We start from the raw sequence: 57,671 nt of genomic DNA on the forward strand, positions 1-57,671 counted from the left end.
GGGTGGCGCGCCGGTGGACCCGCTCTGGGCCCACAACCTCAGGGCCAACCCCGAGGTGGAACTGCAGGACGGGCCCGGCAGGTGGGACATGGTGGCCCACGAGGCCACGGGCGAGGAACGGCTCAGGTGGTGGGAGATCGCCGTGGCCGCGTTCTCACCCTACGCGGAGTACCAGACGAGAACGGACCGGCAGATCCCGGTGTTCGTGCTGACCCGGAAGAGCTGAGCACGGCCAGACCACACACCAGGACGAGTCCCAGCGCCACCAGCACCCCGGTGCGCAACGCGGACGGGCCGGCCACGGTCCACAGAAGAGCGCCCGTGGCCGAGCCCGCCGCGATTCCCACCTGCCGCACCAGGTTCGACGTCGCCGCGGTGAGCCCGAGCTGCTCCCCCGGCGCGTTGCCCATCAGGAACACCTGCAGCTGCCCGTTGAACAACCCGAACCCGGCCCCCGCGAACGCCAGGCGCCACGCGATGTCCGGTGCCGTGCCGGACGTGAAGACCAGCAGTGCCAACCCGGTCGCGATCAACCCGGCCCCGCACAGCGCCACCGGCCGCGTCCCCACCCGGTCGGCCACGAGGCCCGCGCCGTAGCTCGTCGCCAGCGCCGCCACCGGGAACGCCAGCAGCACCAGCCCGGCCGTGCTCGCGTCGCCCACAAAGAACGGCAGCACGAACGTGACCAAGAAAAGTGCACTGTAGACACACGTCAGCGCGATGTGCGGGCCGAGCACCCCTGGCGAGCGCAGCAGCGAACGCACCGGCACGGCGTCCCCGCTTCGCCACCACACGACCAGCGACACCGCTCCCACCAGGAACCACGGACTGAGCAGCAGTCCCAACAGGACGGACACGGCGCCGCAGCCGAACGTGCCGGCCTCCACCAGCCAGCGCCGCCGCGGCCACGCCAGCGACGCACCGCGTGGCATTGAGCGCGCGGACAGCACGACGACCAGCACCAGGGGCACCGCCGTCAGGTAGAAGATCCACGACCAGTCGACCGCCTCCACCAGCCAGCCGCCGAGCACCGGCCCGGTCATCCCACCGGCGGTGCCGAACAGCATGGCGACGCCGAACGCGCGGGCCCGCTTCGCCGGCCTCACGGCCACCGTCGTCAGCACCGGGCTGATCGCGAGCAGCAGCACCGCGAACATTCCCTGTGCGACACGGGCCACCACCAGCCAACCGACTCCCGGTGCGAGTCCACACGCGACACTCGCGACGGCGAAGCCCGCGCACGCGAGCCGTAGCACCCGACGCGGGTCGCTGACGTCGACCCACCGCCCGGCACACAGCGCCAACCCGATGATCGGCGTCAGGTACCCCAGCACCACCCACTGCACGGTGCCCGCGCCGGCATCGAAGCTCGACCCGATCGTCGGCAGGGCGACGTTCACGATCGTCGCGTCCAGCTGTGCCACGAAGATCGCGAGACTGGCCGCGACCACGAGCCCCCAACGGTCCCCCACGATAACCTGCCTCACCAAGACAACTTTGCTTTGCAAGCAAAGCTATTAGGAAGACAGAGGTATGTCAACGGGCCTGAGTCTCACGGAGGCCGTGCGCGCCCTCCTGCTGCTGTTCCCCCGCGTGGTCGGCCGGGTGAAACGCGCCCCCATCCCGGACGAGCTGAAGTCGGTGGCGATCGCCCCGCGCCACCTCTCGCTGTTCTCCTACCTGCAGTTCGACGGGCCGATGCCGGTGAACGAGCTGGCCGCCCGCCTCGAGGTGGCACCGGCGACGGTCAGCCTGATGATCGGCGACCTCAGCCGCAAAGGCCTGATCGAGCGGCGCGAGGACGACGCCGACCGGCGCCGCACGATCGTGAGCATCGCGCCGAACCGCAGGGCGGCCATCGAGAAGTGGATCGTCGCGGCGGCCGGCGCCTGGCAGACGGCACTCGAGCCGCTCACCGACGAGCAGCGTCAGACCTTCGTGGCAACGCTCGCACGCTTCGAAGAGGCGCTGAACCGCTGATAATGGCGATATGACCGAACGCGTGTGGCACGACGTCGACGACTACATCAACGGCCTCGTCATCGACAGGGACGACGCACTGGACCGTGTGCTGGCCAGCACTGTCCAGGCGGGGCTGCCGGAGATCAACGTCGCCCCCAACCAGGGAAAGTTCCTCAACCTCATCGCGCGGATCCACGGTGCGCGAAAGATTCTGGAGATCGGCACGCTCGCGGGTTACAGCACGATCTGGCTCGCCCGTGCCCTGCCCGCGGACGGCAGGCTGATCACGCTGGAGGCCGACCCGCACCACGCCGACGTGGCCAGTCAGAACATCGCCGCCGCAGGCCTCGCCGACCGAGTCGAGGTCAGGGTGGGCAAGGCGCTCGACACGCTGCCGGCGCTGGAGAGCGAAGGCCCGTTCGACCTGTTCTTCATCGACGCGGACAAGGTCAACAACCCGGCGTACTTCCGCTGGGCGGTCGACCACTCGCGGCCCGGCAGCGTGATCATCGTGGACAACGTGGTGCGCGGCGGGCTCGTGCTGGACGCGGGTAGCAGCGACCCGTCCGTCATCGGCACCCGCGAGCTGGGCGCGCTGATCGCGAAGGAGTCGCGGGTCTCGGCCACGATGGTCCAGACCGTGGGCGGCAAGGGGTACGACGGGTTCGCGCTCGCGCTGGTCACGGGCTGATGTCCAGGCAGGACCGGGCGGAGCGCACGCGCAACCTGATCCTCGACGCCGCGGCCGAGGTGTTCGAGGCGCGCGGCTTCGCCGGTGCCAGCCTGTCCGACATCCTCGCCAGGGCGGGGGTGACCAAGGGAGCGCTGTACTTCCACTTCGAGTCCAAAGAGGAGCTGGCGAAGGCGCTCGTCGAGGAGCACTGGACGGTCGACCCGCCGGCCGCCGCGAACCCGATCCAGAGCGTGATCGACCTGTGCCACGCCTTCTGCGACAGCCTTCGCACGAACATCCGCGTGCGGGCCAGCAGCCGGCTGGTGACCGAGACGGACTTCGACCGGCCGTACCCTCGGCGGTGGCTCGACATGATCCGCGAGTTCCTGGAGGCCGCGCGGGAGGCCGGTGACCTGCGCCCGGAGCTGGACCCGGTGAACGTGACCGCCTACGTCGGCGGCGCGGTGCTCGGCATCCAGACGATGTCCGGCGCACTCACCAGCCGCGCGGACCTGCGCGAACGGATGACCGACATGTGGCGGATCTCGCTGCCCGGCATGGTGCCGCCCCGCCGGCTGTCCCGGTTCGACCCGGCCGGCTCCCGGGCCTAGCCTAGGCCTGGTCCAGGCCTGGTCCAGGCCTGGTCTAGGCCGACAGCTCGGTCGCGCCGCCGAACGTGCGCCGGTAGTTCTTCGGCGGGACGCCGACGATCTTGTTGAAGTGGTGGCGGAGCAGCGCGGCGGAGCCGAAACCGCTCTGCTCGGCGACGTCCTCGACGGACATCTGGGTGTCCTCCAGCAGCTGCCGCGCGTGCAGCACCCGCTGCATGATCAGCCACTTGGCTGGCGTGGTCCCGGTCTCGGCGACGAAGCGGCGCGCGAACGTCCGCTCGGACATCCGTGCCCGGCGGGCGAGTTCGGCGACCGTGTGCTCGGCCTTGAGGTTGTCGAGCATCCACGTCAGCAGCGGAGAGAGACTGTCGGCGGTGCACTCGGGGATCGGCAGCTCGACGTACTGGCGCTGGCCGCCGTCCCGCTGCGGCGGCACGACCATCCGCCGCGCGATGGCGTTGGCCGCGGCGGACCCGAGCTCCTGACGGACGATGTGCAGGCAGGCGTCGATCCCGGCGGCCGTGCCCGCGCTGGTGACGATGTTGCCGTCGTGGACGTAGAGGACGTCCGGGTCGAGCAGGATCGTCGGGAAGCGGTCGAGCAGCTGCTGCCCGTGGCGCCAGTGCGTGGTGCAGTGCCGGCCCTCGAGCAACCCGGCGGCCCCGAGGATGAAGGCGCCACTGCACACCGAGAGCAACATCGCGCCACGGTCGGCCGCCTTGCGCAACGTCTCCAGCACGGCTTCCGGGTACTCGTCACGCAACGTCGCCGCCGGTACCGCGACGAGATCGGCCCCGTCGACCGCGTCGAGCCCGTGCTCAGGGATGAGCATCGCCCCCACAGTGGTCCGGATCGGCTCCCCGGGCCGCTCCCCGCACACCCGGAACTCGATCGGCGGCACCCCCTCCTCGGTCCGGTCGATCCCGAAAACCTCGCAGAGCACGCCGAACTCGAAGGGCGCGACCTGGTCGATCACGATGGCGGCGACAGTCCTGAGCATGACTAGAGCGTACGTGGCAGGATTTTGTTGCACAAGGTCTGTTCTGCCACTGTTGGCAGCAATGCATCGGGCGCAAACTTAATGCCATGGAACTCCTCATCACCGCCCTCATCGTCGCCTTCGTCATCTACGGCCTGGAGCGCAACAAGGCCAACAACCCCAACCACCCCCACCTGGCGGGCAGCACCGACATACAAGACCGAGACATGGAACGCCTGTCCACCGAACTACTAACCCGCGCCTGACCCTCGCGTGTCCAACACTCCAGACCCGCGAGTTCAACAAAACAGACACGCGAGTTCAACAAACCCGCCCTGCTATGCCGCGACTCGACGCCAGAAGGCCTGCCGGATCGCGGCAAGCAGTTCGGCGGGGTCCCTGAGGTCGGCGGCAGTCGCCCGGATGACCGTCCAGCCAAGCCTGCGAAGCTCGTTTTCTCGGACCGCATCGCGTAGACCTCGACCGACGTGCGCGGCGAAGCCGTCATATTCGAGCGCGACCCGGACCTCTTCCCAGGCGAAGTCGAGCCGGAACCGCACGTTTCCGTCCAGGTCGGCGACTGGCACCTGCTGCGCGGGGATCGGCAGCCCCGCGTCGAACAGCTTCAACAACAGCCAGCTCTCCGCCGGCGACTCGGCCAGGCCTGTCGCGAGGTCGAGCAGGATCTCGGCCCGGCGGCGACCACGACTGTCCTTTCTCTTCGCCACCCGATGCGCGATCTCGGCACGGAACTCGCCTCGCGACTCGGGCGCCGTCAGCGCCAGGGCCTGATCGACACACGCGAGCGCGGTTTCGCGGCTCGCCCGGCAGAGCAGTTCTGTCAGCGCGCACTCGAACGCGAAGACGCGCAACCCCTCCAGCGACACGACGTCATCCTCGGAAACGGTGCCGTGATGCACGGCGACGTCAGATGTCGAGCGCAGAGGTCGGTCATAGTCGACGAGCACATGCACCCGCCCAGCGTCCGCGGCAGTACAGCCGAACAACACGGCGGCCGTGTGGCTGGTGAGCACCGCCCGGCCCCCGGCCATCAACAAGGCCGCGGCGGCTCGTGTACGCAGGTCGAGTTGGCGTGTTCGGTCGACCAGCACACCTCTGCTCAGACGGACAAGGCGTCCCTCGTTCAGCAACGCACGTACGCGCATGTCCCCCATCTGATGCCGCAGCTCGGAGACCCGGTGTGCGCCGTGGAGGCCCGGTGGCAACTCAGTCATGCGTCAACTGTGCGCGCTGGGGCACGATGCGCGCGGCCGTGGAGCTCTGCCTGTGGACAGGTAGACAGGCTGTGGATAAGCCGCCGGTTTCGAACCGCTCCGATTTGACAACACCCGCCGCCCCACTTCGCTCTGTTTGTTGAACTCAGGGGTCCTGAGTGTTGGACACGCGGGTCTGGAGCGTTGGACACGCGGTGGGGTTGCTTTTGGGGGTGGGGGGCTGGGATGCTCGGGGAAACATTCCAGCTGGATTGTATGTCGGGGGTTGCGATGGCGCGGGCTCGGTCGCTGGTGGGCAGGGTTGTCATTGTCACTGGTGGGGCCCGGGGGATTGGGGCCGCTACCGCCGCCGCGCTCGCCAAGGCCGGGGCTTCCGTCGTCATCGGGGATCTTGATCTCGAGGTGGCCAAGCGGACCGCGGATGAGGTCGGGGCACTCGCGCTGCCGCTGGACGTGACCGACCGGGCCGGGTTCACGCGGTTTCTCGACGAGGTCGAGAAGCAGGTGGGGCCCATCGACGTGCTCATCAACAACGCCGGGATCATGCGGGTCGGGCGGTTCGAGGACGAGGACGACCGGACCACCGCGCAGCACCTCGCCATCAACCTGCACGCCGTCATCCACGGCACGCGGGAGGCGGTCAGGCGCATGCGGCCGCGCGGGACCGGGCACATCGTCAATATCTCGTCCGCCGCCGGGAAGGCCGGTTTCCCCGGTGGCGCCACCTACAGCGCGACCAAGCACGGGGTCGTCGGGCTGTCCGAGGCCGTGCGGGTGGAGCTGCGGGGCTCCGGGGTCGAGATCTCCGTCGTGATGCCGGCGGTCGTGCGCACCGAGCTCGCCGCCGGGTTGCCCGAGTCGCGGTTCATCAAGCCGGTCGAGGCGTCCGACGTCGCCGACGCGATCGTGAAGACCTTGCAGCGCCCCAAGTTCGACGTGTTCGTGCCACGGTCCCTCGACGCGACCTTCCGCTTCACGCGGGTCCTCCCCCGCCCCGCGGCCGAGTGGGTGGCCCGCACGTTCAAGAGCGACCAGGTCCTCTTCGGCGCCTCGCCGGAGGCACGCAAGGAGTACGAGGCCCGCGCCGCCGCGAGCGCGCCTGCCGCTGACCGGGAGAACGCCGGATGAGCCCGCTGACCGAAACCCTCCTGGCCACGCTGAAAATCCGCGTCTGTTCCTCCACTTCGGACACCTACACGACGACCGAGGTGTTCACCGGCGGCGAGTTGGCGACGCTGCCGGAATCGTCCACAACGGACGTACGGACGGCGTACGAGCGGGCATCCCGCGCGCAACGGGAGTGGGCGGCCCGCCCGCTCGGTGAGCGCCTCGCCGTCTTCCACCGCTTCCACACTCTGCTGCTACGCGAGCGTGAAACGGTCGCCGACCTGCTGCAGGCCGAGACCGGCAAGGCCCGCCGCGACGCGTTCGAGGAGCTGTCCGAACCGGCGCTGGTCACCAGCTACTACCTCCGGAAGGCCGCGAACCTGTTGCGGCCAAGGAAAAGGGCCGGTCTCCTGCCCGGCGCGATCACGGTTCGCGAGCTGCGCCAGCCGAAAGGCGTGGTCGGCATCATCTCGCCGTGGAACTACCCGTTCGCGCTCGCGTTCGGCGACCTCATCCCCGCGCTCATCGCGGGGAACGCCGTTGTGTTGAAGCCGGACAGCCAGACCGCGTTGAGCCCGCTCTTCGGCGCCGACCTGCTGTACCGCGCGGGTCTACCCGCCGACCTGCTGCAGGTCGTGCTCGGCGACGGCCCGACGATCGGCGGCGCGGTCGTCGACACGTGCGACTACATCGGCTTCACGGGCTCGTCGCGGACCGGTGCGCTGATCGCGGCGCGGGCGGGCGAACGGCTCGTCGGCTGCTCGCTGGAACTGGGCGGCAAGAACCCGATGATCGTGCTGGACGACGCGGACATCGCGTCGGCTGCGCGGTCGGCCGTGCGCGGCTGCTTCGCCAACTCCGGCCAGCTCTGCCTCTCCCTGGAACGGATCTACGTGCCGGACGCGATCTTCGACCGGTTCGCGTCGGCGTTCGTCGCCGAGGTCGGTCGGGTGCGGCAGGCCACGGGGTACGGCTACGGCGCGGACGTCGGTTCGCTCACGTCGCAGCGCGCGCTGAAGACGGTGTCGGAACACGTCGACGACGCGCGGGCGAAGGGAGCGACGGTGCTGGCCGGCGGACGGCCGCGTCCGGACCTCGGACCGTACTTCTACGAACCGACGGTGCTGACGGACGTCACGCCGGACATGCTGTGCTACGCGGCGGAGACGTTCGGACCGGTGGTCTCGCTGTACCCGTACCGCGACGAGGACGAGGCGGTGGCGCTGGCGAACGAGACCGATTTCGGTCTGAACGCGAGCGTCTACGGCCGCGACCTGCCGCGCGCGCAGCGGGTGGCGGCGAGGCTGCGAGCCGGCACGGTCAACGTCAACGACGGCTACGCGTCGGCGTTCGGGAGCACGGACGCACCGATGGGTGGCATGGGCGCGTCGGGCCTCGGTCGACGGCACGGGGCGGAAGGCCTGTTGCGGTACACGGAAGTGCAGATCGTTGCGGCACAACGGTTCGACCTGCTGAACCCGCCACGTTGGGTGCCGTACGGCGCGTACTCACGGTTTATGGCGGCCTCACTGCGGGTGATGAAGGCGCTGCGCCTGCGTTAGGAGAGGTACAGCACGCCGACCAGCATGACCAGAACCACCGCGACAGCGGCCGCGGAGAAGTAGGAAAGCTCCAGCTTCTCCCCACGACGACGGTTGCCGAGCACTGCTTCCACGCAGTACAGGACATAGCCGATCACCACGATCGACAGGGCGAAGACGTTCCGGAAGGCGTCCGCCCTCAACCACGACAGCCAGACAAGGGCCGCACCCAAAGCGGCCGGTGAGCCGGTAAGAAAGAGTAGGTAGACGGCTCGGTGCTCCCTGGACCACGGGAGCCCGCACGCGAACGCGAAGCTCAGCGCCGCGACGATGGCGACGACGATCTGCCACGACACGCCGAGAGGCTGGCCCGCCTTCGCCTGCTCCATCGCATGTACGAAGAGATTAAGGATCGTGGTCGTGGCCGTGAAGGTGACCGCGATCAGGTACAGCAGATTGAAGAGCTGGTGCCAGTGCCGCAGTGAGTAGCCGGTGATGTAGTCCTCCCAGCCTTCCTCCCGGTTGACGCGCTGGTCGAGGTCGGCGCACACGGCGACCTGCTGCCAGCGCACGAAGGCGAACACGACGATCACCGCGAGCGGCAACATGACGTTGAACGCGGCCTGGTTCGCGAACGTGTCCGTGAAACTGTCGAAGCCATCGGTGGAGCTGGCCACCCACACGAGTCCCGCCGCGGCCAGCGCGCCGAGCACATTCACCAGCAGATGACCGGGAAACCTGTTCGACGCACCGGGCCGCGCGCCGGTGGAATAGACCAACTGCCCTTTGCTCCGCGATTCGAGCAGGCCCACCACCGGCGGCACGACGGCCATACCCACCAACACAACGGTGAACACGAGCGGATCAGTGGGCCACGCGGCGGGATGCAGCGGCACACCCCCGGCAATGGCGAAAATGCCGATCAAGCCGAGTGATGCCAGGACGTACTTCTGGTGCTTCTCGGGCTGCACCGGCGGCGCGAAGAACGGGACGATCGCCAGAACAGCCTGTAGACCAGTGCTGACCAGGACAGGAGCAGTCATGACCGTGGCTCCGTGGTGAACCTTCGACGGCTCACTCAGGCTAGCCCGAGCCGACCGGCCGGGAGGCCACTCGAACGGGTGGTCTGACTGCACGCCGGGATCCGGAGGGCCGCGCGGCGCCCGCGGCCACACTCCGGCAGGACCGATGACTGACCCCGGAGTCGCCGCTCTGAACTGGGCATATCGCCCATTCGAGTGATCGCCGCTGTCTGTGAAGTGGGAAGAAGTAACGGCCAGACGGCCTCTTGTGAAGTCGACCGTCCCCCGGGGACTATCAGCTATCGACTGGAAGCGGACGGTGAAGTCCGCTTCCAGTCGATAGCTGAACACCAAACCTCCAGCGCCGGCCCCCGGCCGGCGTCCCCTGCGGGAGGAAGCGTGAGACACGCACGTCCGTCCATCGTGGTTGCCGCGCTCGCCGCTGCGACCCTTGTCCTTTCCATGAACGGCAACGCGGTGTCCGACCCGCAAGGGCGTGCCACCGCGGAGTATCTGGTGCCCGGGGCCGACACCGCGAAAGAGCGGAACGCGGTGGCCGCGACCGGGGCCGTCGTCAACTCCTTCGAGCACGGGTCGCTCAACATCACGGCGACGCCGGAGGAGATCGCGCAGATCCGCGAGCTCGGGCTCGAGCCGGAGCAGCAGGACGCCATGCCGCAGGCCAACGACGCCTCGCCGCTCGACTTCCCCAGCGCCGACTCCAACTACCACAACTTCACCGAGATGACCGCGGTCATCAACCAGGCCGTCGCCGACCACCCCAGCATTCTCAGCAAGACCGTCATCGGGCGGTCCCACGAGAACCGTGAGATGGTGGCCATCAAGATCTCCGACAACGTCGGCACGGACGAGGCCGAGCCGGAGGTCCTCTTCACCCACCACCAGCACGCGCGCGAGCACCTGACCGTGGAAATGGCGCTCTACCTGATCAACGAGCTCACCGACAGGTACGGCACCGACTCCGCGATCACCAACGCCGTCAACTCCCGCGAGATCTGGATCATCCCGGACCTCAACCCGGACGGCGGTGAGTGGGACATCCGCACCGGCTCCTACGCGGGCTGGCGCAAGAACCGGCAGCCGAACTCCGGCAGCTCGAACGTCGGCACCGACCTCAACCGCAACTGGCCCTACCAGTGGGGTTGCTGTGGCGGCTCGTCCGGCACCACCTCGAGCGACACCTACCGCGGCCCGTCGCCGTCCTCGTCGCCCGAGGTCACGAACGTCATCAACTTCGTGCGCGGCCGCATCGTCGGCGGCGTGCAGCAGATCAAGACGAACATCGACTTCCACACGTTCAGCGAGCTGGTGCTGTGGCCGTTCGGCTACACGAACAGCAACACGGCGCCCGGCATGACGCAGAACGAGTACAACACGTTCGCCACGCTCGGCCAGCGGATGGCGGCGACCAACAACTACACCCCGGAGCAGGCGTCCGACCTCTACATCACGGACGGCTCGATCGACGACTGGCTGTGGGGCGACCAGCGCATCTACTCCTACACGTTCGAGATGTACCCGAGCAGCGGCGGGCTCTCCGGCTTCTACCCGCCCGACGAGGTGATCGCCGCGCAGACCTCACGCAACCGCGCCGCGGTCCTCATGCTGCTCGACTACTCCGACTGCCCGGCGCGGGTCATCAACCTCACCTGTGACGGCACGACCCCGCCGCCGGACGGCCCGACGTTCGAGAACGCCGGCGACGTCACCATCCCGGACGCCGGCGCCGCGGTCAGCAGCTCGATCGCCGTCACCGGTGTCACCGGCAACGCGCCGAGCGACCTGTCCGTGTCGGTCGACATCAAGCACACCTACCGCGGCGACCTGCAGGTCGACCTCGTCGCCCCGGACGGGACCGCGTACCGGCTGAAGAGCACGTCCACCAGCGACTCCGCCGACAACGTCATCGCCACCTACACCGTGAACGCGTCCAGCGAGGTCGCGAACGGCACCTGGCGGCTGCAGGTCCGCGACCTGTACAGCGCCGACACCGGCTACATCGACTCCTGGCGACTCGCTTTCTGAGTGGAGCGAGATCGTCACCGACAGGTAAAGAAAGGAAATGGTGCATTGATCTCTTGGAGACGACGGCTGGCGTTCGCCACGGTGAGCGCCGTAGCCGTCCTGGGGGCCGCGGCGGGGCAGGCGGTTGCTGCCCCACCATCGAGCGACACTGACGTGCAACCGCAGGTCATCGGCGGTACACCCGCCGCGCAGGGTGAGTTCCCATGGGTGGTGCGGCTGTCCATGGGCTGCGGCGGATCGATGATCACACAACAACTGGTGCTGACCGCGGCGCACTGCGTGCCCCCGACCGGTCCCAACACCTCCATCACCGCCACGCTGGGCGCGGTGGACCTGCAGGACCCGAACCGGGTCGTCGTGCGGTCCGACTTCGTCCACCGCGCACCGGGCGCCGGTGGCCCACCCGGTGACGACTGGGCACTGATCCGGCTGGAGCGGCCGGTCGACGTCCCGACCATCCCGATCGCCACCACACCGGAGTTCGACAACGGTACCTTCACGGTCGCGGGCTGGGGCGCCGCGGTCGAGGGCGGCCCGCAGCAGCGGTTCCTGCTGAAGGCCGAGGTGCCGTTCATCGACGACGTCCAGTGCGCCAGCGCCGGCAGCAACTACGCCAACCTGGTGCCCGCGGAGGAGATCTGCGCCGGCAACTGGGACGACGGCGGCGTGGACACCTGCCAGGGCGACTCCGGTGGCCCGCTGTTCCGCAGGGACAACGCAGGCGAGTGGATCCTGATCGGGACCACGAGCTGGGGCATCGGCTGTGCCCGGCCGCTCAACCCGGGGGTCTACGCGCAGGTCAGCACCTTCGCGCCGGCCATCCTGGCGGCGGCCGCGTCGCTCGGTCCGAGATGTGCGCCCTTCGTCAACACGACGGCGGTCGACATCCCGGACGCCGGTCCGGCGATCACCAGCGCGGTGGACGCGGTGTGTGACGGCCGGGCGTCCAACCAGACGAAGGTCGAGGTCAACATCAACCACCCCTACCGGGGTGACCTGATCGTCGACCTGATCGCCCCGGACGGCACGGCCTACCGGCTGAAGAACGCGAAGGGTGACGACTCGGCGGACAACGTCAACGACCTGTACACGATCAACGCGTCGAACGAGACCGCGAGCGGCACCTGGCAGTTGCGGGTGCGGGACATCTTCCGCGGTGACGCCGGCCTGTTGAAGAACTGGAAGCTGACAGTCTGACGTGTGCGAGCAGGCTGAGGGCCGGCCACGAAGAACGTTTCGGGGGTGGCCCTCAGCCGCGCGTGCAGGCAAGATACTCCAGGTTACTGTGAGGTAGCGTCGCCACAGGCGGACATGGCGGCGCCCTTGTATCCGAGGAGCAGACCCATGCGCGAACTCGCCGTTCCCCCGCTGGCCAGCGTGCCTGACAGCGGCGGCCTGGCCGACCTCGTGTACGTCAACGCCGAGCAGGCGCCGAACACCGTCGTGTTCCGCAGAAAGATCGGCGGGGCGTGGCGGGACGTCACGGCCGCGCAGTTCCTCGCCGAGGTCGCCGAGGTCGCGAAGGGCCTGGTCGCGTTGGGTGTCGGCGCGGGTGATCGGGTCGCGATCCTGTCCGCGAACTGCTACGAGTGGACCCTGTTCGACTTCGCGATCTGGGTGGCCGGCGGGGCCTCGGTGCCGATCTACGTGACCTCTTCGGAGGAGCAGATCGAGTGGATCCTGTCGAACTCCGGCGCGGTCGCAGTGGTCACGGAGACGGCGGCGCTCGCTGGGCGCGTGGACTCGGTCAAGGACAAGCTCGACGGTCTCAAGCACGTGTGGCGGATCGACGACAAGGCGGTCGACACGCTGGTCGAGGCCGGTAAGGACGTCGCGGACGAGGTGCTCGCGGAGCGCCGCGAAGGCGTTCGGCCAGACGACCTCGCCACGCTGATCTACACGTCCGGCACCACCGGGCGGCCCAAGGGCGTGGCGCTGACCCACCGCAACCTGTACGCCGCCTGCCGCAACGCCGTCGAGTACCTGTCGGTGCTGTTCAAGGGCGACGGCACGGTCGACGAGGCGCGGACGCTGCTGTTCCTTCCGCTCGCACACGTGTTCGGCCGCATGGTGGAGGTGGCGGCGTTCATGGCGCGTGCCACGCTCGGCCACTGGGCAGACGTGAAGACCCTCACCGACAACCTGGCTGCGTTCAAGCCGACGTTCCTGCTCTCCGTGCCGTACGTGCTGGAGAAGGTCTACAACGGAGCGCGGCAGAAGGCACACTCCGGCGGCAAGGGCAAGATCTTCGACCTGGCGGCGGTCACCGCGGCCGAGTACAGCGAGGCCGACGGCCGTGCCGGGCTCGGGCTGCGGATCAAGCACGCCGTGTTCGACCGGCTCGTGTACTCGAAGCTGCGGGCCGCGCTCGGCGGCCAGGTGAAGTACGTGATCTCCGGCGGCGCAGCGCTCGGCACCAGGCTCACGCACTTCTACCGGGGCGTCGGCATCACCGTGCTCGAGGGCTACGGGCTCACCGAGTCCTCGGCGGCGTCGGTGGTCAACTCCCCGACGCTGGTGAAGCCGGGCACGGTCGGGCGGCCGCTGCCGGGCACCGCGGTCCGGATCAGCGACGACGACGAGATCCAGCTCAAGGGCGAGGGCATCTTCGCGCAGTACTGGCAGAACGAGGCCGCGACCGCCGAGGCCATCGACGGGGACGGCTGGTTCGCCACGGGCGATCTCGGCACGCTCGACGAGGACGGCTACCTCAAGATCACCGGGCGCAAGAAGGAGATCCTGGTGACCAGCGGCGGCAAGAACGTCGCCCCGTCGGTCATCGAGGACCGGATCGCCGCCCACCCACTGGTCGGACAGGCGCTCGTGGTCGGCGACGGGCAGAAGTACATCGCCGCGCTCATCACCATCGACGCCGAGTACTTCACCTACTGGAAGTCCACCACGGGCAAGGACGCGAGCGCGTCCGTGAGCGACCTCGCCGAGGACTCGGACCTGAAGGCGGAGATCCAGAAGGCCGTCGACGAGGGCAACCTCGCGGTGTCACAGGCGGAAGCGGTGCGGAAGTTCCGGATCCTGGACACGGAGTTCAACCCCGAGAACGGCTACCTGACCCCGTCGCTCAAGCTCAAGCGCAACATCATCATGAAGGACTTCGCCAACGAGGTCGACTCCCTCTACTCCTGACCTCGCGTAACCGCTTGAACTCCACATCGTAACCGGTATTCTCGCCCTGCCAGCCCACTTTGGAGGTCGACAGCCATGGGGCGACATTCCTCCGCGCGGTCACGTGGGTGGCGGAGCACGTCACCGGTGATCGCACTGTCGGCGTTGCTGGTGCTCGCGCTGGTCGGCTGGTTCACATACGACTTCCTCGCCGACCGGCTGCGTGCCTCCAGCTGCGACAGCACCACTGTGCTCAATGTTGCCGCGTCGCCGGAGATCGCGCCGGTGGTCAGCCGCACCGCACGTGACATGTCCGAACAGGACACTTGTTACGACGTACGGGTGGTCAGCCGTGAGTCCGAGGCGACCGCGGAGTCTCTCGTGGTGTCCGACGGCACCCAGCCGCCGGACGTGTGGATCCCGGAGTCCACGATCTGGTTGCAGCGCGCGCAGGCCAGAGGTGCGAACGTCCCGGCGACCGGCACGTCGATCGCGAGTTCGCCGGTCGTGCTCGCGCTGACCGAGGACGCGGCGACACAGCTCGGCTGGCCGGCCAAACAACCGACGTGGGCGGACGTGCTCGCCTCGTCGCTGACGCTCGGCATCCCCGACCCGGCCCGCGAACCGGTCGGTGTCTCGCTGCTGTTCGGTGTCCGTGACCTGATGAAGTCGGCGGCGGACCCCGCCGCCGCGCTGACGACGGAACTGCGGCAGCTGTCGCCGAACACCGTGACGTCGGTCGAGGACCTGTTCACGCGCCTGCCGGGCACCACGTCGGCGGGCGGCCCGCTGGACGGGTTCCCGGTGTCGGAGAACGGGGTGCTGCGGAACAACGCGAAAGGCTCCGGCACCTCACTGGTCGCGGTGTACGCGGACCCGGCGGTGCCGGCGCTGGACTTCCCGTTCGTGCTGCTGCCGGATGCCAGGGGCCAGAAACGTGAGGCCGCGGAACGGTTCCTGACCGTGCTCATGACGCAGGCGACCGCGGATGCCTTGTCCGACGCGGGTTTCCGCACCCCGGACGGCGAGATGCTCCGCAGGCGCGGCGGTTCCGACCTCACCTCGGCGGCGAAGGTGACGCCGGTGGAACTGCCGCAGGTAAACGAGGTCGACGACGTGCTGAACGTGTGGGCGGGCGTCAACCTCAGCGGCCGGGTGCAGGTGCTGCTCGACGTGTCCGGGTCGATGAACGAACCCGTACCGGGCACGGGCGCGAACCGCATGGCCGTGACACTGAAGGCAGCCGAAATCGGCATCGGCCTGATGAGACCGAGCACGAAGCTCGGCGTGTGGCTGTTCTCGACCAAACTGGACGGCGACCGGGACTACAAGGAACTGCTCCCGGTGCTGCCGATCAGCGAACAGGCCAAAACCGGCGGCATCGACAAACTGCGCACGGTGCAGGCACTGCCCAACGGCGCGACCGGGCTGTACGACAGCACGCTGGCCGCGTACCAGTCGGCACGCCAGAACTACGAACCGGGCCGCATCAACGTCGTGATCGTGATGACGGACGGCCGCAACGACGACGACAACAGCATCAGCCGCGACGCGCTCCTGACCGAACTGGCCAAGCTCCAGGACCCGCGCCGCCCGATCCTGATCGTCGGCATCGGCATCGGCCCCGACATCGACGTTGGCGAACTACAGGCCATCGCCGGCGCGACGGGCGGCCAGGCCTTCACCACCCCGGACCCGAACAAAATCGGCGACATCTTCTACACGGCGCTCTCGAAGCTGGTGTGCCAGCCACCGAACTGCACACCCAGCCAGTAGTCCCGAGCCCCTGAAAGAGCATCTCGACGAGCACTCTAGCGGCTGCGGTGCGCTGTGACCGCTTTGCCGCCGTAAGGCACTTACCGGCGTCCTGGCTGACGGCTAACCTTTGCGACAAGTGGACATAGGTCGGGGCCTGTTGACTACCCGGGAGCAGCCTTGGCCGTTGTCGCGACCGCACGGCGTCGGCACATGCGGGAACGGGACCCCGCGCCGCCGCGCATGCGGGTGGCCGCCGCGGTGGTGGCCGTCGTGCCGTTTCTCGTGCATGCCTGGGTTGCCTTGCACGGGTATTTCGGGCAGGACGACTTCCTCATCTCCTATCGGGCCGCGCACGCCGATCCGCTCGACTTCAGCTATCTCTTCCAGGACCACAACGGGCACCTCATGCCCGGCACCTATCTGCTCGCCTGGGTACTGACCGCCGTCGCGCCGCTCAACTTCGTCGTCGCCGCCCTGCCCATCATCGCCATGCACGGGGTGACGCTGTGGCTCTTCTGGCGTGTGCTCGTGCGTCTCTTCGGGTACCGGTGGTCGCTGCTCCCGCTGTTCGCCGCGCTGGCCGCGTCGCCGCTGATTCTCTTTCCCACCATCTGGTGGGCGTTCGGCATCCAGTTGCTGCCCGTGCTCGTCGCCATGGCCGCCGCGCTGCTCGCGCACCTGCGGTACCTCGAACGCGGCGCCGTCCGGGACGCGGCCCATGCTGTCGGGTGGATGATCGGTGGACTCCTGTTCAGCGAGAAGGCAGCGCTCATCGCCGGGATTCTCTTCGCGGTGACCGTGTTACGCGGGGAGGCCTTCGGCGAGGCGTTCATCCGGCACTGGCGTGTGTGGGCCGCGCACCTCGCGGTGATTGGCGCCTTCGTGGTCCTCGCCGCCGCGCTCACGGCCAGCCAGACCACGAAACCGGTACCCGCCAACGACGTCGCCGAGTTCTCCTACCGGGCAATCGTCGACACGTTCCTGCCCGGGCTGCTCGGCGGGCCGTTCGCCGCGGCCGGCAACGGTGCGACCTGGGCGACGCCGCCGCTCGCCGTCCGCGTCACGGCCATCGTGCTGGCCGTCGTCATCATCGTGGCCAGCAGGAGGGTCCTGCCCTGGCTGTTCCTCGCCGGCTACCTCGCGGTCGACCTCGCGCTCGTCGCCATGACCCGGCTCGCCGACGTGGGACCCGACATCGGGGCCGACCCGCGCTACCTCGCCGACGCCGTGCCGGTCGCGGTGCTCTGCGCGGCGTTCGCGTTCCGGGACAGAGGCGACCGCCGGTGGCCGATGGTCGCCATCGCGGCCTTGCTGGTCGTGGGTGGCACCGTCAGCTTCGTGCGGGTCGCGCCGAGCCTGCAGTTCAGGGACGCGCGCGACTACGTCGCCACCGCGCGTAAGGCGCTCGCCGAGCAGCCGCACATCGTCCTGTACGACACCACGGTGCCCGGGGGGATCATCATCCCCTGGTTCATCTACGACAACTTCACCTCGCGGGTCATCGGGCTCGTGCCGGAGGCGCCGGTGTTCGACCGGCCCGCCGAGACGCTGTACCAACTCGACCAGACCGGGCGCCCGCGACCCGTCACCGGGCTCACCGACTCGGTGCGCGACGAGCGCGGCCCGACACCCGACTGCGGCCACCTCGTCAAGGTCGGACCGGTGAACATTCCGTTGACCGGCGCGGCCTCCGGTCGCCGGGTGCTGAAGATCGGCTACTTCACCGGGGACGCCGGCGACGGTGTCGTCGCCGTCGGCGACACCCGGGTTCCCGTCCGGTTCCAGAAAGGACTGCACGTGCTGTACGTCCCGGTCAACGGGATCGGCTACACCCACGTGGAGGTGACGTGGAACCGCGACCTCCAGCCCCTGTGCGTCACGGACCTGGAGATCGGCCTGCCGGCGTCCTAGAACGGGTCGTACGGGCCGCGGTGGCCGAACCATCCCGCCACCCGCCGCAGTCGCAGGCGCAGCAACACCTTCAGGAACACGTTGCCGAGAAACCACGGCAGCTGGGCCACCACCCGCCAGCGGTCCTTGAAAGCCGGGCGGCGCAGGGTGAACCGCGCGAGCGACCGGCTTCGGTCCACATAGGTGTAACGGCGGCCGGCCAGGACCTTCACGAGCGTGCCCGAGGTGACGCCGATCGAGGAGAAGCAGTCGTGCACCAGGATCTCGCCGTCCGCCGGCAGGTGGGCGGACCAGCGCAGATCGTCCACATAGGTCCAGTAGTCGTGCTTGCCGTCGATGTACAGCAAATCGACGGGGCGGGTCCACGACGGCCGCAGCCGCGTCGAGTACCCGACGACCAGCTCGACGACGTCGGTCAGACCAGCCGCTCGGATGTTCGCCTCGAAACGGTCGCGAGTGGACGAACCGCCGAAGAGTCTGCCGTCCACGAACGCGTCGATCGCGACAACCCGCGCGCCGACCGTGCGGGCCGCGTGCCCGAGGATGATCGTGGACCGGCCCTGGTGGCTGCCGATCTCGACGACAGTCGCCCCAGGTCTCAAGCGGCACACGGCATCCCACAGCAGGCGCGCTTGTCCCTCGCTGAGCCATCCTGGCACATCAGCGATCGATTTCCATGCCGCGTCGAATCCGGCTGTCCTACTGCCTAGCACCTGAGCACACTAACCCTAGGATGAGGCGAGTGTTAACCACCGTTAGAACGTGGCCGCGCAACCCCGCTGTGTGGGTCATGGTTTTGCTGACGGTGGTGTCGTTCCTGCAGCGACCTGGTCGGACCACTTTCGACACCAAGCTCGACCTCGTCGTGGACCCGATCGCGTTTCTCGGGCGTGCGCTGCACCTGTGGAACCCGGAAGCGACCGGCGGCGAGCTGCAGAACCAGGCGTACGGCTACCTCTTCCCGATGGGCCCGTTCTTCGCGGCCGGGCAACTTCTCGGCGTGCCGCCGTGGGTCACGCAGCGGGCCTGGAGCGCGCTGGTGCTGTGCCTCGCGTTCGGCGGCATGCTCGTGCTCGCCCGTGCGCTCAACATCGGCTCGGAGCCGGCCCGGTTCGCTGGCGCCGTCGGGTACGCGCTCGCGCCGCGCATGCTCACCGAGATCGGCCCGCTGTCGCTGGAGATGATGCCCGCGGCACTGCTGCCGTGGGTGATGCTGCCGCTGGTCAAGGCGCACCGCTTCGGCTCCCCGCGACGGGCGGCCGGGCTGTCGGCGCTGGCCGTGCTCGGGATGGGTGGCGTCAACGGCTCGATGGTGGTCATGGCGCTGGTGCTGCCGGCACTGTGGCTCGCGACGCGCCGGTGGACCCGCGAACACGTCACGCTCGTCGTGTGGTGGTTCGTCTCGGTCGCCGCCGTGTGCCTGTGGTGGGCCCTGCCGCTGCTGCTGCTCGGCGAGTACAGCATGCCGTTCCTGGACTACATCGAGTCGGCGACGAACACGACCGCGCCGATGTCGTTGTTCGAGGTGCTGCGAGGGACGAACCAGTGGGTGGCCTACGTCGTGCTCGGCACGCCGTGGTGGCCGTCCGGGTTCCTGCTGGTCGACAGCCCGGTGCTGATGCTGGCGACCGGCATGGTCGCGGCGATCGGGTTGTTCGGGCTCGCCCGCGACCGCCTGCCGGAGCGGCGGTTTCTCGTGCTCGGCACGGTCACCGGCCTCACACTGCTGACCGTCGGCTATGTCGGGTCGCTGGACAGCCCGCTGGCCGAGACCGTCCGAGGGCTGCTCGACGGGCCGCTCGCGCCGTTCCGGAACGTCCACAAGTTCGAGCCGGTCCTGCGGTTGCCGCTGATGCTCGCGTTCATGCACGCGATCACCGGCCGGCTGCCGGGAGTGGCACGGGCGGCGTCGGGCGTGGTGGCGACGCGGGCGCGGCTCACGGTCGGCGTGGCACTGGTGGTGATCATGGCGGCGCCCGCGTGGCTGTTCACGTTGCGCCCGGGGCCCGGTTGGGACGAGGTACCGGGGTACTGGCGGTCGGCGATGACATGGCTGTCCGATCAGGACCCAAATGCCAGAACGTTGTTGTTGCCCGGCACCGGTTTCGGCGAGTACACCTGGGGCCGCACGGTCGACGAGCCCGCACAGGCGCTCGCCCGGTCGCCCTGGGCGGTACGTAACCAGGTTCCGCTCGGTTCCGAGGGGAACACGCGGTTGATGGACGCGGTGGAGGACGCGCTCGCCGACGGCCGCGGCTCGCCCGCGCTGGCCGGGTTCCTGAGCCGGGGCGGCTACCGGTTCCTGTTGCTGCGTGACGACATCGACCGGCAGGCCACGGGCGCGCCCCCGGCGCACGTGATCCGCGCCGGTCTCGCGGGATCGGCCGGGGTGACGCGGGTGGCGTCGTTCGGGCCGCTTTCGATCTACGAGGTCGCGTCGAGCGTGCCGCGCGTGTCCGCGGTGTCCACTTCAGACGTGCCGACGGTCAGCGGTGGGCCGGAGTCGTTGCTGCCACTGCTGGAGTCGGGCGCGCTCGACCCGGGCACGCCGACCGTGTTCGCCGGTGACGGCGGACTGGCCGACTCGCGGGAGTGGCTCGTCACCGACGGGTTGCGGCACCGCGAGCGGAACATCGGGCGGATCCGGGACAACCTGAGCCAGACGCTCACCGAGTACGAGCAGCCGCGGCAGGACCGGCCGTCTACCGACGTGCTGCCGTTCCGCGGCGGCACGCACCTGACGACGGCGGCGTACCGCGGGATCCTCGGCGTGACAGCGTCCACATCGGTCGCGTTCGCCGACTCGGCTTCGGCCACGGATCCGTCGTGGCTGCCGTTCGCCGCGGTGGACGGGGATCCGCTGACGGCGTGGCAGTCGTCGAGCTTCACCGGACCGGCTGGGCAGTGGCTGGAGGTGGAGCTGGACACGCCCCGCGAGGTGCCCTATGTGGACTTGTCCATGGTGGACGACATCCGGACCGGCTGGCCGGTGACCAGGGTCCGGCTGACCACCGACACGGGCTCGGTGGACCGCGAGGTGGCGTCCGGCGGTGCGACGCAGCGGTTCTCCCTGCCGGCGGGGATCACGGGCCGAGTGCGGGTGACCGTGCTCGCGGTCGCGGCGGGCCGGGACAACGGGCACGTCGGCATCAGCGAGCTGACCCTGCCGGGTATCGAGCCACGTCGGGCGCTGTCGACGCCGGCCGACGCGGTGCCGGACATGACGCAGCAGGCGAGTTTCGTCTTCACGCGCGGGTCGCAGCCGCGTTACCCGTGTGTCGGTGGTTCGTGCGACGCGACGCTCGCACGGACCGGCGAGGAGCCCGATGGCGTGCAGCGCTTGTTCACCACCACCGCCGCGGCGAGCTACCGTCTCGAAGGGACAGTGCTGCCTGCGGTCGGTGGGCGGAACCCGGTGACGCTGCCCGGGGTCGAGGTGTCGGCGTCGTCGCAGCTGGCGGGCGATCCCGCGGCCGGCGCGCTGTCCGCTGTGGACGGCTCGGAGTCGACCGCGTGGCACCCGGATGTCCGGGACCTGCGACCGACGCTGCGGTTGTCGTGGGAGACGCCGCGGGCGCTGACCGGCCTGCGGCTGACCGGGACGTCGTTGCCGACGGATGTCGAGATCACGGTCCCGCAGGGCAGCCAGACCGTGCCGGTGCGGGACGGGGTCGCCCGGTTCGAGCTGACCACCAACGCCATCGAGATCCGGTTGATCGGCGGTTTCAGCACGGTCGACGAGCTGCGGCTGCTGGGCTTCGACCTGCCGCCGCCACCGTCGGAGTTCACTGTCCCGTGTGGACAAGGACCGGTGGTGACGGTCGACGGGAAGGCGTACGAGACCTCGGTGTCGGGAACACTCGCGGACTACGTGGCACACCGGCCGCTACGTTTCCAGACGTGCGCCGACGGTCTTGACCTACCGGCACGCCGGCACGATTTGCGTACCGAGCGCTCGGATTCGTTCGTGGTACAGGACCTGTGGTTGCTACGTGGCACGAGCCAACCCGCGGAGACCCGTGCCGTCGAGGTGGGCAGGTGGGACGCCACGCACCGGGCCGTCAAGGTCGGCGCTGGCGGGGCGGCCGTGCTGTCGGTGCCGGAGAACGCGAACACCGGCTGGGTGGCGACCATGAACGGGCGGGAGCTGCCCAGGGTGCGGGTCGACGGCTGGCAACAGGCGTGGCTGCTCCCGGCCGGCAACGGCGGCGTGGTGACGCTGGACTTCACCCCGGACAGCCAGTACCGGCAGAGCTTGCTGGCGGGCGGCATCACAGCGGCGGCACTGGCACTGTCACTGCTGGTCCCGATCCGCCGCCGCCGCTCGGCACCGCACGAAAGTCCCATTGACTCGACCTCACCGGAGAAAGTTGTCCACAGGGACCTCCGACCAGGGGTTTTGTCCCCGCCACGCGGTACGATGGCCTCGGGGTGGCCCCCCGGGTACGGGTGGGGGATGCCTACGCAACCAACTGGGGTCGATCTTCAGAATTCGACGCGGCGGGCGAGGGCGCAGCGGTGGGTGCCGGTCGTGCTGGTGGCGTTGCTTGCCGTGCTGGGCGGGATGTTGCCCGTGGTGTTGCTGATCGCGTGCCTGCTGGTGCGGGCGCTGTGGCCGCCTGCGCCGCGGTGGCTCGCGGTCGGTGGCGCCGGGCTCGCGTGTCTGGTCGCCGTGAGTGGCCGGTTGCTGCGGAACGGGCAGGACTGGGCGCACGGTCCGGTGGCGCAGGCGTCGCTGCTACTCGCCGTGGCGGCCGTCGTCGCCGGGTGCGTCGAGTGGTTCGCGCCGCGACCGAAGCTCGACGAGCGCGCCGGCGATGACCAGCGTGCCGGTGGCGATGACGGCGGCGGTGACGACCTGGGTGAGCGCTCCGCCCAGCCAGACGGTGACGAGCACGATCTCGACCACGACCGCGCCCCAGATCAGCAGCGTTGACCAGCGGTCGTTGCTGGCGATCCGGGAGAACAGCAGGATCTGGACGAGCGAGAGCATCGACCCCACCAGCGCGAACGGCCACACGGGAATGGGGCTGGCCGCGTAGTCCGCCCCGCCGACGACGGCCACGACGGTCGGCCCGAGCAGGGTGGCCCCGGCGATCACGACGAGGTCGAGTGCCCCGCAGACGGCGAGCGCGATCGGGATCGCGCGCCGCCGGGACCGCTCGTTCGCCAGGCGCGGCAAGACGAGGATGGCGACGGCCTGCGGCAGCCAGTAGGCGATCTTCGCGACGATCGCGCCGACCGCGTACTCCCCCGCATCGTGCGCCGGCAGGTGGTGCCGCGCGAGGACCAGGTCCAGGTTGACGAGCAGGACGAGCGCGAGCATGGCGCTCACGGCGTGGAGGGCGTCGCTGACATGTGCCTTGCCGTGCCTACGAGGCCGCGGCCGCCCACACACGAACCACCCTGCGACCGCGACGACGGCCGCGCCGATCACCGCGCCGGCGAGCGCGCCCGTGGCGGTGCGGGTGATGGCCAGACCGGCAAGCGTGCCGCCGATGCGGACGACCGCGTCCGCGGTGAGGAGCGCGGCCACGGCGGTGAACCGGTGCTGCCCCTGAAGCATGCCGAGACAGACCCCGAGAAACGTGATCCCGGCCAGCGCGACGGCGAGGAAGATCGCCGGCACGACCGACCCGAGGTGCAGGAACACCACCAACAACGGCGAGACGGCAAGCCCGACGGCGGTCACTCCCGCGGCGGTGACAAGGCCCAGCGCGACAAGCTCCCCCACACTGTCCTGCCGCGCCACCCGCAGCGCGGTGACCGTCTGCACCCCCATGGCGGGCACCGCCCCGATGACGAGCACCGCGAGCAACGACCCCAGCTCCCCGAAAGCAGCCGGCACGAGCAACCGCGCGGCGAGCACGTTGAGCAGGTAGGAGGCGAGCTGGTTCCCAGCAACCCCAGCGGACACGACGAACGCGGACACCCTGGCCCCAGCCGAAGCAACAGGAACACCAGCGGTCACGCCGGGACTGTAACCCGCGAGTCCAACCGGAGAAACCCGCGTGTCCAACACAAGAGACCCGCGAGTCCAACCAGGAGGACCGCCGAGTTCAACAAACCCACTGACCGCCCGGTAACCAGGTTTGTTGAACTCGCGGGTCCTGAGCGTTGGACACGCGGGTTCTGGGCGTTGGACACGCGTGGTGGGATCTTGGGGTGATGCGGTGGGTGGTGCCTGGGGTTTGTGCCGGCATGGCGCTGCTTGTGCTCGCGCCGTTGCTCTCCGGCGGGTTCGTGCTCAGTTACGACATGGTGTTCGTGCCTCGGCAGGATCTGCTGCCGGAGGCGTTCGGGCTGGGATCAGCTCTCCCGAGGGCCGTGCCGGCCGATGCCGTTGTCGGCGTGCTCACCTCCTTCCTGCCCGGGGATCTGGTCCAGCACGGGATCCTGCTTGCCGCGCTCTTCGCCGGGCCGCTGGGCGCCGCACGGCTCGTGCCCACCGAGTCCGTTGCCATCCGGGTTGTCGCCGCCGTCGGGTACGGGTGGACGGTGTTTCTCGCTGAGCGGTTGGTCATGGGGCACTGGCCTTACCTGCTCGCCTACGCCGCTCTGCCCTGGATCGTGCTTGCCCGTGACAGTCCGGCGAAGCTCGTGCTCGCCTGCCTGCCCGGGGTGCTCACGCCGGCCGGGGGAATCCTCGTCGCGGGGACCGCCTTCGCCGCCGGTGGCGCCAGGAAGTTCACCATCCCCATCGCGGTCGTGCTCAACGCGCCGTGGTGGGTGCCGGCCCTCCTGCACACGAGCAGTGGGTTGTCCGCCGAGTACGGCGTGGTCGCCTTCGCGGCACGGGCGGAGAACTGGGGTGGGCCCGTGCTCAGCCTGCTCGGCCTCGGCGGCATCTGGAACGCCGAGGTGACACCTGCCAGCCGGGCCAACCCGCTCGTGCCTGTCGTCACCATCGTCGTCGTCGCCACCGCCCTTTTCGGACTCAGCCGGCTCAACACACGCTGGGCACGGGGAATCACGATTCTCGGTGCCGTCGGGGTGTTCCTCGCCGCCCTGCCCACCCTGCCCGGCGGACAAGAGCTGCTCTCCTGGACGGTCGCCAACGTGCCCGGTGGCGGGCTGCTCCGTGACTCGCAGAAGTGGGTGGCCTGGTGGGCGTTGCCCCTCGCACTCGGGGTGGCCAAAGCGGTCGAGCGGGTCAACCGGAAGACAGTCGTTGCCGTGGCGGCCGTTCTGCCGGTCGCCGTGCTGCCCGACTTCGCCTTCGCCGCGTGGGGGCAGCTGCACACCGCCCACTACCCCGCCGACTGGTACGCGGTGCGGGACATTCTCGACAAGGACCCGCGAGCGGGGGACGTGGTCACGCAGCCCTTCGGGGCCTTCCGGCAGTTCGGTTGGAACGGCAACCGCACACAGCTCGACCCCGCACCCCGTTTCCTCCCCAGGACGACCGTCATCGACGACACGCTCTACGTCAACGGGCGGGCCGTCGCCGGCGAGGATCCCCGTGCCAGAGCCGTAAGAAACGGCACACCGCTGAACGAGCTCGGCATCGGCTGGGTGCTCGTCGAGCACGGCACGCCCGGTCAAACCAGTACGGACGGCCTCGACATCGTCTACCGCGGACAGTGGCTCGACCTCTACCGCGTACCTGGACCAATCGCCGATCCGCCGGATGGACCACCGCACGCACCGGTCGTCATCGCGTTCTCGGCAGCAGGGACACTGATCCTCTTCAGCGTGTTGTGGCTGGCGTTACCGACCGGTAGATTGACACCCCTGCGTCGTCGCGAACGGGAGTGAGCCGTGGGCAAGCTGGTAGGCGTGATCGCCTCGGTACTGGTCGGCATCGTGCTCGCGACTGGCGTGAACTTCGCCGTCTCCAACACTTCCGCGCCGGACAACGACGTCAACCTCGAGAACCCCGCCGCGCCCAACAACATGGGCAGCGGCAGCGGCTCGGTCAGCTACGGCTCGACGCGCTGACGACGTCGAACACAGCGGTCTCGAACGCGTCCACGCTGCGTTCCCAGTCGAACTCGGCCGCCCACGCGCGGCCGGCGGCACCCATCTCGGTCCGCAGCGACGCGGAGTCCAGCAGGCTCTCCACCTTGCGCACGAAGTCGTCGAAGTCCGTGGCCAGCAAGCCAGTCGTGCCATCCACAATGGACTCCGCGACCCCGCCCGCCGCGCGGTAGGCGACCGACGGCACGCCGTGCGCGGCCGCTTCCATGATCACCACACCCCAGCCCTCCTTGACCGAAGGGCACAGGTGCAGCCACGACCGCGCGATGATCTCGTGCTTGTCCTGCTCGTCGACCCAGCCGTGGAGCGTCACCCGGTCCTGCACGTCCCGCAGTTCCGCATGCTCACGCAGGGTCCGCAGCCACCAGCCCTGGCCAACGACCTCCAACCGCAGCTTGGGCCACCGCGTGGCCAGCCGGGCGACCGCGTCGATGGCGTGCTCCACCCGCTTGTGCGGCACCAGCCTGCCGACCAACACGAGCGTCGGATCCGGGTCCTGGGCGGCACGGGTGCGCGGCACCGGGTCCAACCCGTTGTGCACCACGGTGATCCGCGAGGCGGCCACGCCCAGCCGGACCAGCTCGGCACGGGTCACTTCGGACACCGTGAGGTACCGGCACTTCCGGTACAGCCGAGGCGCGAGCCACGACTCGATGAACCAGCCGATCCGGCCAAGCGCCGGCCCGAGCACGGCACGCCACTGCTCCCGGTGGACGTGGTGCACGAGCACCAGCACGGGGCAGCGCGCGACGAGCCGGGAGAAGAACGGCATACCGTTCTGTACGTCGACCACCACGTCCGGACGGGTCGTCATGATCGCGAGGAGGGCCCATCCGTACACGGAGAACCGACCACCCCGCCGGCGAAACCGCACCCCCGCGACCATCTCGTCGCGGGGCGCGTTGGCGTGCGCGGCGCACTGGATCGTCACGTCGTAGCCACGCCGCGCGAGCCCTTCGGCCATCCGCTCGACGTAGCGTTCCGACCCGCCGCCCTCCGGATGCCGGGTGTCGCGCCAGTTCACGAGCAGCACCTTGGGACAACTCATGAATGCTCCGCCGGATGATAGGTTACCGATCGGTACAGTGGATCAGAAAATTCGCGGAAAAGACAGCCCTCGATGGTAGGTAAGACCAACTCTCTGGCCCGTTCGGTCCACCTGTTCCGTGCTTTTTTGCAGGAACAGTCCAATCCGGACCACTTCTACCGAACACTGGCGCACGACTCGGTCCGCCAGATATCGGAGTACGTGCCGCTGAACGGCGCAACGATTCTCGACGTCGGCGGCGGTCCCGGCTACTTCGCGGACGCGTTCCGGGCCGCCGGCAGCCACTATCTCGGCGTCGACCCGGACGTCGGGGAGCTGTCCGCGCGCGGCGAGCCGGCACCGGGCATGATCCGCGCCAGTGGCACTGAGCTGCCCATATGCACCGATGCCGTTGATATCTGCTACTCGTCGAACGTGCTCGAGCACGTCGCCGACCCGGACCGGATGCTGGCCGAGATGGTCCGGGTGACCAGACCCGGCGGCACGGTGTTCGTCTCCTTCACACCATGGTTCTCTCCGTGGGGCGGCCACGAAACCGCACCGTGGCATTTTCTCGGCGGCCGTTACGCACGCCGTCGATATGTCACAAAGAAAGGACATGAACCGAAGAACAAATTCGGCGAGAGTCTGTTCGCGTTGACCGTCGGAAAAGCACTGCGGTGGGCGCGGACGTGTGATGAAGCCATTCTCGTCCGCGCCCTCCCGAGATATCACCCGTGGTGGGCGGTGTGGATTGTGCGCGTGCCGCTGCTACGCGAGCTCGCCTCCTGGAACCTGGTGCTGGTGCTCAGAAAGCGCTAGGCGGCACCGGCCGGCTGCCGGGACATCGGTGGCGCGCCGCCGACCGAGCTCGGCTCGCCACGCCGGAACCCGCCGTACAGCAGGAACAACGCGAGCACGATGAGCAGTCCGCCCGCGACCCACAGCACGATCGGTCCGGTGGTCAGCAGTCTGACCTGGCTCTTGCCGTCCTCGGCGCGGGTGACGAACTCGGTGACCGTCGCGTCGTTGAGCCGCAGCTTGCCGTTGAAGACCACGGTGCCGTCGCCGGGTTCCTCACCCGACGGGACCAGTTCCTGGGTCATCTCCTGCTGTCCGAGGACGATGACGCCGGTGACGGGCTCGACCCACAGCGTCCGCTTGGCCGTGTAGTACATGGCGGCGTCGACGCTCGGCTCGTCCGGCTCACCCACGAGCGAGCCGGGCACCTCACGATCGCCGACCTTCGTGTTCGGCACCTCGATGACGTACCGGTAGGTGTCAAGTCCCTGGACGGTGTCCTCGCCGTCGTAGCGGGCCTTGACCGCCTTACGGACCTGGGTGTCGAAGAACTCGTAGTCCTGCTGTTCGGTGCCGAACGGGAACTTGAACGAGAGACCGGGCTGTTGCAGGGTGTTTCGGCTGACCGTCTCGCGGTTGCCCTGCTCCGCCTCGATGTACTGGCCCTCGCACGGCGCCACGGCCTGGCCGGTATGGCGGTCGAAGCACTGCGAGCGCACCGAGGCGGTGATCGTCGAGTCGGTCGACTCGACGATCATCTTGATCGCCTCGACGTACACCGCGACGTCACCGTCGGCCTCGACCTCTGGCCGCGTCAGGTCGCCGGTGACATATGTGGTCGCTTTGACACTGAGATTGTTACGTATCTCGGGCACGGGCGCGCCGTCGACGGTTTCGATCACGAGCGCGGTGACGTTGTCGCCTTCCGCGACCGAGAGTGACTTGGTGTCCAGTGGTGCTTTGGCAAGCTGCGGGTACGCGTAGAAACGCAGCAGCAGGCCGAGCGCCACCGCGAAGACCCCCAGTCCAAGCAGGACGAAGCCGACGATGCGACGCACCGGACCTCCTCTTCGAGGTGAGAACGATGGGCGCCAAATTACCCGACAGTAACCCGAGCACAAGACCCATCTGGAGCAGTGTTGCGGCATCATGCAGGCATGCGATGCGACGTGTGGTGGGCGCACCCGACTCCGGCGACCCCGAGTCTGCTGGACCTGCTCGACGACGTGGAGCGCGGCCGCTACGAGGGCTACCGCCGGGACGTCGACAAGCAGCGGTTCCTGACCGGCCGTGCGTTGATCCGGGGGGTCGTGGCCGCCGAGCTGGGCATCGCGCCGGCAGACGTGGCACTGGACAGCTCCTGCTTCGACTGCGGCAAGCCGCACGGCAAGCCCACCGTGGTCGGCTCGACGCTCGAGGTGTCCATCTCGCATTCCGGTGACTGGGTGGCGCTCGCGATGACCGAGGGCGCGCCCGTCGGCGTGGACGTCGAGGAGATCCGGGACGCGGAGGTCGACGGCCTGGCGGGCATCTGCTTCTCCCCTGAGGAGCTGACGAGGTTCGACGCCGTGCCGGAGGCGGACCGGCGGGGCGCGTTCTTCACCTACTGGGCCCGCAAGGAAGCCGTGATCAAGGCGACCGGCAAGGGCATGACGGTCGTGATGAGCAAGCTGACGTTGACCGCGCACGACGAACAGCCGCGTGTGCTCGACTCCCAGGCGTCCGATGTGGACACCGGCACCACGCGGATGGCGGACCTGGACCGGGGTCCTTCGTACCGGGCCTGTGTCGCGGTGTTCGCCGACACCGCGCCCAAGGTGACCGAACACGAAGCGGCCGAGCTGATCGCCTCACTCGGCTGACATGCGGCCGCGGGCCTGTGCGAGGTAGCCGTCGACGAGCGACGTGTCCTGGTTGTGCCGAACGCGCAGGGTCTTCGCGTGCTGCAGGTAGGCGATGGCCACGCCGGCGGCCTCCCTGCGCGTCACCGGTTCCGGGGTGCCGCGCAACAGCTGACCCGCGGCCCGCTCGTCGATGAGGGCCACGGCGCCGAGATGTTGCCGGCAGCGCGCCACCCCCTGTTCCTCGCGGATGCGGGTGAACGTGGCCAGCGCACGGTGCCAGTAGCGGACCGCCTCGACGATCTGCCAGTGCGACAACACGACGCCCTGCAGCTCGATACTGTGCGCCAACGAGCCGTGATCACTGGCGTCCCGCGCCAGTTTCTCCGCCCGTACGAGGTACTGGAGCGCCTCCGACAGTAGGCCGTCGGCCAGGTGCAGCACACCGGTGTTGATCAGCACCGCCGGTGACTGCGCCTGTAGCACGGACAGACTCGTGCGTGCCGCGGTCAGCCCGGTTCCCCGGTTGATCGCCACGAGTGCCCGTTCCACCCGCTCACGCGCGTCCAGCTCGGACTGGAACTGTGGTTTCGGCACCTGTTCGAGGTGCGTGCGGGCACTGTCGAGCTCCTTCACCGCGTCGCCGAACCGCAGGACCATCCGGTGCGCGGTCGCCTTGCGGATCGCGGCAAGCGCCGCAACGTCCAGCCAGCCGACCCGCTCCGCCAGGTCGTGCAGGCCGGAGTTCACGACGAGCATGGCGTTCGACATCCACTCCCGCAGGTACCAGCGGGTGAGCGCGTCGGCGATCGCGCTCAGGTCGTCGAGCAGCGTGGCCAGCAGCTCGTCGTCGGTGTAGGTGGCCAGGTACAGCGGCCGGAAGGACGGTTCGGACTCCTCGAACCACCGGTGCGCGTCCTTCGGTTCGGTCTCCAGCCGAGTGCCCCACAGATCGGCGAAGTACCGGTAGAACCTCAGCAGCGCGGGCAACGCACGTGCCGCGACCGCCCGTCGCTCCTCCTCGCTCGTGGTGCCCTCGATCGCCCGCCGGTACTCCTGCGGCAGTCGGTAGCGGCCGTCGACCTCCTCGACGAGGTTGCGGATCCGCAGCTCCTCCAACGCGGTCGGGTCGCCGCTGACCCCGAGCATGGCCGCGATCGCACCCTTGATCAGACCGGTCACCGGGAGGCTGGCCAGCGCGGACAGCAACCACGCCGCGTCGTCGGACAACCCGGCCCGGACGTTGGTGAGCACGGCCCGCCACACCCGTTCGAGGGTGCCCGTGACCGGTCCCTCCCGGTGCAGCTCGGCGACGAGGTCCCGCACCGTCACCGTGCTGCCGGTGCGGCTGACCTCGTGTGCGAGCGCCAGCACCGCACGCGGGCGGCCGAGGCAGGCGCCCAACAGCTCGTCGACGTCCTCGTCCGGCTCGTGGCCACGCCGGAAACGCTCGTACCACTTCGGCTTCGGCGCCTTGCGGGCCACGCGCCACAGCTCCCGCATGTCCGTCACCGACATCTCGTCGACCCGGATCGTGCTGTGGCCCACCAGTTCCTCGAGCGCGGTCTCCCCGACGATCACCAGGTGCGGGCCGGTGACCGGCCACTCGCGGACCAGCCACGCCACCTGGTCCGGCGTGGTCACGTTGTCCAGCAACAAGGTGCCGTCCGACGCCCGGAACACGCCGACCAGCTCACGCGCGGCCCGGCCCAGCACCGCGTCGTCACCGGTGTCCGGTTCGGCGATACCGAAGGCCGACACCACCCGCCCCGCCGTCGTCACCGCGTCGTCCGGGGCGCTCGCCGACCGGCTGCGGAGGTCGAACCTGGTGGTGGCACGGGAATCGACGCCGTGGTCGTCGATCAGCCGCTGCGTGATCGCCTGCCCGACGGCCGACGTGCCGACGTCCCGCTCGCCGGTCACCGCGACGATCCCGTTGACCAGCACCAACTCCGTGGCCTTGCCCACCTCGTGCTCGCGGTCGCACAGCTCGGGAGGCCGGTACCAGACCGGTGGGGAGTACAACCTCGGCGGCGGTGGGGTCTCGTCCGTCGCGAGTGGACTACGCCGGCGCCGGCGTTCCACCAGTTCCAGCGCCATCCAGCCCAGGAGGAACAGCGGCGCCACGACGATCGCGGCCAGCAGCAGGTAGCGGCCGAGGGTCTGGCCTGCCGTCGTGTCGTTGGCCTGGTTGCCGATCAGCTCACCGGAGACGGTGACCACGAACCAGGTCACCACGGCGATCATCAGGACCGGCAGCCGCCGGAACCACTCGCGCTCTGGCCGGTTCACGGCTCGATCCCCCCGGTGAGCCCGGCGACGACCCGCCGCCACGTCACGAGCAGCAACGTGACCGGGACCAGGGCCGACACGACGGCCGCCGCGGTGACCGTCCCGGCCGCGGTCGCGAACTGCCGTCCCTCACCCCAGACCAGCAGCGCCACGGGGCTCGCCCCCTGCCCGCTGATGAGGAAGCCGACGATGAAGTCGTTCCACACCAGGAGGAACTCGAGCACACCGGCCGCGATCAGCGTGGACCGGTACGGGCCGAGCCGCCACATGAGGTCCAGCGCCGGTCGGCCGTTGCGGGCCGGGGCGGCGAGGAAGGCCGTGCGCAGCACGAGGGTCGCGAACGGCAGCCCGGCCGCCGCGTGCACGAGCGCGAGCGGCGCCCGCGCGCCGGCGAACCCCAGCTCGGCGATCGCCGCGCCGAGCGGTCCCGCGTACATCTGCACCGGCGCGACCGCGAGGATCGCGAGCAGGCCGGTCACCACCCGCGACACCCTCCTCGGCACGACCCAGGTGAGCAGGTACGCGAACGGCACGGCGGCCATCAGCACCAGCGCGGTCGCGAGCCCGGCGATCAGGAAGCTGCCGGCGACCGCGGGCCACAGCCAGGTCGCGCCGGCCTCGACGAACGAGCCGAGACCGAATCCCTCGAACCGCCAGAAGCCGGCCGTGCCAGCGGACTCGGGACTGTGGAAGGCGGTCATGACGAGCACGACGACCGGCATGAACCACACGAGACCAACGGATCCGACCAGCGGACCGCTCCAGCGCGTCACCCTCCTGTCCGCAATGGACACCGGCGCCGGGTCGATCCGGTTCGACGCGCGCATGGCACGCATGCCGGTCACGCTGAGGGTCGCGACCACCGCGAACAGCAGCACCGCGAGCGCGGCGGGCCCACCGGTGTCGGCCGACCGGGTCGTCATCCGCCACCACTGCAGCCCCACGACGACCACGTCGTCCTGAGTGGACCCCGGCGCCGCGATCAGCACCAGGTCGAACACACGGATCGCGGCGACGAGCACGGTCAGCACGACGATCGCGGTGACCGGCCCGGCCTTCGGCAGGCGCAGCCGGCCGAGCCGGAACTTCTCGCCGCCTGCCGAGTCGAGCCCCGCGCGGAACAACACGACCACGAACCCCAGCCAGGACCAGGCGAAGGCGGACGCGAGCACCCACCAGATCAGGTCGGGACCGAGCCAGGTGGCGCCGCGGCCGAGTATCGCGCTCACCATGCCGCGCTCTGGGTTCGGGTCGAAGATCAGCCGGAACACCGCGCCGGACACCACCGCGGACACGCCGAACGGCAGGATCAGCACGTACAGCAGGAGCCGCCACAGCCGGCCGACGTGCTGGCTCAGCACGGCGACGCAGTAGCCGAACACGATCAGCGCGAGCGCGATGGCCACCCACACCAGGCTGTGCCACGCCGCCCGCAGCGCGGCGGGATCCATGAACAGTGCACGGAAGTTGCCGACGATCGGCACGTTCGCGTCCAGCGCCCAGCCAAACGTCCAGACCATGGGCACGACGAGCAGCGCGGTCAACAGCATCGCCGGCAGACCCCACAGGTACTGGCGGCGGCGGTGCACGGGTCGCGCGACCGCGATGCCGTCGGTGAGCTCCCGGCCGACGACCTCGAGCACCAGGTGCGGGCTGGTCTCGATCCTCATGAGCCGGTCCGGTGCTCGGCGTCGACCATGGCCCGGCAGGCGACCCGGGCGGCCTCTTCCGGCTGGATGCCGTCGGCGACGCCCCGCAGCAGGTCCCGCAGGACGCCCTGGAGTCCTTCGCCGCCGCCGAGCCGGCCGAGGCTGTCGGCCAGCCCGAAACGGATGTCGTTCTCCGCCAACGCCTTCGCGAGCTTGCGCAGTGTCGGGCTGTAGTAACGGTCGTCAGTGCCCGGGTTGGCCGCGATGAACCCGCCGGTGTCGCGGATCCACGGCACGGGTGCCTTCGGTGTGGCAAGGTAGCGGATGAGGTCCTGCGCGGCGCCACTCGCCGGCCTGGTCAGCACGAGCAGGTCCGACGAGACGGCCAGCGGCGGGTCGCCAGGCCCACCCGGTGGGAAGGTGAAGGTGTCGAAGCCCTCGGGATCGGGGGCGAACCGCCGGATCACCGACTCGGCGAAGTCCGGCATCGCCACCATGGCCGCGCGCCTGTACGTGCACATCTCCAGGACCGCGTCCGGGAACTGCTGCACGAGCGCGTTGCTGGCACCGCCGGACAGCGCGCCGGCCTGACCCCACATCCTGGCGACCATCTCGAACGCCCCACGCACCTCGCGGCTGGTCCACAGGTTCGCCTCGTGGTCGGGTCCGGCGAGCGCGTCGAACGCGACCGGATAGGTGCGGAGCAGCACGTTCTCGAAGAACTGCGCCAGCACCCAGCCGTCCGCGCCGCCGAGCGCCAGCGGGGTCACACCGTTGTCGATGAGCTCCTCGTTGAGCGCGAGCCAGTCGTCCCAGGTTTTCGGCGGGGTGATGTCGAGGTCCTTGCGGTACCAGACGACCGAGACGTTGGCGAGCTTGAACGGCAGGGCGTAGTGCCGGTCACCGACCAGGGCACCGGACCAGATCCGCGTGTACTGCTCGTCCCAGACACCCTCCGGCAGCGGTGCGAGATTGTCGAGGTTGGCCCGCACGTGCCCGACCTGCGGCACCGCGACGACGTCCGGGCGGCCCGCGGTACGGGCGCCGAACGCAGCGCTGATGTCGTCGCCGAACGGGATGACCTCGTAGTCCTGGACGCCGCGCCCGGCGAGGACGTCCTCGAACGCGGCGAACTCGGCGGCGCTCCAGGTCACGGCCACCCGCGTGAGGTCCCCGATGCCGGCGATGCGGCCGCAGCCGGCAGCCAGCCCCGCGAGCGGCGTCAACGCCGCCGTGCGCAGCAGGGTTCTCCTACGGAACTCTCGACGCATACCGCCCCAGTGTGTGTCGACTGCGTTCACCTTAGTGTGATGTCAGCCGCATGGGACGGTTCCCGCTATGTCACGTCCAGGTGAAGTCCCATCGCCCGGAGTAGCGTCTGGAACTTCGCCGACGTCTCGGTGACCTCGAGTTCCGGGACCGAGGCCGGCATGATGCCCGCGCCCGAGTACAGCGTCATCGTCGCCCGCCCGGTCACCGGCTCGACCAGCTCGGCGCAGCGGATGCCCACCACCCACTGGCCGTCGCCGTCGGCGTCGCACCAGCCGATGGCGCCGGCGTAGAAGCCGCGGTCGAACGGCTCGAGCGCGCTGATCGTCGCCCTGGCCGCCTCCGCCGGGGCGCCACAGACGGCCGGGGTCGGGTGCAGCGCGCTGGCCAGCCGCAACGACGAGACACCGGGGTCGCGCAGCTCGCCGGTGACGCGGGTGGACAGGTGCCACACCGCGGTCGTGCTGATCAGCGACGGCGCGGCCGGCACGTCGAGCGTCCGGCAGAACGGGCGGAGCGCGTCGGCCACCGCCTCCACCACGACCCGGTGCTCGTCGTGGTCCTTGGCCGAGGCCAGCAGCGCCTGGCCGTTGGCGTGGTCTTTCTCGGGGTCCTGGTCGCGCGGGATCGACCCGGCGAGCGGGTTCGCCACGACCGTCGTGCCGGTGCGGGACAGCAGCATCTCGGGGGTCGCGCCGACGAGCGTGCGGCGGCCTGTCCTGGCCGGCAGGTCGACCGCGTAGGTGAAGCCCGCCGCGTTGTCCGAGACCAGGTTGGCGAGCAGGGTGCGCACGTCGACGGGGGCTGCCATGGTCAGCCGCAGGGCGCGGGCCAGCACGACCTTGCGCAGGTCGCCGGCCTTGAGAAGGTCGACGGCGGACGCGACGGCGTGTGCGTAGCCGGCGCGGGACGGTATCGGCTCCACCGACACCGCGGTGCCGACGGGGCGGCGCGGGTGGGCGGCCAGCGGCCCTGACCACTGGACGGCGGCCGGGAGGACGACGTGCGGCGCGGTCTCATGGTCGAAAGGCAGTGCGCCGACGGCGACCGGGACGTCCGAGTCGACGAGGAGCTTCGTGACCCGTTTTGCCAGCTCATCGGGGTCGCGCTCGGCGACGACCTGGCGTTCGCCGGTCGCGAGCAACGCCCGCTCCGGCGAGGTCAGTAGGAACGAGCCGGGGCGGTAGTCCGAGAGCACGTTTCCATCATTGCCCAGTTACCGGGCCGGGAAACTCCCTCGGCGGTAGGATTTTGAACACGTTCAGGGCCCGAAGGCGGTGCGCCAACGGGCCCTGGAGTGGCGTGTCTTAGTTCAGCGCGCTGATCAGCGCGGCGCGCTGGCGGTCGCCGAGGCCGGCGGCACGCCGGTCCGGGTCGATGCCGGTCTGCTCGAGCAGCGCGGCGACCTTCACGGCGCCGAGGCCGGGCACCGCCTTGAGCAGCGCGGCGACCTTGGTCTTGCCGATGGTCTTGTCTTCCTTCGCCTTGTCGAGCACCGACCCGATGGTCCGCTCGCCGGACTTGATCGACGCCAAGAGCTCGGAGCGTGCCTTGCGGGCCTCCGCAGCCTTGGCCAGCGCCTCAGCGCGCTGCTCTGGAGTCAACGTGGGCAGAGCCACCGTGGTGATCCTTCCTTCTTCGACTTTCTGGCTGGTCCCGCGCAGGCCGACGACCAGGTCGGATCCTGGACCGCTCCCCCGCGGCGCCGCTGCCAGTAAACACATCTACGCCTGGCAACATACGCGCGACACGCGAAGACTTCGCGCTGAAACCGCAGGTAACCCACTATCTGGGGGTCTGACACGGAGCGTTACCCGTGTTCAGGACCACACGCAGGGCACTACTGTTCTGCCAAGTAGCGGCACAGCCACAGGGAGCTTGAACAGCGATGTTGGGCACCATGCAGGACGGTCAACTGTCCATTGCGAACCTGCTGCGGCATGGCAGCCGGGTCCACGGAGGAGCCGAGGTCGTCACGTGGACCGGGGAAGGCTCCCGGCGCAGCACGTATGCCGAGGTGGCGAAGGAGGCGGCCCAGCTGGCGCACGCGCTGCGCGGCCTCGGGGTCACCTCCGACCAGCGGGTCGGCACGTTCATGTGGAACAACACGGAGCATCTGGTCGCCTACCTCGCGGTGCCGTCGATGGGCGCCGTGCTGCACACGCTCAACATCCGGCTGTTCCCCGAGCAGCTGACCTATGTCGCGAACCACGCCGAGGACCACGTCGTGCTCGTGGACGCCACGCTCGTGCCGCTGCTGTCGAAGGTGCTGCCGACGTTCGAGACGGTCAAGCACGTGGTGGTCGTGAACGGGGACGCGAGCGCGGTGCGGGCACCCGAGGGCGTGACCGTGCACTCGTACGCGTCGCTGCTGGAAGGGCAGCCCGACGACTTCGACTGGCCGGACGTCGACGAGAACTCGGCGGCCGCGATGTGCTACACGTCCGGTACCACCGGTGACCCGAAGGGCGTCGTCTACACGCACCGGTCGATCTGGCTGCACTCGATGCAGGTGTGCATGACCGACTCGATGGCGCTGTCCCAGGGCGACCGGGCGCTGGTCATCGTGCCGCAGTTCCACGCCATGTCGTGGGGCCTGCCGTACGCGGCGATCATGGTGGGCGCGTCGCTGATCATGCCGGACCGGTTCCTGCAGCCCGAGCCGCTCGCCGAGATCATCGCGACGGAGCGCCCGACGATGGCCGGTGCCGTGCCCACGATCTGGCAGGGCCTGCTCGCCCTGCTGGCGCAGAAGCCGCGAGACCTGTCGCCGCTGTCGCATGCCATCGTCGGCGGGTCGGCCGTCCCGCCGTCACTGATGAAGGCGTTCGACGAACTGGGCGTGACGATCATCCACGCATGGGGGATGACCGAGACCTCACCACTGGGTTGTGTGTCACGGGCGCCGGAAGGGTTGGCACCCGACGAGGCCTGGGACTACCGGATCCTGCAGGGCCGGTTCCCGGCGTCGGTGCGTGCGCGGCTGATCGACGACGACGGCAACGAGCTGCCGTGGGACAACGAGGCGGTCGGCGAGCTGGAGGTCGCCGGCCCGTGGGTCACCGCGTCGTACTACAAGGTCGGCGTGGAGCCGGAGAAGTTCCACGACGGCTGGCTGCGGACCGGCGACGTCGGCGCGATCACCCCGGACGGCTTCCTGCGGCTCACCGACCGGTCGAAGGACATCATCAAGTCGGGCGGCGAGTGGATCTCGTCGGTCGACCTGGAGAACGCGGTGATGGCCCATCCGTCCGTTGCGGAGGCCGCGGTGATCGGGGTGCCGGACGAGAAGTGGTCGGAGCGTCCGCTGGTGGCGGTCGTGCTGCGGTCAGGGGAGGCGGCCACGCCGGACGAGCTGCGGTCGTTCCTGGCCGACAAGGTCGCCAAGTGGCAGGTGCCGGAGAACTGGACGTTCATCGACGAGGTGCCGAAGACGAGCGTCGGCAAGTTCGACAAGAAGCGGCTACGCGCGGCCGCCGCCGAGGGCAGGCTCGACATCACGCACCTGTCATGACGGATGCCGAGGCCACCGCCTCGCTGCACGGAAGCGTGCCGTTCGCCGCACACCTGGGTATCGAGCTCGTGGCCGCGGAGCCGTCCGCGGTCACGGGCCGGGTGGCGTGGGCGGAGTCGCTGTGCACGGCCGGCGGGGCGCTGAACGGCGGCGTGATCATGGCGCTGGCGGACAACGTGGGGGCGCTGTGCGCGTTCCTGAACCTGCCGCACGGCTCAGCTGGCACGACGACGATCGAGTCCAAGACCAACTTCCTGCGTGCGATCCGGGCCGGGCACGCCACCGCGACCGCCCGTCCACTGCACGTTGGGCGGCGCATCATCGTGGTCGAATCCGACGTTCTCGACGACGAGAAACGCCTGGTCGCGAAGGTCATGCAGAGCCAGGCGGTCCTGTGATGCCTGTACCGGTTTAGACCAAATGGTCGGCACCGACCGTCGGAGATCGGTATCGTCGGCGACGTGCCGGAACCTCGGACGCGGAAGCTGACCGCGACGTCCTACGTAGTGCTCGGCATGCTCAGCTACTCGCCCGCGACCAGCTACGACCTGAAGCAGTGGATCGCGAACACCATCGGGAACTTCTGGGCCTTCGCGCACTCGCAGCTGTACGACGAACCGGCCCGCCTGGTCGCGGACGGCCTGGTGAGCGAGGAAGTGGAGGAGGGCGGCCGGCGGCGGCGGACGTACTCGATCCTGCCCGCCGGCCGCGAGGCCTTACGCGACTGGCTGTCCGCGCCGACCGACGACATCGTCGAGGTCCGCGACCCCGGCCTGCTGAAGCTGTTCTTCCTGAACTTCGGCACCCGCAAGGACCTGCTCCAACTGGCCCGCGACCGCCGCGAGTCCCACCGCACCCGCGCCGACGCGTACGAGGAACAGCGCGCGGAGATCGTCGACTTCGCGGACCGTTGGCAGATAAGGACAATGGAACTGGGCATCCGCTACGAGCGCTGCGTTGAACAGTTCTGGTCCGACTTCCTGGAAGAACTGGAAGCGGAAGACAAACGCTGAAGCGCCGCGAGTCGCGCTTTCAGCCCCCGCGAGTTGCGTTTTCGTGGCCGGCGGGGCCCGCATCGTTGAACTCGCCGGTCTCCACCGTTGAACTCACCGGTCTCCACCGTTGGACACGCGGCTCTCTGGTGTTGGACACGCGCGGCGGCCGGGGTGGGCGTACCTGAAAACGTAACTCGTAGGGGCCGAAAGCGAGACTCGCCGGGGCCGAACGCGCGACTCGCGGCGACTTGGGGAGAACGGTTTACATGATCTTGGATCAGCTGGAAAATCCCTCGCATGCGCGCAATTCCCCTTCGTCTTGTCAGGGCTGTCACCGCCGGTCTCGGGGCGGCACTCCTCTTGTCGCTGTCGGCTGTGCCGGTGGGGGCCGAGCCGGTCACGGACGAAGCGCCCGTCGACTTCCACCAGTGGCGGTCGCCGGTCGACTTCCGTAAGGGCACGTCGGAGGGGGTGCGGCCCGGGCCTTTGGGCCTCGTCGTCGGGCGGGCGGCCGGGACCGTCGAGCACACCGAACCCGACCTCGGCACGACCCGCACCTACGAGTACGGCCGGTGGACCTCCCCGGTGTACCGGCACGGCTTCGACGCGACCCAGCTCGTCGCCTCCTGGAACGCCGACACGCCGGCCGGCACCTGGCTCACCGTCGAGATGCAGGGCACGACCCCGACCGGGACCACCTCGCAGTGGTACACGATGGCGCGCTGGGCGTTGAAGGACACCGACGTCATCCGCACGACGATCCCCAACCAGGAGGACGCCGTCGGCTTCATCGACGTCGACACGTTCGTCGCCACGCAGCCCATCTCGAGCTACCAGCTCCGGGTCACGCTCTACCGCGAGCCGAACACGCGCACCACGCCGACGCTGAAGATGGTCGGCGCCATGACCTCCAACATCCCCGCCCGCTTCACCGTCCCCGCCGGGCCATCCGCCGGCGCGTGGGGCGTCGAGCTGCCGGTGCCCCGCTACTCACAGAACGTCCACGTCGGCGAGTACCCCGAGTACGGCGGCGGTGGCGAGGCCTGGTGCAGCCCGACCTCCACGGAGATGGTCGTCGAGTACTGGGGCAAGCACCCCAGCCGTCGGGACCTCGCATGGGTCGACCCGACGATCGCCGACCCGACGGTCCCCCACGCGGCCCGCTACACCTACGACCACGACTACGACGGCACCGGCAACTGGCCGTTCAACACCGCCTACGCCGCGTCGTTCGGCCTGAACGGGCACATCACGCGCCTGTCCTCGCTGACCGACATGGAGAAGTTCATCCGGGCCGGCATCCCGGTGATCACGTCGCAGTCGTTCCTGGCCAGCGAGCTCGACGGCGCTGGCTACGGCACGGCCGGTCACATCATGGTCGTGGTCGGGTTCACCGAGACCGGTGACGTCATCGCGAACGATCCGGCGTCGAGCAGCAACGAGGCCGTCCGCCACGTCTACAAACGCGACCAGTTCGCGAACATCTGGCTGCGTACCAAGCGGTACAACGCCTCCGGCGGGATCTCCGGCGGGCCTGGTGGCGTTGCTTACATCATCGCGCCACCATGGAAGAAACTGCCGAGGCTCTGACACATTCGACTGGTGCGGTTCGCTGACGAGGACTTCCCGGCGGCGCCCTACCCGGGGTGCCGCCCGGCGACCTCCTACGTCCACGACGACGCCACCGGCTGGGCGCTCACCCCGGACCCCACCGGCTGGCGCGTCGCCGGCACCGGTCTCGACACCTGGCTGACCGAGCGCGGCGCGGCGCCGACGGCCGACCGCGTGCCCGTTCTGTGCTACGGCTCCAACGCCTGCCCGTCCAAGCTGACGTGGCTGCGGACGGCGCTCGGCCTCCAGGGCCCCGCGGTGGTCCTGCTTGCCCGCTGCACCGGTCTCGCCGCGGTCTGGGCCAGCGGCCTGCGGATCGTCGACGACCAGCGGCCCGCGACCCTCGCCGCCATGGCCGGCAACAGCGAGGACCACGTCGTCTGGCTCGCCGCCCCGGACCAGGTGGCCGTGCTCGACCGCTGCGAGGGCCGCGGCGAGCGGTACCACCTGACGCACGTGGACACCGGCGAGGTGCGGCTCGAGGACGGGACAGTGGTGGACGGGCCGCTCGCGTACACGGCCGCCGCGCCCCGGCGCATGCCGCTGCTCATGGACGGCCGGCCGGTGCGCTGCCTTGATGTGCCGCAGTCCAGGGCGACCGCGCTCACCGGTGTCGCCGCGGACACGCACGGCCTGGCCGTCCGCGTGGTGACGGGGGCACCGGCGCCGGCCGAGTTCCCCAGCCGCGTCTTCGTCTACGGAACGCTGCAGCCGCACGCGGAGGCCTGGCGGCGGCTCGAACGCCACGCCACCGGCGCGCACGAGGCCCGGATGCCGGGTGCCCTGTACGACACAGGTCGCGGCTACCCCGCGTTGCGGCTCGGTGACGGACCCGGCGTGGCCGGCTGGGTCGTCGAGTTGGCGAACCCGGCCACCGCGCTGGCCGAGCTGGACGAGTACGAGGGCGGCGAATATCGGCGGATACGAGTAGCTCTACCAGGCGGTTTGCAGTGCTGGACCTACAAATGGGTCAACTCGGTCGACGGATTGCGTATGCTCACGGCCCGGTGGGCAGACGCGGATCCGTCTCGGAGGTGAGGGCGTGGCCCGACATAACCGGCTCAGCGTGATCGCACCGATGATCTTATTGACCCTGAGTGCGTGTGCTGGCAAGCAGAACGCGGCGGGCGAGCCAGCACCGATCAACAGATCCACGACCACCACCTCGACATCCACCCCACCTTCCGCCGCCCCGGTTCCCCCTGGCGATCCCGTTCCCTGCACCGCCGCCCTGCTGTCCGGCTCGGTCCAGCCGATGAACTCGAGCGCGGGCAACCGTTACGTCACCCTGACTGTGGAGAACACGAGCCAGCAGGTGTGCACGCTGCAGGGCTTCGGTCGGCTCCAGTTGCTGACCGCGGGTGGCGAACCGCTTCCCACGAACGCGGAACGCAACCTCGACCCCGTGCCGACCCTCGTCACACTGCGTCCCGACGCGACCGCGGGAAAGATCCTGCACTGGAGCGTCCTCGCGGCCGAGGGCGACTCGCTCACCGGCCCGTGCCAGCCGAAGGCGACGGCGATCCGGGTCACGCCGCCGGACGAGGAAGAGTCCTTCGACGTGGACTACGAGTTCGGCTCGGTGTGCAACGACGGCCAGATCGACACGAGCGCGTACTTCCCGAACTAGCCGTTGACCAGGCACGCTGGCCACATGGACACCAAGCAGCTGCGCCAAGCGCAGCACACCGGCCAGCCACCCGCCGAGGAGTTACCGGCGGACCCGCTCGCGAAAGTCATGATCACACCGAGGCAGTTCTTGGCGATCCTCGCGATCGCCGGGGTGCTGCTGGGTTTGCTGCTCGCGCTCCTTCCGGTGCGGGTCGCGAACGCCGACCCGGAGAACCCCGGGTTCGTCTCGTGCGGCAACACGATCGGCGGCGTGGAGACGGGCCCGCTCGCTGAGCGGCTCGACCGGCCGAGTCCCGCCGTCCTCGCCACCTACGTGAACACGTGCGAGAGCGCCATCGCCACCCGGCTCGCGTACTCGTGGCCGATGTTCTTCGCCGGCACGCTGGTCATCGCATGGCTCGGCGTCGTACGCACTCCCGCTAGGACAACAGCTTCCCGGGGTTGAGCACGCCGTCCGGGTCGAGTGTGTACTTGACCGAGGACAGCACCGCCATGCCCAGGTTTCCGATTTCCCTTGGCAGGTAAGGGGCGTGGTCGACGCCGACCGCGTGATGGTGCGTGATCGTCCCCAGTGGACCAATGGCCTCGCAGGCGGCCGCCTTCGCCCGCTGCCACTGGCCTTCCGGGTCGTCGCCGTCCCGCGGGACGAGCACGGTGAAGTACAGCGACGCGCCGGTTTCGTAGGCGTGCGAGATGTGACACGCGACGATCGGAGTGCGACCCGGCGCGGACAACGAGTCGACGAGCGCGTCGCGAACCGCCGTGCGCAGCTGTCCCAGCGATGACCAGTACGCCGCGGTCTCCAGTGTCTCGACGCAGAATCCCTTGTTCAACAAGACATCCCGCTGCCGGGGGCCGGCGAACCGACCGCGCCGCCATGACTCTCCCGCCGCGGTGCCGAGCGACACCGGCCGCAGTCGACCACCCGGTCGCTCCGCAAGCTCCGCTCCACGTAGGACCCGCATCGTCGCGTGCCGGCGCAGCGCCAGCTCCTCCGCGGTCGCCGACTCCCAGCCGAGGACCAGCAGGCAGGGTTCGCCAACTTCCCTCAGCCGCAGGTACTTCCGCACGAGAGCGGTCTTCCACCCGCCCGAAAGCGCCAGCGCCACCTCGGTTTCGCGCGGGTCGGACAGCCGCGTGACGTCCGCGAGCACGCGCTTCTGCGCCAGCTCCCGCACCGCGTTCGCGCCCGCCTCCCAGCCGTCCAGCACGAAACCCTCGTAGCGGTGCACGGTCGGCAGCTCCCGCACCCGCACGGTCACCTCGGTGATCACGCCGAACGCGCCCTCGCTGCCGACGACCAGCTGCCGCAGGTCCGGCCCGGCCGCGGACGCCGGCGCCACGCCGAGCCGCCACTCACCGCGCGGGGTGGCGATCCGTACGCCCTCGACCATGTCCTCGAACCGGCCGTAACCCGACGACGCCTGACCGGAGGACCGCGTCGCGGCGAAACCGCCGATCGTCGCACGCTCGAACGACTGCGGCACATGCCCGAGCATCAGCCCGTGCGCGGCGAGCATCCGCTCGGCGTCCGGCGCGACGACGCCGGCCTGGAACACGGCGAGGCGCGACACCTTGTCGACGGACACGAGCTTGTCCAGCCGCACCAGGTCGACCACCACCACCGCGGCCTTGTCGCCACGCAGCGCCGCGACTCCGCCGACCACGGACGTGCCGCCGCCGAACGGCACGAGACCGACGTCGTTGGCGGCGCACACCTCGACGACGCGCTGTACCTCCTCCGGGTCCGCCGGCGTGACCACCGCGTCCGGCACCGGCAGCTCGCCGACCCCGCGCCGCCGCATGAGGTCCAGATAGGACAGCCCGCCGGCGCGGCCGAGGCGTTCTGCACGCTCCGTATGCACATGCATCTTCCCGACCACTGCGGACAGTGCCGCACACGCCGTCGCGGACAGCGCGGACTCCGGCACGATCAGTGCCGATTCCGGTGCAACCATGGTGGTCTGTCCGGGCAAACCTGTATGCGCGGCTAGCCAGCGACCGGCGCGAGACGGCAGGATGGGATCTTCACCCTGTGTAGACACCCACCCGCGACGCGCCAGGCGGTCAAGGTGGTCATTGTTCTTACTCACGAGTATAGTGTGACACATGGCGACAATCCGTCACACAACGTCACCCAACCGTGTCGCTGACGATCTGCTGCTCGATGCCGCACTCGAGTGCGTGCTCGCGGTCGGCGTGCGCAGGACCACGCTGAGCGACGTCGCGCGCACCGCCGGCGTGAGCCGGATGACGTTGTACCGCAGGTTTCCCGACGTCCGGGGCATGCTGTCCGCGCTGCTCACCCGCGAGTTCGGCAAGCTCATCGTCGAGGTGACCGAGGCAGGCGCGAACGAGCCGACCGCCCGCGGCCAGCTCATCGCCGCCGCCGTGCACACACTGCGTGCACTCTCCGACAACTCGTTGATGCGGACGCTGATCGAGCGGGACGCGGAGATGCTGCTGCCCTACCTCACCGAGCGCATCGGGACGAGCCAGCGGATGAGCGAGGAGTTCATCCGCGCGAAGCTGGCGGACGGGGTGGCGGACGGGTCGATCCGCGAGGGCGATCCCGCGGTCCAGGCCAGGATGGTCTACCTGCTGTTGCAGCCCTACGTGATCACGAGCCGTCCGTCGACTTCGGACCTCGCGCTCGACGACCTGGTGGCCGAGGTGGAGCGGGTACTCGATCTGGCGTTACGGCCTTGACCTCTGCTCTGAACGCCGCTCGACGTGCGGCCGAACTGGCTGCGCTGGCGGGTGGTGAGGTCGTCGACGTGCTCGTGGTCGGCGGCGGGGTGACCGGGGCCGGTATCGCGCTGGACGCGGCCTCCCGGGGGTTGTCGGTGGCGTTGCTGGAGGCGAAGGACCTGGCCTTCGGCACGTCCCGGTGGTCGAGCAAGCTCGTGCACGGCGGACTCCGTTACCTGGCAAAGGGTGACGTGCGGCTGGCGCACGAAAGCGCGGTTGAACGTGGCATCTTGATGACATCGACCGCGCCGCACCTGTCGCGGCCGATGCCGCAGCTGATTCCCCTCCACAGCCAGGTTTCCCACGGCCTGTCGGCGTTCATGCGCACCGGGCTGCACGCCGCGGACGTGCTGCGGCGGGTGGCACGGACGCCGTCCTCGCTGCTGCCGGCGCCGCGTCGGGTGTCGGCGCAGGAGGCGCTCGCGCTGGCGCCGGGACTGCGTGCGGCGGATCTGCGTGGCGGGCTGCTGTTCTTCGACGGCCAGCTCGTCGACGACGCACGGCTGGTCGTGGCGCTGGCCCGCACCGCGGCCGGGCTGGGCGCGAAGATCCTGACGCGAACGCCGGTGGTGGGACTGACCGGCACGTCGGCGGAGATCCGGGACGGCTCGCGACTGGTGGAGGTCCGCGCCAGGACGGTGATCAACGCGGCCGGGGTGTGGGCCGGCCGGCTGGTGCCCTCGGTGCGCCTGCGGCCGTCGCTCGGCACGCACCTGGTGGTGTCCGGGCCCGCGCACGGCATCGGCAACACGGCGGTGACCGTGCCAGTGCCCGGTTCCCGGTCGCGGTTCGTCATGGCGCTGCCGCAACGGGACGGCCTGGTGTACCTGGGGTTGACCGACGAGCCGTTCGACGGCGAGATCCCGGACGAGCCGCTGGCCCCGCAGTCCGATGTGGACTTCCTGCTGTCGGTGGCGTCCTCGGTGCTGACACACCCGCTCACGACGGCGGACGTGCTGGGCAGCTACGCGGGTCTGCGGCCGCTGCTCGAGGCGCCGGGCCGCAGCGCCGACCTGTCGCGCAAGCACGCGGTGCTGGTGTCCCCCGACAGCATCGTGACCATCGTGGGCGGCAAGCTCACCACGTACCGCCGCATGGCGGAGGACGCCGTGGACGCCGCGGTGACGGCCGCGGGACTGACCGCGCCTGCGTCCAGAACCCGTCACCTCCCGCTGGTCGGCGCGGCACCACGCCCCGTTCTGTCCACGGTGGACGCACCGGCGCGGCTGGTCGCCAAGTACGGCACGGAAGCCCCGAGGGTGGCCGCGCTGGACCCGACGCCGGTGGCTCCCGGCGTCGAGATCACCGCTGGCGAGGTCGAGTGGGCGGTACGGCAGGAAGGCGCACTGGACGCGGACGACGTCCTACACCGCCGCACCCGCATCGGCCTACAACCGGAAACCCTGGCCACAGCGCGCCCCCCGGTTACGGACCTGGTGAGAAGGGCCCTGGCGAGCGGAGTGCGATGAAGGACGCCTTCCTCACCGCCAGGGTGAGGAAGGCGTCCTTCATCGCTTTTTCTTTTACAGACCCAGGGCTTTCTTCGCTGCCGCGTAGTACTGCTCGCGGTCTGCCATGCCGTTGTAGCCGCCGTTGATGCGGCGGGTGATCTCCCGGAAGTTGCCGTCGTCGGCCAGCTCGTTCAGGCCTCGCGACTCCCAGAACCACGCCGCGGTGCGGAAACCCACCTTCGGGTCGGCGACCTGCTGCGGGTTGGCCTCCAGGTCCAGGCCCAGCGCCTCGCCAGCGGCACGGTAGTTCGCGCGGCCGGTGAGCTGGATCGGGCCGCGGCCCTTGTAGAGCGTGCCGTCGCCGGGGTTGACGTTCCCCAGGTCACGCCGGCCCTCGTACTTCGAGCCGTCGGCGATCTCCTGCATGTAGCGGAACTGGCCGCTCTCATGCGCGAGCTGCGCCATGAACGCGGACTGCCGCTGCGGCGTGGTGATGCCCGCCTCCGCCATGGCGGCGGTGAGGTACGGCAGGTACTCCGCCGCCCTCTTCGCCGAGAGGTGCGGCATGACCGTCCGCAGCAGCTCCATGGTGATGACGTTGCGGATGGCCCGCAGGAGCGGCGACTCGGTGGCCGGGCGCACCTGCGGCGTGCCCGGGCCGGGGCCCAGCGTGCCGAGCTGCGCGTTCGTCGGCGGTGGGCTCTCGACGGCCGGAAGCACCTGCGGTGTCTTTGGACCAGCGCTCAGGTCACCCAGCTGGGCGTTGGTCGGCGTGGTCGTGCCCGAGTAACCCGCAGAGCCCGTGTTGTAGTAGCCGGACGAGTCGGGGCGGTACCCGACCGCCTGGCCCTGCGGCGTCACCGGCTGCGTGCCGCCGCTCGCCTTGCCGCCGATCTGCTGGAGCAGCTGCTTGACCTGCTGCACCAGCTGGAGGATCTGCTGCACGGTCTTGATGATCTGCTGCAGCGTCTCGACGACTTCCTTGACCTTCTTGAGCGTCTTCTGCGCGGTCGACACGGCCTTCTGCACCGACTTGGCGATGCCCATCGCGATCGACGCGCCGAACGACAGCCACGACGACGACAGCGCCTGGATGCAGATCTGGATGATCTGCGACACCGCCTGGCTGATCAGGTTCATCACGACCTCGCGACCCTTCGCGACGGCCTGACCTGCCTTGCTGATCGCGGCGGACACGGCCTTGCTCGCCTGCGCGAGACCCTCGAGACCGTTCGCCTGGTTGGTGGCCGCGGCGCGGTAGCCGTTGCCCGCGGTGCCCGTCCAGCTGCCGGTCTGGGCGACCGACGACTGGCGGAACTGCTGGGCCGTGCTCGACAGGTTCTGCGCCGCGGACATCCACGACTGTGCCGAGCCGCCGATCGCGCTCGGGTTGCCCATGAGGATGTCGAACGGCTCACGCAGGAACTTCACCGCGTTCAGCACCCAGCCGACACCGGCCGAGGTGAGGGCGCCCAGCGGGTCGCCCGCGATGCCGATGACGTCCAGCGCGACGTTCGTGACCCCCATCGCGCCGTTGAGCCAGTCGCCCTTGTCGATCGAGTCGGACGTGCTCTTGATGTGTGTCAGCAGGTTCTGGACGTGGTTGGTCGTGTTCGACTGCGTCGTGGACGTCGTGGGAGTCTGTGACGCGACGATCGTGTCGGTCATTTCTTCATCTCCGTCCCGGCCACGCTGAACACCTGCACATGGTGGTCCTCGGTCGCCTGGTAGTTGTCCGCGGCCTGGACGAGCCCGGTCTGAACCTGGTCGACGGCGTCACCGGCGTTGTTCATGGACTGGCGGACCACGTCCGCCGCTCCCGTGATCGCGGACGCGAAGAATTCGGCGATCACACCGAACGCGCCGCCGGACACCGAGTCCTGCGCGCCGCTGGCTACCGAGCGCACGCTGGCCGCGATGTTGCCGACGGTCTGCGCGTGCGTTCGCACCTCACCAACGCTGACGTTGAAATCATCACCCATGGATCCGCCACTCTCTCAGTACTCTTTGATGACCTCTGGTGGGCTGTCGAAGTACTCTTCGTCGGTCCGCTTCTCGCGGCGGGCGGTCGGGTCGATCGGCTTGTCGCGGTCGTCGCCCGTGTAGCCCTGGGGCAGATGCTGCTTCACCTGCTCGAGCGCATCGCCCTCCCCCACGAACTTCGTCATCACGTCCACGACCTGCTGACCGGCATCCCGCTGTGCCTGCCTGCTCGTCTCGAGAATCACCCTGGCGAGGTGCTCCGGCTCGAAGTCACGGGCGCCCGGACGCAGTACCAGGTCGGAAAGCGCGCCGCTGGCGGTCACCCTGACCGTCACCTCGCCGTCCTTCGAGGTGGCGGACCCGCCGACCTCACGCAACGCCTGCTCTGCCTTGTTCGCGCTGGCCGCGGCCGCTTGCAGCTTCTCGTCGTACTGCGCGAACCACTTCTCCGGGTCCATGCTTCTTAACTCCAATGGTCCTTCATGGATCATTTACATCCCTGCCAGAACCTACGCGGTCAGCCCGGGCACGCGGATGCGGTTTGTCGAAGAATTTTCAAAGGTAACCACCGGAATCTTCCTGAACTCGCGGTCCCTGGATACTTGGGGAGGGGACACCGAGCGAGAGAGGGGCGCCGGGTGCTGGAGCTCGACCAGGTCACCAAACGCTTCGGTGACGTGGTGGTATGCGCGGACGTCAGCATCACGGTCCGGTACGGCGAGGTTTTCGGCCTGGCCGGCAGCGGTAAGTCCACCGTGCTGCGGATCGCGGCCGGCCTGCTCGCCCCCGACGATGGCACGGTCCGACGGATGGGCGAGCGCCTCGGCTACCTGCCTCAGTCCCGCGGCCTTTATCCGAGGATGCGCGTGCTCGACCAGCTGGTGTACCTGGCGGAGCTGCACGGTGCGAACGCGAACGATGCGGTGCGGGCCGCGGAGATCTGGGTGGCGCGGTTCGGGCTGCGGGCCCGGCGCGCCGACCGGGTGCGACAGCTCTCGACCGCCGAGGCATCGCGACTGTGGCTGGCGGCGGCGTTCGTGACGTTCCCGGACGTGCTGGTGCTCGACGAGCCGTTCGCGGGCCTCGACGCGGTCGCGGCCGACCTGCTCGCCGACGTGGTGCGGGAGCGTTCCTCCGCCGGGGCGGCGGTGCTGCTCGCCACCGACGAGCTGGCCGTGGTGGAGCGGCTGTGCGACCGCGCCGGCGTGCTCCACAATGGACGCATGGTGACGGAGGGCGCGGTGGACGAGCTGCGGGCACGCGTCGAGCTGGTGGTCGACGTGCCAGGCGCCCGGCAGGACTGGGCGGACGGGCTGCCCGGCGTCACCGTACTGTCAGTCCACAATGGACTTACCCGGTTGGCGCTGACGGACGGCGCCGACGACCAGAAGGTACTGGCCGCCGCGCTCGCCGCCGGCCCGGTACGGGAGTTCACCAGGGTCCGGCCGAGCCTCGCGGAAGTGTTCCGTGACGTGGTGGGGCTGCCATGAGGACTGTGTGGCTGGTGGCGCGGCGTGAGCTGAACACGCGGCTGCGCACGCGGTCGTTCACGATCGGCACCGTCGCGTCCGCGCTCGTGCTCGTCGGGTTCGTGCTCATGCAGAGCACGGTGTTCGACGCGGACCACCGGGACACCATCGGACTGGCCGGACAGGCGATCGCGGTCGCCGACCAGCTCGTCGACGAGGCGCACCAGGTCGGGCGCGACGTGCGCACGGTCGAGGTGACCGACGTCGAGGCAGGGCGCGGCCAGGTCGCGGACGGCACGCTCGACGCGCTCGTCACCGGCGCGCCGGCCGCACTGACCGTACTGGTGAACCAGACCCTCGACGACGAGCTGCGCGGTGTCCTCAACGGACTCGTGCGCCAGCAGGTGTTGCGTGGTCAGCTCGCGGCGCTGGCGGACCCGGTCGGCATCGACGTGAACGCTCTCCTGCGCACGGTCGCCGAGGCGCAGGTTACGGTGCGCTCACTGTCCCCTGTGGACAACGGGTACGACGAGCTGCTCCCGGTCGCGCTGGTGGTCGTCGCGTTGCTGTACCTGGCGTTGCTGCTGTACGGCTCGCTCGTCGCGCAGGGTGTGGTCGAGGAGAGGACGAGCCGCGTCATCGAGTTCCTGCTGACCGCGGTGCGGCCACGGCAGCTGATGGCCGGCAAGGTGGCCGGGCTCGGGCTCGTCGGGCTGGTGCAGCTGACGATCGTCGGCGTGGTGGGGCTCGTGGCCGGGCTCGCGGTCGACGTGCTGCCGTCCTTCGGGTCCTCGCTGGCGGCGCTGCTGTGGGGCCTGCTGTGGTACGTGCTCGGCTTTCTGTTGTACGCCACGGTGTTCGCGGCGGTCGGCGCGCTGGCCGCGCGTCAGGAGGATGTGCAGTCGGTGCTGATGCCGGTCACCGGCGTGCTGGTGGTGGCGTTCGCACTGGGGTTCGCGGTGCTGTCCCGCGACCCGACCGGCACGGCGGCCACCGTGCTGTCGCTCGTGCCGCCGCTCTCGCCGATCCTGATGCCGGGCCGACTCGCGCTGGCGACCGTGCCGTTCTGGCAGGTGGCGCTGGCACTGGCGCTGACGGCCGGCGCGATCGTGTCGCTGAGCCGCCTCGGCGGCAGGGTGTACCAGAACTCGTTGCTACGCAACAGTGCCTCCCGCGGCACGCCGCGGGAGGCACTACGTACGTGAGGGTTCAGCGGTTGGCGAGCGGCACGTAGTCGCGCTCGGTCTGCCCGGTGTAGACCTGCCGGGGGCGGCCGATCTTCGTGGCCGGGTCGTTCATCATCTCGCGCCAGTGGGCGATCCAGCCCGGCAGGCGGCCGAGGGCGAACAGCACGGTGAAGAACTTCGTCGGGAAGCCCATCGCGCGGTAGATCAGGCCCGTGTAGAAGTCGACGTTCGGGTACAGCTTGCGCTCGACGAAGTACTCGTCGGCCAGCGCGTGCTCCTCCAGCTGCTTCGCAAGGTCGAGCAGGCTGTCGTCGCCGCCGAGGCGGGTGAGGATGTCGTCCGCCGTCTTCTTGATGATCGCGGCCCTCGGGTCGTAGTTCTTGTAGACCCGGTGGCCGAAGCCCATCAGCTTGACGCCCTCCTCCTTGTTCTTCACCCGCTTGACGAACCTGCCGACGTCACCGCCGTCGTCGCGGATGCGGACGAGCATGTCCAGCACCGCGCTGTTCGCGCCGCCGTGCAGCGGGCCGAACAGGGCGTTGATGCCGGCCGAGATGCTCGCGAACAGGTTCGCCTCGGACGAGCCGACGAGCCGGACCGTGGAGGTCGAGCAGTTCTGCTCGTGGTCGGCGTGCAGGATGAACAGCAGGTCCAGCGCACGCGCGAGGTCCGGGTCGACCTCGTAGGGCTCGGCCGGGAAGCCGAACGTCATGCGCAGGAAGTTCTCGACCAGGCCCAGCGAGTTGTCCGGGTACAGGAACGGCTGGCCGACCGACTTCTTGTACGCGTAGGCGGCGATAGTCGGCAGCTTGGCTAGCAACCGGATGGTGGAGATCTCCACCTGCTCCTTGTCGAACGGCCACAGGCTGTCCTGGTAGAAGGTCGACAGCGCGGACACCGCGGACGACAGCACCGGCATCGGGTGCGCGTCACGGGGGAAGCCGTCGAAGAAGCGCTTCAGGTCCTCGTGCAGCAGCGTGTGGCGGCTGATCTTGGAGGTGAACTCGTCCAGCTGTGCCGGCGACGGCAGCTCGCCGTAGATCAGCAGGTAGCTGACCTCGATGAAGGTGGACTTCTCGGCCAGCTGTTCGATCGGGTAACCGCGGTAGCGCAGGATGCCGGCGTCACCGTCGATGTAGCAAATTTCCGACGAGCACGAGGCGGTGTTGACGAACCCCGGGTCGAGCGTGACCATCCCGGTCGTCGCCAGCAGCTTGCTGACGTTGATCCCGTCGGACCCCTCAGCGGCGCGCGCGACGGTCATCTCGTACTCGCCGCCGGGGTAGCGCAGGGCGACGGATCCCGCCGCACCTTCTGTGTTCTGCCCGTCAGGCATGCGTGTCCCTCTCAACAAAATCGTCTTGTGTCGTTAACGCTAGTGCGCTTGACGCCGAGGCGGTAAGGCCAACGAGTGTGGGCCGCCGCACTTTATGGCTGAATGCCCAGCTCAGCTGCGTAAGGCGGCTCGGCTCCTGCCCGGGAAACCGTGACCGCGGCCGCTCTCGCCGCGAATTCCAGTGCGCTACGCCACTCCTGCGCGCCCACCGCGCGCAGCTCGTCGCGTGTCGAGACACCCGCTCTGTGCAACCACACCAGCAACGCTCCGTGCACGGTGTCCCCCGCGCCGATGGTGTCGACCACCGTCGCGGCGGGCGTTGGCACCGTGACCTCGTCGCCCGCTGCGGTCCGCACGACGATGCCGTCGGCGCCCCTGGTCATGACGACCGCAGCGGGCCCAAGGTCGAGCCAACCCTTCACGGCCTGGTGGGGGTCGCCGTCCGCGAGCCACGCCGCGTCCTCGATGGACAGTTTCAGCAACCCGATGTCCGGCAGCCAGGAGGCGAACCGGTCGCGGTAGGCGGGGGTGGTCAGCACCGGGCGGATGTTGGGGTCGACCACGGTCAGCCTGCCGCGGCCGGCGTGCTCGTGGAGCAGCCGCTCGTAGGTGCTCGCCCCGGGTTCGAGGACCAGCGAGAGCGTGCCGAGGGACAGGATGCTGACGTCGTCGGGCAGCACACCCGGGTGACCCACCTCACGGTCGGCCGTGCCCTGGACGTAGAACGAGTAGCGCGCGGAGCCGTCCGGCGCGATGCCGGCGATCGCGAGCGTGGTCGGCTCCGGTCCACGTTGGACCATGGAGACATCCACACCGGACACTGCGAGCCGCTCGAGCAACGCGTCGCCGAAGCCGTCGGTGGACAGTCGTGACAGGAACCGCACGGGCACGCCGAGCCGGCCGACGGTGATCGCCACGTTGTACGGCCCGCCGCCGGGCAGCGGGACGAGCGGGGCGAGTTCACCGGGCCGGGCCGCCGGTGAGGGCACTAGATCGACGAGGGCCTCGCCGCCGACAAGGATCATTGGTTTTCCATTCAACGCTGGTCACGCGGTCTTTTTGGGGGTCGACAAGGTGGATTCCACACCTACCCAACAGTAGGACGTCATACTATTCACCGTTGGTCTCACACCGTCGTGTGGAGGGAACGGCATGCCTGCCGAGCGACTGCTGCCCAGCACCGAGGCGGAGGACCTCGTCAAACTCGCGAGGGAGATCGCGCGTGACGAGTTCGCGCCCATCGCCTCGTCGTACGAGGAAGAACACCGGTTCCCCCGCGAGCAGTTCCGGCTGCTCGGCCGCAGCGGCCTGCTCGGGCTGCCGTACCCGGAGCAGTGGGGTGGCGGCGGGCTGCCGTACGAGGTGTACCTGCAGGTTCTGGAGGAGGTCGCGACCGCGTGGATGTCGGTCGGCGTCGGACTGTCCGTCCACGTCATGTCGTGTTTCGCGCTCGCCACCGAGGGCACCGACGACCAGCGTGACCGGTGGCTTCCGGACATGCTGGGCGGCGAGTTGCTCGGCGCGTACGCGCTGTCGGAACCGCATGCGGGCTCCGACGCGGCGGCCCTGTCCTGTCGCGCGGTTCTCACAGGTGACAAGTATGTGGTCAACGGCGTGAAGGCGTGGATAACCCACGGCGGCGAGGCCGACTTCTACACCACGATGGTGCGAACCTCACCCGACGACGGGCGCGGCATCTCGTGCCTGCTGGTCGACGCGGCGACGTCGGGCCTGTCGGCCGCGCCGCCGGAGCGCAAGATGGGCCTGATGGGCTCGCCGACCACCCAGATGCTCTTCACAGACGCCCAGGTGCCGGCCGACCGGCTGCTGGGCGCGCCCGGCGAGGGGCTGCGCATCGCGTTGTCGGCGTTGAACTCGGGTCGGCTGGGTATCGCGGCGTGCTCGGTGGGCCTGGCTCAGGCGGCGCTGGACGAGGCCGTGGCCTACGCGAAGGGACGGTCCCAGTTCGGCCGCCCGATCATCGAGTTCCAGGGCATGGAGTTCCTGCTCGCGGACATGGCGGCGGCGGTCGAGTCGGCGCGGGCGACGTACCTGGAGGCGGCCCGCCGGCGCGACCGTGGACTGCCGTTCACCCGGCAGGCCTCGATCGCGAAGCTGGTGGCCACCGACGCGGCCATGAAGGTCACGACGGACGCGGTCCAGGTGCTCGGCGGTGCCGGCTACACGCGCGACTTCCCGGTCGAGCGGTACATGCGCGAGGCGAAGGTCCCGCAGATCTTCGAGGGCACGAACCAGATCCAGCGCATGGTCATCGCCCGCGAACTACGCAAGGCCTGACCCACCCTGCAGGTCGGCACGACAGGCGGTCAGGAAGTTGTTGACCTCGCCGCCGAGGCGGGCACGGATCTCCTTGCCCCTGGCCGCCAGCTCGTTCGCCGAGAGCTCGCCTCGCGAAATGTCACCGAGCAGGTCGGTGCTGCTGTCGCGGGTGAGCCGCCACACCCGCAGCGCAACGGTCCTCGGCTCGTCGGCGCCGAGGAGCATCACCTGGTTGTACACCTTCCGCATGTCGATGCGCAGCTCCCGCCAGGCCTCCACGGCATCCTCGTACCGGGGCAGGGTGTCCGGGTGCAGTGACGGCGCCAGTTCGTCGCGCAGGAGCCGCAACGCGTCCTCGGCCGCCAGCGAGAAGGCGGCGTAGGCCTTCGTCCGCTCCTCCCGCAGCCACTTCGCGTGTTCCGCCGACAGCCGCACCGACTCGAGCCGGTGTGCCTCGCGGGCCCGGCGGCCTTCCAGCAGCACACTCCCCAGCATGGTCAGCACCACGCCGCTGAGCGTGGCGCCGACCGTGATGAGCTGCGTCGCTAATCCACTGTCCACTAACGCGGTTCCTGGTAGAACGGGTTCCGCGTGATGCCCTGGTTCGTCTGCTCGTCGAAGTGGTAGACCGCCCTGCCGTTGACGAACACCCGCACCGCGCGGCTCATGACGTCCAGCGGATCACCCGACCACAGCACGATGTCCGCGTCCAGGCCCGGCTTCAGCGCCCCGACCCGGTCGGCCAGCCCCATGATCCGGGCCGGGTTCACCGTGATCGACCGCAACGCCGTCTCGGGCTCGAGGCCCTCCTTGACCGCGAACGTCGCCTGGTGCACCAGGAAGTCGATCGGCACCACCGGGTGGTCGGTGGTGAGCGCGATCTCCACGCCCGCCCTGGCCAGGATGCCGGGGTTGCGCAGTGCCCGGTTGCGCACCTCCACCTTCGACCGGCCCACGATCAGCGGGCCGATGATCACCGGGATCTCCTTCTCCGCCAGGACGTCCGCGATCAGGTGGCCCTCGGTTCCGTGGTTGACGATCAGCTTGTAGCCGAACTCCTCGGACAGCCGGATGGCCGTGGCGATGTCGTCCGCGCGGTGGCAGTGCTGGCACCAGGGCAGCTCGCCGTCGAGCACCTTCACCAGGATCTCCGCGGTGTTGTCTCGCTCGAACGGCTTGCCATCGCGGGCCGCCCACTCCCGCGCCTCGCGGTAGTCCTGCGCCTTGGTGAACGCGTCCCGGATCACCGCCGCGACCCCGAGCCGGGTCGATGGCAGCTTGTCCTTTTCGCCGTAGACCCGCTTCGGGTTCTCGCCGAGCGCGCTCTTCACGCTGACCGGCTGGCGCACGAGCATCTCGTCGGCGGTCTTGCCCCAGACCTTGACGGCGACGGTCTGCCCGCCGATCGGGTTACCGGAGCCCGGCTTGACGACCATCGTGGTGACCCCGCCGGCGAGCGCGTCCCGGAAACCCTCGTCGTCCGGGTTGATGCCGTCGAGCGCACGCATCCGCGCGCCGTTCGGGTCGGTCATCTCGTTGACGTCGACCCCGGCCCAGCCGTCGCCCTCCTCGTAGACGCCGGCATGCCCGTGTGCCTCCACGAAACCGGGCAGCACCCAGGTGCCGGACGCGTCGACGACCTCCGCGTCGTCCGGCACGTCCACGTCGGCCTGCGCGCCGACCGCGACGATCAAGCCGTCGTCGACCAGCACCGTGCCGCCCTCGATGGGATCCCCGTCTACGGGGACGACGTATCCGCCAGTAATCGCGATACTCACGAGAGTGAAACCTACGCGCCCAGGGGGGTTATCCCCCAGCGGCCCGCCCAGGACTCGCCTGGCTTGAGCCACAACAGGTCCTCACCGGAGTTCAACGCGTCCGGCGGGCACGTCATCGGCTCGATCGCCACCGCGCGGGTGGTCTTGCCGGGGAAGTCGGGGGTCGTGAACACCTGCACCCACTTGAACACCGGCTCGGCCCACACCTCGACGCCCACGCCGGTCGCCGACCGCAGCGAGTTCCGCACCAGGCCGTCCGCGCCCGGCTCGCAGCCACCGAACGCGGTGTCCAACTCTACGTCCCGCACCGGCCGCCCAGGACGGAAGTCGTAGTCGGTGCCGGTCACGTCGATCGGCGCACCGTTGGGAATCAGGGATTCCGGGTCGACCGGCAGGACCGTGCCCGCGGCGAGGGTGAGCGCGCACTCGTCGACGTCGGTTTTGCCAGGGCTCGGGTACGGGTGCGTGCCGACCCCGTGCGGCATCTCCCGGTCACCGCGGTTCTCGACCGTGTGGGTGATGGTGAGCCCGGTGTCCGAGAGGGCATAGGAAATGGTGGTGTAGAAGGGAAACGGCCAGCCGGGGGCGCTGTCGACGGCCACCCCGAGCGTCACCGAACCGTCCTGTTGGGACACCACGGACCACCGCGCGTGGCGAACCAGGCCGTGGATCGCGTGACCGCGCGAGGGTTCGGTCACCTCGAGGGTGTACGTCTCGCCGCCGAGGGACCACGTCGCGCCGGCCACCCGGTTGGGCCACGGCACGAGCACCGACCCCGCCCCCATCGGCGGCTCGTCGGCGTACGTTTCGGCGTACGGCACCCCACCCACCTCGAACGCGCGCAGTCCCGCGCCGAC

General features: G+C 69.5%; 50 protein-coding genes and 1 pseudogene (2 of these 51 cut by a window edge). 29 read left to right on the plus strand and 22 right to left on the minus strand.

Annotation, left to right across the window (positions count from 1 at the left end):
- Nucleotides 1–226, plus strand: partial view of a nitroreductase family deazaflavin-dependent oxidoreductase gene (locus VF106_RS44290; RefSeq protein ID WP_330846057.1) — the 3' portion only. The gene continues 212 nt to the left of window position 1, outside the view; the window shows 226 of its 438 coding nt (coding positions 213–438); its start codon lies off the left edge, out of view; the stop codon is at nt 224–226.
- Here VF106_RS44290 and VF106_RS44295 read toward each other — a convergent pair.
- Nucleotides 123–1,487, minus strand: a complete 1,365-nt coding sequence (locus VF106_RS44295; RefSeq protein ID WP_330846058.1) for an MFS transporter — start codon at nt 1,485–1,487, stop codon at nt 123–125. The genes VF106_RS44290 and VF106_RS44295 overlap by 104 nt on opposite strands.
- A 46-nt stretch (nt 1,488–1,533) precedes the next feature.
- Here VF106_RS44295 and VF106_RS44300 point away from each other — a divergent pair, with 46 nt between their 5' ends.
- The 3 genes from VF106_RS44300 to VF106_RS44310 are packed head-to-tail and all read left to right on the plus strand — an operon-like array spanning nt 1,534 to nt 3,246.
- On the plus strand, nt 1,534–1,980 hold the full coding sequence (locus VF106_RS44300; protein ID WP_330846059.1) for a MarR family winged helix-turn-helix transcriptional regulator: 447 nt from the start codon (nt 1,534–1,536) through the stop codon (nt 1,978–1,980).
- Between the two features lie 10 nt (nt 1,981–1,990).
- Entirely contained in the window at nt 1,991–2,653 is a 663-nt protein-coding gene (locus tag VF106_RS44305) for an O-methyltransferase (protein WP_330846060.1), read from the plus strand.
- Nucleotides 2,653–3,246 (plus strand): ScbR family autoregulator-binding transcription factor, encoded by a 594-nt coding sequence (locus VF106_RS44310; protein ID WP_330846061.1) that lies wholly within the window; start codon nt 2,653–2,655, stop codon nt 3,244–3,246. The genes VF106_RS44305 and VF106_RS44310 overlap by 1 nt, the downstream gene beginning before the upstream one ends.
- A gap of 34 nt (nt 3,247–3,280) precedes the next feature.
- On the opposite strand, the gene VF106_RS44315 is transcribed toward VF106_RS44310, so the two are convergent.
- Nucleotides 3,281–4,246 carry a helix-turn-helix domain-containing protein gene (locus VF106_RS44315; protein ID WP_330846062.1) on the minus strand — a complete coding sequence of 322 codons (966 nt, stop codon included), beginning with the start codon at nt 4,244–4,246 and terminating at the stop codon, nt 3,281–3,283.
- 86 nt (nt 4,247–4,332) lie between these two features.
- Here VF106_RS44315 and VF106_RS44320 point away from each other — a divergent pair, with 86 nt between their 5' ends.
- Nucleotides 4,333–4,491, plus strand: a complete 159-nt coding sequence (locus VF106_RS44320) for a hypothetical protein (protein ID WP_330846063.1) — start codon at nt 4,333–4,335, stop codon at nt 4,489–4,491.
- Nucleotides 4,492–4,563: 72 nt separating this feature from the next.
- Here the strand turns inward: VF106_RS44320 and VF106_RS44325 are convergent, their stop codons facing one another.
- Nucleotides 4,564–5,460 (minus strand): endonuclease domain-containing protein, encoded by an 897-nt coding sequence (locus VF106_RS44325; protein ID WP_330846064.1) that lies wholly within the window; start codon nt 5,458–5,460, stop codon nt 4,564–4,566.
- A gap of 270 nt (nt 5,461–5,730) precedes the next feature.
- Here VF106_RS44325 and VF106_RS44330 point away from each other — a divergent pair, with 270 nt between their 5' ends.
- Together VF106_RS44330 and VF106_RS44335 are read left to right on the plus strand one after the other, a co-directional pair.
- Nucleotides 5,731–6,588, plus strand: a complete 858-nt coding sequence (locus VF106_RS44330; protein ID WP_330846065.1) for an SDR family oxidoreductase — start codon at nt 5,731–5,733, stop codon at nt 6,586–6,588.
- A complete protein-coding gene (locus tag VF106_RS44335) occupies nt 6,585–8,129 on the plus strand; it encodes a succinic semialdehyde dehydrogenase (RefSeq protein ID WP_330846066.1) in 1,545 nt (514 codons plus the stop codon). Before VF106_RS44330 ends, VF106_RS44335 begins: the two co-directional genes overlap by 4 nt.
- On the opposite strand, the gene VF106_RS44340 is transcribed toward VF106_RS44335, so the two are convergent.
- Nucleotides 8,126–9,481: a hypothetical protein gene (locus tag VF106_RS44340; protein ID WP_330846067.1), complete on the minus strand. Its 1,356-nt coding sequence runs from the start codon at nt 9,479–9,481 to the stop codon at nt 8,126–8,128. The genes VF106_RS44335 and VF106_RS44340 overlap by 4 nt on opposite strands.
- 48 nt (nt 9,482–9,529) lie before the next feature.
- Between VF106_RS44340 and VF106_RS44345 the strand changes: the two genes are divergently transcribed.
- From VF106_RS44345 to VF106_RS44365, 5 genes are all read left to right on the plus strand, one after another.
- Entirely contained in the window at nt 9,530–11,176 is a 1,647-nt protein-coding gene (locus VF106_RS44345) for a M14 family metallopeptidase (protein ID WP_330846068.1), read from the plus strand.
- Nucleotides 11,177–11,329: 153 nt separating this feature from the next.
- Nucleotides 11,330–12,373 (plus strand): trypsin-like serine protease, encoded by a 1,044-nt coding sequence (locus tag VF106_RS44350; RefSeq protein ID WP_330846069.1) that lies wholly within the window; start codon nt 11,330–11,332, stop codon nt 12,371–12,373.
- Nucleotides 12,374–12,520: 147 nt separating this feature from the next.
- Nucleotides 12,521–14,320 carry an AMP-dependent synthetase/ligase gene (locus VF106_RS44355; protein ID WP_330846070.1) on the plus strand — a complete coding sequence of 600 codons (1,800 nt, stop codon included), beginning with the start codon at nt 12,521–12,523 and terminating at the stop codon, nt 14,318–14,320.
- Nucleotides 14,321–14,446: 126 nt separating this feature from the next.
- Nucleotides 14,447–16,075, plus strand: coding sequence for a substrate-binding and VWA domain-containing protein (locus VF106_RS44360; protein ID WP_330846071.1), 1,629 nt, complete (start codon nt 14,447–14,449; stop codon nt 16,073–16,075).
- A gap of 159 nt (nt 16,076–16,234) precedes the next feature.
- Nucleotides 16,235–17,968, plus strand: a complete 1,734-nt coding sequence (locus VF106_RS44365) for a hypothetical protein (RefSeq protein ID WP_330846072.1) — start codon at nt 16,235–16,237, stop codon at nt 17,966–17,968.
- Here VF106_RS44365 and VF106_RS44370 read toward each other — a convergent pair.
- Nucleotides 17,965–18,579, minus strand: a complete 615-nt coding sequence (locus VF106_RS44370; protein ID WP_330846073.1) for a class I SAM-dependent methyltransferase — start codon at nt 18,577–18,579, stop codon at nt 17,965–17,967. The two genes, VF106_RS44365 and VF106_RS44370, sit on opposite strands and share 4 nt — an antisense overlap.
- Nucleotides 18,580–18,758: 179 nt before the next feature.
- Here VF106_RS44370 and VF106_RS44375 point away from each other — a divergent pair.
- Nucleotides 18,759–21,134 (plus strand): annotated as a pseudogene (locus VF106_RS44375) (alpha-(1->3)-arabinofuranosyltransferase domain-containing protein); the annotation flags it as partial.
- A 1,572-nt stretch (nt 21,135–22,706) separates the two neighbouring features.
- Here the strand turns inward: VF106_RS44375 and VF106_RS44380 are convergent.
- A complete protein-coding gene (locus VF106_RS44380) occupies nt 22,707–23,939 on the minus strand; it encodes a lipopolysaccharide biosynthesis protein (protein WP_330846074.1) in 1,233 nt (410 codons plus the stop codon).
- A 197-nt stretch (nt 23,940–24,136) separates the two neighbouring features.
- Here VF106_RS44380 and VF106_RS44385 point away from each other — a divergent pair, with 197 nt between their 5' ends.
- Together VF106_RS44385 and VF106_RS44390 are read left to right on the plus strand one after the other, a co-directional pair.
- Nucleotides 24,137–25,726, plus strand: a complete 1,590-nt coding sequence (locus VF106_RS44385) for an MmpA family trehalose lipid delivery protein (protein ID WP_524535877.1) — start codon at nt 24,137–24,139, stop codon at nt 25,724–25,726.
- Nucleotides 25,727–25,729: 3 nt separating this feature from the next.
- The gene (locus tag VF106_RS44390; RefSeq protein ID WP_330846076.1) at nt 25,730–25,909 is read left to right on the plus strand and encodes a hypothetical protein; all 180 of its coding nucleotides are present in this window, start codon (nt 25,730–25,732) and stop codon (nt 25,907–25,909) included.
- On the opposite strand, the gene VF106_RS44395 is transcribed toward VF106_RS44390, so the two are convergent.
- A complete protein-coding gene (locus tag VF106_RS44395) occupies nt 25,887–26,996 on the minus strand; it encodes a glycosyltransferase family 4 protein (protein ID WP_330846077.1) in 1,110 nt (369 codons plus the stop codon). The two genes, VF106_RS44390 and VF106_RS44395, sit on opposite strands and share 23 nt — an antisense overlap.
- Nucleotides 26,997–27,068: 72 nt before the next feature.
- On the opposite strand from VF106_RS44395, the gene VF106_RS44400 reads away from it, so the two are divergent.
- The gene (locus VF106_RS44400) at nt 27,069–27,797 is read left to right on the plus strand and encodes a class I SAM-dependent methyltransferase (RefSeq protein ID WP_330846078.1); all 729 of its coding nucleotides are present in this window, start codon (nt 27,069–27,071) and stop codon (nt 27,795–27,797) included.
- On the opposite strand, the gene pgfA is transcribed toward VF106_RS44400, so the two are convergent.
- Entirely contained in the window at nt 27,794–28,834 is a 1,041-nt protein-coding gene (gene pgfA, locus VF106_RS44405) for a cell envelope lipid trafficking protein PgfA (protein WP_330846079.1), read from the minus strand. The genes VF106_RS44400 and pgfA overlap by 4 nt on opposite strands.
- A gap of 99 nt (nt 28,835–28,933) precedes the next feature.
- On the opposite strand from pgfA, the gene VF106_RS44410 reads away from it, so the two are divergent.
- Nucleotides 28,934–29,638, plus strand: coding sequence for a 4'-phosphopantetheinyl transferase family protein (locus VF106_RS44410; RefSeq protein WP_330846080.1), 705 nt, complete (start codon nt 28,934–28,936; stop codon nt 29,636–29,638).
- On the opposite strand, the gene VF106_RS44415 is transcribed toward VF106_RS44410, so the two are convergent.
- The 5 genes from VF106_RS44415 to mihF form a co-directional block, all read right to left on the minus strand.
- The gene (locus tag VF106_RS44415; protein ID WP_330846081.1) at nt 29,627–31,909 is read right to left on the minus strand and encodes a hypothetical protein; all 2,283 of its coding nucleotides are present in this window, start codon (nt 31,907–31,909) and stop codon (nt 29,627–29,629) included. The two genes, VF106_RS44410 and VF106_RS44415, sit on opposite strands and share 12 nt — an antisense overlap.
- Nucleotides 31,906–33,579, minus strand: a complete 1,674-nt coding sequence (locus tag VF106_RS44420; protein ID WP_330846082.1) for a hypothetical protein — start codon at nt 33,577–33,579, stop codon at nt 31,906–31,908. Before VF106_RS44420 ends, VF106_RS44415 begins: the two co-directional genes overlap by 4 nt.
- A complete protein-coding gene (locus VF106_RS44425; protein WP_330846083.1) occupies nt 33,576–34,829 on the minus strand; it encodes an ABC transporter substrate-binding protein in 1,254 nt (417 codons plus the stop codon). The genes VF106_RS44420 and VF106_RS44425 overlap by 4 nt, the downstream gene beginning before the upstream one ends.
- A 65-nt stretch (nt 34,830–34,894) precedes the next feature.
- Nucleotides 34,895–36,025 (minus strand): isochorismate synthase, encoded by a 1,131-nt coding sequence (locus tag VF106_RS44430; RefSeq protein ID WP_330846084.1) that lies wholly within the window; start codon nt 36,023–36,025, stop codon nt 34,895–34,897.
- Between the two features lie 109 nt (nt 36,026–36,134).
- The gene (gene mihF / locus VF106_RS44435) at nt 36,135–36,446 is read right to left on the minus strand and encodes an integration host factor, actinobacterial type (protein WP_330846085.1); all 312 of its coding nucleotides are present in this window, start codon (nt 36,444–36,446) and stop codon (nt 36,135–36,137) included.
- A 269-nt stretch (nt 36,447–36,715) separates the two neighbouring features.
- On the opposite strand from mihF, the gene VF106_RS44440 reads away from it, so the two are divergent.
- From VF106_RS44440 to VF106_RS44470, 7 genes are all read left to right on the plus strand, one after another.
- A complete protein-coding gene (locus tag VF106_RS44440) occupies nt 36,716–38,341 on the plus strand; it encodes a long-chain fatty acid--CoA ligase (RefSeq protein ID WP_330846086.1) in 1,626 nt (541 codons plus the stop codon).
- Nucleotides 38,338–38,739 (plus strand): PaaI family thioesterase, encoded by a 402-nt coding sequence (locus tag VF106_RS44445; RefSeq protein WP_330846087.1) that lies wholly within the window; start codon nt 38,338–38,340, stop codon nt 38,737–38,739. Before VF106_RS44440 ends, VF106_RS44445 begins: the two co-directional genes overlap by 4 nt.
- 63 nt (nt 38,740–38,802) lie before the next feature.
- Nucleotides 38,803–39,354: a PadR family transcriptional regulator gene (locus VF106_RS44450; protein ID WP_330846088.1), complete on the plus strand. Its 552-nt coding sequence runs from the start codon at nt 38,803–38,805 to the stop codon at nt 39,352–39,354.
- Nucleotides 39,355–39,633: 279 nt separating this feature from the next.
- On the plus strand, nt 39,634–40,926 hold the full coding sequence (locus VF106_RS44455; RefSeq protein WP_330846089.1) for a C39 family peptidase: 1,293 nt from the start codon (nt 39,634–39,636) through the stop codon (nt 40,924–40,926).
- Between the two features lie 12 nt (nt 40,927–40,938).
- The gene (locus VF106_RS44460; RefSeq protein WP_330846090.1) at nt 40,939–41,985 is read left to right on the plus strand and encodes a gamma-glutamylcyclotransferase; all 1,047 of its coding nucleotides are present in this window, start codon (nt 40,939–40,941) and stop codon (nt 41,983–41,985) included.
- A 40-nt stretch (nt 41,986–42,025) separates the two neighbouring features.
- A complete protein-coding gene (locus tag VF106_RS44465; RefSeq protein WP_330846091.1) occupies nt 42,026–42,577 on the plus strand; it encodes a DUF4232 domain-containing protein in 552 nt (183 codons plus the stop codon).
- Nucleotides 42,578–42,601: 24 nt separating this feature from the next.
- Nucleotides 42,602–43,024 (plus strand): hypothetical protein, encoded by a 423-nt coding sequence (locus VF106_RS44470; RefSeq protein WP_330846092.1) that lies wholly within the window; start codon nt 42,602–42,604, stop codon nt 43,022–43,024.
- On the opposite strand, the gene VF106_RS44475 is transcribed toward VF106_RS44470, so the two are convergent.
- Nucleotides 42,999–44,690: an FAD-binding oxidoreductase gene (locus tag VF106_RS44475; protein ID WP_414639208.1), complete on the minus strand. Its 1,692-nt coding sequence runs from the start codon at nt 44,688–44,690 to the stop codon at nt 42,999–43,001. The two genes, VF106_RS44470 and VF106_RS44475, sit on opposite strands and share 26 nt — an antisense overlap.
- On the opposite strand from VF106_RS44475, the gene VF106_RS44480 reads away from it, so the two are divergent.
- Together VF106_RS44480 and VF106_RS44485 are read left to right on the plus strand one after the other, a co-directional pair.
- Nucleotides 44,689–45,288: a TetR/AcrR family transcriptional regulator gene (locus tag VF106_RS44480; RefSeq protein ID WP_330846094.1), complete on the plus strand. Its 600-nt coding sequence runs from the start codon at nt 44,689–44,691 to the stop codon at nt 45,286–45,288. The two genes, VF106_RS44475 and VF106_RS44480, sit on opposite strands and share 2 nt — an antisense overlap.
- On the plus strand, nt 45,285–46,799 hold the full coding sequence (locus VF106_RS44485; protein ID WP_330846095.1) for a glycerol-3-phosphate dehydrogenase/oxidase: 1,515 nt from the start codon (nt 45,285–45,287) through the stop codon (nt 46,797–46,799). Before VF106_RS44480 ends, VF106_RS44485 begins: the two co-directional genes overlap by 4 nt.
- 54 nt (nt 46,800–46,853) lie before the next feature.
- Here VF106_RS44485 and VF106_RS44490 read toward each other — a convergent pair whose 3' ends face one another.
- The 3 genes from VF106_RS44490 to VF106_RS44500 are packed head-to-tail and all read right to left on the minus strand — an operon-like array spanning nt 46,854 to nt 49,222.
- Nucleotides 46,854–48,449 (minus strand): glycoside hydrolase family 19 protein, encoded by a 1,596-nt coding sequence (locus tag VF106_RS44490; RefSeq protein ID WP_330846096.1) that lies wholly within the window; start codon nt 48,447–48,449, stop codon nt 46,854–46,856.
- Nucleotides 48,446–48,763 (minus strand): type VII secretion target, encoded by a 318-nt coding sequence (locus VF106_RS44495; RefSeq protein ID WP_330846097.1) that lies wholly within the window; start codon nt 48,761–48,763, stop codon nt 48,446–48,448. The genes VF106_RS44490 and VF106_RS44495 overlap by 4 nt, the downstream gene beginning before the upstream one ends.
- A 15-nt stretch (nt 48,764–48,778) precedes the next feature.
- Nucleotides 48,779–49,222 (minus strand): YbaB/EbfC family nucleoid-associated protein, encoded by a 444-nt coding sequence (locus VF106_RS44500; RefSeq protein ID WP_330846098.1) that lies wholly within the window; start codon nt 49,220–49,222, stop codon nt 48,779–48,781.
- A 180-nt stretch (nt 49,223–49,402) separates the two neighbouring features.
- Between VF106_RS44500 and VF106_RS44505 the strand changes: the two genes are divergently transcribed.
- Together VF106_RS44505 and VF106_RS44510 are read left to right on the plus strand one after the other, a co-directional pair.
- A complete protein-coding gene (locus VF106_RS44505; protein WP_330846099.1) occupies nt 49,403–50,254 on the plus strand; it encodes an ABC transporter ATP-binding protein in 852 nt (283 codons plus the stop codon).
- A complete protein-coding gene (locus VF106_RS44510) occupies nt 50,251–51,438 on the plus strand; it encodes an ABC transporter permease (RefSeq protein WP_330846100.1) in 1,188 nt (395 codons plus the stop codon). The genes VF106_RS44505 and VF106_RS44510 overlap by 4 nt, the downstream gene beginning before the upstream one ends.
- A 4-nt stretch (nt 51,439–51,442) precedes the next feature.
- Here VF106_RS44510 and VF106_RS44515 read toward each other — a convergent pair whose 3' ends face one another.
- Together VF106_RS44515 and VF106_RS44520 are read right to left on the minus strand one after the other, a co-directional pair.
- Nucleotides 51,443–52,756, minus strand: a complete 1,314-nt coding sequence (locus VF106_RS44515; protein ID WP_330846101.1) for a citrate synthase — start codon at nt 52,754–52,756, stop codon at nt 51,443–51,445.
- Nucleotides 52,757–52,848: 92 nt separating this feature from the next.
- Entirely contained in the window at nt 52,849–53,781 is a 933-nt protein-coding gene (locus VF106_RS44520; protein ID WP_330846102.1) for a carbohydrate kinase family protein, read from the minus strand.
- Between the two features lie 127 nt (nt 53,782–53,908).
- Between VF106_RS44520 and VF106_RS44525 the strand changes: the two genes are divergently transcribed.
- The gene (locus VF106_RS44525; protein ID WP_330846103.1) at nt 53,909–55,054 is read left to right on the plus strand and encodes an acyl-CoA dehydrogenase family protein; all 1,146 of its coding nucleotides are present in this window, start codon (nt 53,909–53,911) and stop codon (nt 55,052–55,054) included.
- Here VF106_RS44525 and VF106_RS44530 read toward each other — a convergent pair.
- The 3 genes in view from VF106_RS44530 to VF106_RS44540 are tightly spaced (at most 11 nt apart) and all read right to left on the minus strand, a layout consistent with a single transcriptional unit that may run on beyond the window.
- Nucleotides 55,040–55,597, minus strand: a complete 558-nt coding sequence (locus tag VF106_RS44530; RefSeq protein WP_330846104.1) for a hypothetical protein — start codon at nt 55,595–55,597, stop codon at nt 55,040–55,042. The two genes, VF106_RS44525 and VF106_RS44530, sit on opposite strands and share 15 nt — an antisense overlap.
- A complete protein-coding gene (locus VF106_RS44535) occupies nt 55,597–56,814 on the minus strand; it encodes an amidohydrolase (protein WP_330846105.1) in 1,218 nt (405 codons plus the stop codon). The genes VF106_RS44530 and VF106_RS44535 overlap by 1 nt, the downstream gene beginning before the upstream one ends.
- A gap of 11 nt (nt 56,815–56,825) precedes the next feature.
- On the minus strand, nt 56,826–57,671 hold the 3' portion of the coding sequence (locus VF106_RS44540; protein WP_330846106.1) for an aldose 1-epimerase family protein. Its footprint extends 57 nt past the window's final position; only the last 846 of its 903 coding nucleotides appear in the window; its start codon lies beyond the right edge, outside the window; the stop codon is at nt 56,826–56,828.

The organism is Actinophytocola sp. (assembly GCF_036378875.1).
In the GTDB taxonomy this organism is placed as follows: Bacteria; Actinomycetota; Actinomycetes; order Mycobacteriales; family Pseudonocardiaceae; genus Actinophytocola.

Bases quoted from the DNA above. Each gene is read 5' to 3' on its own strand.
- VF106_RS44310 (WP_330846061.1), top strand. From the start codon at position 2,653: ATGTCCAGGCAGGACCGGGCGGAGCGCACGCGCAACCTGATCCTCGAC.
- VF106_RS44465 (WP_330846091.1), top strand. From the start codon at position 42,026: ATGATCTTATTGACCCTGAGTGCGTGTGCTGGCAAGCAGAACGCGGCG.
- VF106_RS44300 (WP_330846059.1), top strand. From the start codon at position 1,534: ATGTCAACGGGCCTGAGTCTCACGGAGGCCGTGCGCGCCCTCCTGCTG.
- VF106_RS44440 (WP_330846086.1), top strand. From the start codon at position 36,716: ATGTTGGGCACCATGCAGGACGGTCAACTGTCCATTGCGAACCTGCTG.
- VF106_RS44325 (WP_330846064.1), bottom strand. From the start codon at position 5,460: ATGACTGAGTTGCCACCGGGCCTCCACGGCGCACACCGGGTCTCCGAG.
- VF106_RS44395 (WP_330846077.1), bottom strand. From the start codon at position 26,996: ATGAGTTGTCCCAAGGTGCTGCTCGTGAACTGGCGCGACACCCGGCAT.
- VF106_RS44315 (WP_330846062.1), bottom strand. From the start codon at position 4,246: ATGCTCAGGACTGTCGCCGCCATCGTGATCGACCAGGTCGCGCCCTTC.
- VF106_RS44500 (WP_330846098.1), bottom strand. From the start codon at position 49,222: ATGGACCCGGAGAAGTGGTTCGCGCAGTACGACGAGAAGCTGCAAGCG.
- VF106_RS44510 (WP_330846100.1), top strand. From the start codon at position 50,251: ATGAGGACTGTGTGGCTGGTGGCGCGGCGTGAGCTGAACACGCGGCTG.
- VF106_RS44520 (WP_330846102.1), bottom strand. From the start codon at position 53,781: ATGATCCTTGTCGGCGGCGAGGCCCTCGTCGATCTAGTGCCCTCACCG.
- VF106_RS44330 (WP_330846065.1), top strand. From the start codon at position 5,731: ATGGCGCGGGCTCGGTCGCTGGTGGGCAGGGTTGTCATTGTCACTGGT.
- VF106_RS44400 (WP_330846078.1), top strand. From the start codon at position 27,069: ATGGTAGGTAAGACCAACTCTCTGGCCCGTTCGGTCCACCTGTTCCGT.
- VF106_RS44305 (WP_330846060.1), top strand. From the start codon at position 1,991: ATGACCGAACGCGTGTGGCACGACGTCGACGACTACATCAACGGCCTC.
- VF106_RS44320 (WP_330846063.1), top strand. From the start codon at position 4,333: ATGGAACTCCTCATCACCGCCCTCATCGTCGCCTTCGTCATCTACGGC.
- VF106_RS44455 (WP_330846089.1), top strand. From the start codon at position 39,634: ATGCGCGCAATTCCCCTTCGTCTTGTCAGGGCTGTCACCGCCGGTCTC.
- VF106_RS44355 (WP_330846070.1), top strand. From the start codon at position 12,521: ATGCGCGAACTCGCCGTTCCCCCGCTGGCCAGCGTGCCTGACAGCGGC.
- VF106_RS44425 (WP_330846083.1), bottom strand. From the start codon at position 34,829: ATGCGTCGAGAGTTCCGTAGGAGAACCCTGCTGCGCACGGCGGCGTTG.
- VF106_RS44475 (WP_414639208.1), bottom strand. From the start codon at position 44,690: ATGTGTCACACTATACTCGTGAGTAAGAACAATGACCACCTTGACCGC.
- VF106_RS44420 (WP_330846082.1), bottom strand. From the start codon at position 33,579: ATGAGGATCGAGACCAGCCCGCACCTGGTGCTCGAGGTCGTCGGCCGG.
- VF106_RS44445 (WP_330846087.1), top strand. From the start codon at position 38,338: ATGACGGATGCCGAGGCCACCGCCTCGCTGCACGGAAGCGTGCCGTTC.
- VF106_RS44490 (WP_330846096.1), bottom strand. From the start codon at position 48,449: ATGACCGACACGATCGTCGCGTCACAGACTCCCACGACGTCCACGACG.
- VF106_RS44480 (WP_330846094.1), top strand. From the start codon at position 44,689: ATGGCGACAATCCGTCACACAACGTCACCCAACCGTGTCGCTGACGAT.
- VF106_RS44470 (WP_330846092.1), top strand. From the start codon at position 42,602: ATGGACACCAAGCAGCTGCGCCAAGCGCAGCACACCGGCCAGCCACCC.
- VF106_RS44385 (WP_524535877.1), top strand. From the start codon at position 24,137: ATGCGGTGGGTGGTGCCTGGGGTTTGTGCCGGCATGGCGCTGCTTGTG.
- VF106_RS44495 (WP_330846097.1), bottom strand. From the start codon at position 48,763: ATGGGTGATGATTTCAACGTCAGCGTTGGTGAGGTGCGAACGCACGCG.
- VF106_RS44525 (WP_330846103.1), top strand. From the start codon at position 53,909: ATGCCTGCCGAGCGACTGCTGCCCAGCACCGAGGCGGAGGACCTCGTC.
- VF106_RS44410 (WP_330846080.1), top strand. From the start codon at position 28,934: ATGCGATGCGACGTGTGGTGGGCGCACCCGACTCCGGCGACCCCGAGT.
- VF106_RS44515 (WP_330846101.1), bottom strand. From the start codon at position 52,756: ATGCCTGACGGGCAGAACACAGAAGGTGCGGCGGGATCCGTCGCCCTG.
- VF106_RS44335 (WP_330846066.1), top strand. From the start codon at position 6,585: ATGAGCCCGCTGACCGAAACCCTCCTGGCCACGCTGAAAATCCGCGTC.